The organism is Pseudomarimonas arenosa (assembly GCF_014841215.1).
GTDB classification, from domain to species: domain Bacteria; phylum Pseudomonadota; class Gammaproteobacteria; order Xanthomonadales; family Xanthomonadaceae; genus Pseudomarimonas; species Pseudomarimonas arenosa.
Map to the genome: position 1 here is coordinate 1 of NZ_JACYTR010000025.1, position 56,364 is coordinate 56,364.

The 56,364-nt window shown below is 62.0% G+C and carries 51 protein-coding genes, 3 tRNA genes and 2 pseudogenes (1 of these 56 only partly in view); 23 read left to right on the top strand and 33 right to left on the bottom strand.

All coding sequences use genetic code 11. The features are described 5' to 3' along the window. Positions 1-441: 441 nt before the first annotated feature. The 3 genes from IFO71_RS12315 to IFO71_RS12325 all read right to left on the bottom strand — a co-directional run bounded on the left by IFO71_RS12315 (position 442) and on the right by IFO71_RS12325 (position 2,970). Positions 442-1,839 carry a PhoH family protein gene (locus IFO71_RS12315; RefSeq protein WP_192029992.1) on the bottom strand — a complete coding sequence of 466 codons (1,398 nt, stop codon included), beginning with the start codon at positions 1,837-1,839 and terminating at the stop codon, positions 442-444. A gap of 86 nt (positions 1,840-1,925) precedes the next feature. Beyond that, a complete protein-coding gene (locus IFO71_RS12320) occupies positions 1,926-2,393 on the bottom strand; it encodes a peroxiredoxin (RefSeq protein ID WP_192029944.1) in 468 nt (155 codons plus the stop codon). Between the two features lie 7 nt (positions 2,394-2,400). Next, positions 2,401-2,970: a glycine cleavage system transcriptional repressor gene (locus IFO71_RS12325; RefSeq protein WP_425502893.1), complete on the bottom strand. Its 570-nt coding sequence runs from the start codon at positions 2,968-2,970 to the stop codon at positions 2,401-2,403. A gap of 140 nt (positions 2,971-3,110) precedes the next feature. Here IFO71_RS12325 and dapA point away from each other — a divergent pair, with 140 nt between their 5' ends. Together dapA and IFO71_RS12335 are read left to right on the top strand one after the other, a co-directional pair. Beyond that, complete coding sequence (gene dapA, locus IFO71_RS12330) at positions 3,111-4,010, top strand: 4-hydroxy-tetrahydrodipicolinate synthase (protein ID WP_192029945.1); 900 nt, start codon at positions 3,111-3,113, stop codon at positions 4,008-4,010. Positions 4,011-4,193: 183 nt separating this feature from the next. Further along, a complete protein-coding gene (locus tag IFO71_RS12335) occupies positions 4,194-4,673 on the top strand; it encodes a hypothetical protein (protein ID WP_192029946.1) in 480 nt (159 codons plus the stop codon). A gap of 263 nt (positions 4,674-4,936) precedes the next feature. Here the strand turns inward: IFO71_RS12335 and fdxA are convergent, their stop codons facing one another. Both fdxA and IFO71_RS12345 read right to left on the bottom strand, forming a co-directional pair. Beyond that, entirely contained in the window at positions 4,937-5,260 is a 324-nt protein-coding gene (fdxA, locus tag IFO71_RS12340) for a ferredoxin FdxA (protein ID WP_192029947.1), read from the bottom strand. A gap of 84 nt (positions 5,261-5,344) precedes the next feature. Beyond that, positions 5,345-5,420 (bottom strand) — tRNA-Glu (locus tag IFO71_RS12345). Positions 5,421-5,561: 141 nt separating this feature from the next. Here IFO71_RS12345 and pcnB point away from each other — a divergent pair. From pcnB to panC, 4 genes are all read left to right on the top strand, one after another. After that, positions 5,562-6,854, top strand: coding sequence for a polynucleotide adenylyltransferase PcnB (pcnB, locus tag IFO71_RS12350; RefSeq protein WP_192029948.1), 1,293 nt, complete (start codon positions 5,562-5,564; stop codon positions 6,852-6,854). Next, positions 6,851-7,354, top strand: a complete 504-nt coding sequence (gene folK, locus IFO71_RS12355) for a 2-amino-4-hydroxy-6-hydroxymethyldihydropteridine diphosphokinase (RefSeq protein WP_192029949.1) — start codon at positions 6,851-6,853, stop codon at positions 7,352-7,354. The genes pcnB and folK overlap by 4 nt, the downstream gene beginning before the upstream one ends. A gap of 163 nt (positions 7,355-7,517) precedes the next feature. Further along, positions 7,518-8,339, top strand: coding sequence for a 3-methyl-2-oxobutanoate hydroxymethyltransferase (gene panB, locus IFO71_RS12360; protein WP_192029950.1), 822 nt, complete (start codon positions 7,518-7,520; stop codon positions 8,337-8,339). Positions 8,340-8,380: 41 nt separating this feature from the next. Next, positions 8,381-9,277, top strand: coding sequence for a pantoate--beta-alanine ligase (gene panC, locus IFO71_RS12365; protein WP_192029951.1), 897 nt, complete (start codon positions 8,381-8,383; stop codon positions 9,275-9,277). Between the two features lie 384 nt (positions 9,278-9,661). Here the strand turns inward: panC and IFO71_RS12370 are convergent, their stop codons facing one another. The 3 genes from IFO71_RS12370 to IFO71_RS12380 all read right to left on the bottom strand — a co-directional run bounded on the left by IFO71_RS12370 (position 9,662) and on the right by IFO71_RS12380 (position 12,217). After that, on the bottom strand, positions 9,662-11,116 hold the full coding sequence (locus IFO71_RS12370) for an SEC-C metal-binding domain-containing protein (protein ID WP_225444601.1): 1,455 nt from the start codon (positions 11,114-11,116) through the stop codon (positions 9,662-9,664). Positions 11,117-11,446: 330 nt separating this feature from the next. Further along, entirely contained in the window at positions 11,447-11,764 is a 318-nt protein-coding gene (locus IFO71_RS12375) for a hypothetical protein (protein ID WP_192029953.1), read from the bottom strand. Between the two features lie 368 nt (positions 11,765-12,132). Then, a tRNA-Leu gene (locus tag IFO71_RS12380) sits at positions 12,133-12,217 on the bottom strand. A gap of 187 nt (positions 12,218-12,404) precedes the next feature. Here IFO71_RS12380 and rnr point away from each other — a divergent pair. From rnr to IFO71_RS12395, 3 genes are read left to right on the top strand one after another with little or no spacing between them, the layout of a single operon-like run. Next, positions 12,405-14,912: a ribonuclease R gene (gene rnr, locus IFO71_RS12385; RefSeq protein WP_192029954.1), complete on the top strand. Its 2,508-nt coding sequence runs from the start codon at positions 12,405-12,407 to the stop codon at positions 14,910-14,912. A 56-nt stretch (positions 14,913-14,968) separates the two neighbouring features. Continuing rightward, positions 14,969-15,706 carry a 23S rRNA (guanosine(2251)-2'-O)-methyltransferase RlmB gene (gene rlmB / locus IFO71_RS12390; RefSeq protein ID WP_192029955.1) on the top strand — a complete coding sequence of 246 codons (738 nt, stop codon included), beginning with the start codon at positions 14,969-14,971 and terminating at the stop codon, positions 15,704-15,706. A gap of 1 nt (position 15,707) precedes the next feature. Beyond that, positions 15,708-16,796: a DUF2855 family protein gene (locus IFO71_RS12395; RefSeq protein WP_192029956.1), complete on the top strand. Its 1,089-nt coding sequence runs from the start codon at positions 15,708-15,710 to the stop codon at positions 16,794-16,796. A gap of 179 nt (positions 16,797-16,975) precedes the next feature. Here the strand turns inward: IFO71_RS12395 and IFO71_RS12400 are convergent, their stop codons facing one another. The 13 genes from IFO71_RS12400 to IFO71_RS12460 form a co-directional block, all read right to left on the bottom strand. Then, complete coding sequence (locus IFO71_RS12400) at positions 16,976-17,257, bottom strand: FmdB family zinc ribbon protein (RefSeq protein WP_192029957.1); 282 nt, start codon at positions 17,255-17,257, stop codon at positions 16,976-16,978. Between the two features lie 3 nt (positions 17,258-17,260). Next, positions 17,261-17,908 (bottom strand): ribonuclease T, encoded by a 648-nt coding sequence (gene rnt / locus IFO71_RS12405; protein WP_225444602.1) that lies wholly within the window; start codon positions 17,906-17,908, stop codon positions 17,261-17,263. A 114-nt stretch (positions 17,909-18,022) separates the two neighbouring features. Then, positions 18,023-18,676: an HvfX family Cu-binding RiPP maturation protein gene (locus tag IFO71_RS12410; RefSeq protein WP_192029958.1), complete on the bottom strand. Its 654-nt coding sequence runs from the start codon at positions 18,674-18,676 to the stop codon at positions 18,023-18,025. 60 nt (positions 18,677-18,736) lie between these two features. Continuing rightward, positions 18,737-19,519 (bottom strand): HvfC family RiPP maturation protein, encoded by a 783-nt coding sequence (locus IFO71_RS12415; protein WP_192029959.1) that lies wholly within the window; start codon positions 19,517-19,519, stop codon positions 18,737-18,739. Further along, on the bottom strand, positions 19,506-20,363 hold the full coding sequence (locus tag IFO71_RS12420; RefSeq protein ID WP_192029995.1) for an HvfB family MNIO-type RiPP peptide maturase: 858 nt from the start codon (positions 20,361-20,363) through the stop codon (positions 19,506-19,508). The genes IFO71_RS12415 and IFO71_RS12420 overlap by 14 nt, the downstream gene beginning before the upstream one ends. 16 nt (positions 20,364-20,379) lie before the next feature. Next, positions 20,380-20,754 carry an HvfA family oxazolone/thioamide-modified RiPP metallophore gene (locus IFO71_RS12425; protein ID WP_192029960.1) on the bottom strand — a complete coding sequence of 125 codons (375 nt, stop codon included), beginning with the start codon at positions 20,752-20,754 and terminating at the stop codon, positions 20,380-20,382. Positions 20,755-20,861: 107 nt separating this feature from the next. After that, on the bottom strand, positions 20,862-21,377 hold the full coding sequence (locus IFO71_RS12430) for an RNA polymerase sigma factor (RefSeq protein WP_192029961.1): 516 nt from the start codon (positions 21,375-21,377) through the stop codon (positions 20,862-20,864). 175 nt (positions 21,378-21,552) lie between these two features. After that, the gene (nth, locus tag IFO71_RS12435) at positions 21,553-22,191 is read right to left on the bottom strand and encodes an endonuclease III (RefSeq protein WP_192029962.1); all 639 of its coding nucleotides are present in this window, start codon (positions 22,189-22,191) and stop codon (positions 21,553-21,555) included. After that, positions 22,191-22,862 (bottom strand): electron transport complex subunit RsxE, encoded by a 672-nt coding sequence (gene rsxE / locus IFO71_RS12440; RefSeq protein ID WP_192029963.1) that lies wholly within the window; start codon positions 22,860-22,862, stop codon positions 22,191-22,193. Before rsxE ends, nth begins: the two co-directional genes overlap by 1 nt. After that, positions 22,859-23,548, bottom strand: coding sequence for an RnfABCDGE type electron transport complex subunit G (locus tag IFO71_RS12445; RefSeq protein WP_192029964.1), 690 nt, complete (start codon positions 23,546-23,548; stop codon positions 22,859-22,861). Before IFO71_RS12445 ends, rsxE begins: the two co-directional genes overlap by 4 nt. Continuing rightward, positions 23,545-24,516, bottom strand: a complete 972-nt coding sequence (locus tag IFO71_RS12450) for an RnfABCDGE type electron transport complex subunit D (RefSeq protein ID WP_332309370.1) — start codon at positions 24,514-24,516, stop codon at positions 23,545-23,547. The genes IFO71_RS12445 and IFO71_RS12450 overlap by 4 nt, the downstream gene beginning before the upstream one ends. Then, a complete protein-coding gene (gene rsxC, locus IFO71_RS12455) occupies positions 24,513-25,997 on the bottom strand; it encodes an electron transport complex subunit RsxC (protein ID WP_192029965.1) in 1,485 nt (494 codons plus the stop codon). Before rsxC ends, IFO71_RS12450 begins: the two co-directional genes overlap by 4 nt. 5 nt (positions 25,998-26,002) lie before the next feature. Continuing rightward, positions 26,003-26,785 carry an enoyl-CoA hydratase-related protein gene (locus tag IFO71_RS12460; protein WP_192029966.1) on the bottom strand — a complete coding sequence of 261 codons (783 nt, stop codon included), beginning with the start codon at positions 26,783-26,785 and terminating at the stop codon, positions 26,003-26,005. Between the two features lie 249 nt (positions 26,786-27,034). Here IFO71_RS12460 and IFO71_RS12465 point away from each other — a divergent pair, with 249 nt between their 5' ends. From IFO71_RS12465 to IFO71_RS12475, 3 genes and pseudogenes are all read left to right on the top strand, one after another. After that, positions 27,035-27,715: an FKBP-type peptidyl-prolyl cis-trans isomerase N-terminal domain-containing protein gene (locus tag IFO71_RS12465; protein ID WP_192029967.1), complete on the top strand. Its 681-nt coding sequence runs from the start codon at positions 27,035-27,037 to the stop codon at positions 27,713-27,715. Between the two features lie 51 nt (positions 27,716-27,766). Beyond that, positions 27,767-28,578: pseudogene (locus tag IFO71_RS12470) on the top strand (CoA pyrophosphatase). 15 nt (positions 28,579-28,593) lie between these two features. Further along, positions 28,594-29,481, top strand: coding sequence for a sulfurtransferase (locus IFO71_RS12475; RefSeq protein ID WP_192029968.1), 888 nt, complete (start codon positions 28,594-28,596; stop codon positions 29,479-29,481). A gap of 32 nt (positions 29,482-29,513) precedes the next feature. On the opposite strand, the gene IFO71_RS12480 is transcribed toward IFO71_RS12475, so the two are convergent. After that, entirely contained in the window at positions 29,514-30,275 is a 762-nt protein-coding gene (locus tag IFO71_RS12480) for an enoyl-CoA hydratase/isomerase family protein (protein WP_192029969.1), read from the bottom strand. A 118-nt stretch (positions 30,276-30,393) separates the two neighbouring features. On the opposite strand from IFO71_RS12480, the gene IFO71_RS12485 reads away from it, so the two are divergent. Next, entirely contained in the window at positions 30,394-30,843 is a 450-nt protein-coding gene (locus IFO71_RS12485; RefSeq protein ID WP_192029970.1) for a copper chaperone PCu(A)C, read from the top strand. 214 nt (positions 30,844-31,057) lie between these two features. Here IFO71_RS12485 and IFO71_RS12490 read toward each other — a convergent pair whose 3' ends face one another. The 3 genes from IFO71_RS12490 to IFO71_RS12500 form a co-directional block, all read right to left on the bottom strand. Beyond that, positions 31,058-31,612: an acyl-CoA thioesterase gene (locus IFO71_RS12490; RefSeq protein ID WP_192029971.1), complete on the bottom strand. Its 555-nt coding sequence runs from the start codon at positions 31,610-31,612 to the stop codon at positions 31,058-31,060. Then, positions 31,609-34,530 carry an excinuclease ABC subunit UvrA gene (uvrA, locus tag IFO71_RS12495; protein WP_192029972.1) on the bottom strand — a complete coding sequence of 974 codons (2,922 nt, stop codon included), beginning with the start codon at positions 34,528-34,530 and terminating at the stop codon, positions 31,609-31,611. Before uvrA ends, IFO71_RS12490 begins: the two co-directional genes overlap by 4 nt. 84 nt (positions 34,531-34,614) lie before the next feature. After that, a complete protein-coding gene (locus tag IFO71_RS12500; RefSeq protein ID WP_192029973.1) occupies positions 34,615-35,127 on the bottom strand; it encodes a DUF3016 domain-containing protein in 513 nt (170 codons plus the stop codon). Between the two features lie 227 nt (positions 35,128-35,354). Between IFO71_RS12500 and rplU the strand changes: the two genes are divergently transcribed. The 3 genes from rplU to cgtA all read left to right on the top strand — a co-directional run bounded on the left by rplU (position 35,355) and on the right by cgtA (position 37,271). After that, positions 35,355-35,666, top strand: a complete 312-nt coding sequence (gene rplU, locus IFO71_RS12505; protein ID WP_192029974.1) for a 50S ribosomal protein L21 — start codon at positions 35,355-35,357, stop codon at positions 35,664-35,666. Positions 35,667-35,693: 27 nt separating this feature from the next. Continuing rightward, on the top strand, positions 35,694-35,957 hold the full coding sequence (gene rpmA / locus IFO71_RS12510; RefSeq protein ID WP_192029975.1) for a 50S ribosomal protein L27: 264 nt from the start codon (positions 35,694-35,696) through the stop codon (positions 35,955-35,957). Between the two features lie 237 nt (positions 35,958-36,194). Continuing rightward, the gene (gene cgtA / locus IFO71_RS12515; RefSeq protein ID WP_192029976.1) at positions 36,195-37,271 is read left to right on the top strand and encodes an Obg family GTPase CgtA; all 1,077 of its coding nucleotides are present in this window, start codon (positions 36,195-36,197) and stop codon (positions 37,269-37,271) included. A 77-nt stretch (positions 37,272-37,348) separates the two neighbouring features. Here the strand turns inward: cgtA and rpsT are convergent, their stop codons facing one another. After that, complete coding sequence (gene rpsT, locus IFO71_RS12520; RefSeq protein WP_192029977.1) at positions 37,349-37,612, bottom strand: 30S ribosomal protein S20; 264 nt, start codon at positions 37,610-37,612, stop codon at positions 37,349-37,351. 93 nt (positions 37,613-37,705) lie between these two features. Between rpsT and murJ the strand changes: the two genes are divergently transcribed. The 7 genes and pseudogenes from murJ to IFO71_RS12555 all read left to right on the top strand — a co-directional run bounded on the left by murJ (position 37,706) and on the right by IFO71_RS12555 (position 46,155). Next, the gene (gene murJ / locus IFO71_RS12525; protein WP_192029978.1) at positions 37,706-39,349 is read left to right on the top strand and encodes a murein biosynthesis integral membrane protein MurJ; all 1,644 of its coding nucleotides are present in this window, start codon (positions 37,706-37,708) and stop codon (positions 39,347-39,349) included. A 45-nt stretch (positions 39,350-39,394) separates the two neighbouring features. After that, positions 39,395-40,345, top strand: a complete 951-nt coding sequence (locus tag IFO71_RS12530; RefSeq protein ID WP_192029979.1) for a bifunctional riboflavin kinase/FAD synthetase — start codon at positions 39,395-39,397, stop codon at positions 40,343-40,345. 174 nt (positions 40,346-40,519) lie between these two features. Further along, positions 40,520-43,156, top strand: a pseudogene (gene ileS, locus IFO71_RS12535) (isoleucine--tRNA ligase); the annotation flags it as partial. Positions 43,157-43,383: 227 nt separating this feature from the next. Beyond that, positions 43,384-43,884, top strand: a complete 501-nt coding sequence (gene lspA, locus IFO71_RS12540; protein ID WP_192029981.1) for a signal peptidase II — start codon at positions 43,384-43,386, stop codon at positions 43,882-43,884. After that, positions 43,884-44,840 carry a 4-hydroxy-3-methylbut-2-enyl diphosphate reductase gene (gene ispH / locus IFO71_RS12545; RefSeq protein ID WP_192029997.1) on the top strand — a complete coding sequence of 319 codons (957 nt, stop codon included), beginning with the start codon at positions 43,884-43,886 and terminating at the stop codon, positions 44,838-44,840. Before lspA ends, ispH begins: the two co-directional genes overlap by 1 nt. A gap of 36 nt (positions 44,841-44,876) precedes the next feature. Continuing rightward, positions 44,877-44,953 (top strand) — tRNA-Met (locus tag IFO71_RS12550). Positions 44,954-45,285: 332 nt separating this feature from the next. Further along, complete coding sequence (locus IFO71_RS12555; protein WP_192029982.1) at positions 45,286-46,155, top strand: nitrilase-related carbon-nitrogen hydrolase; 870 nt, start codon at positions 45,286-45,288, stop codon at positions 46,153-46,155. 454 nt (positions 46,156-46,609) lie between these two features. Here IFO71_RS12555 and hydA read toward each other — a convergent pair whose 3' ends face one another. From hydA to aptA, 7 genes are all read right to left on the bottom strand, one after another. Next, a complete protein-coding gene (gene hydA / locus IFO71_RS12560; RefSeq protein ID WP_192029983.1) occupies positions 46,610-48,046 on the bottom strand; it encodes a dihydropyrimidinase in 1,437 nt (478 codons plus the stop codon). Positions 48,047-48,158: 112 nt separating this feature from the next. After that, a complete protein-coding gene (locus IFO71_RS12565) occupies positions 48,159-49,622 on the bottom strand; it encodes an NCS1 family nucleobase:cation symporter-1 (RefSeq protein ID WP_192029984.1) in 1,464 nt (487 codons plus the stop codon). 399 nt (positions 49,623-50,021) lie between these two features. Then, positions 50,022-51,296 (bottom strand): NAD-dependent dihydropyrimidine dehydrogenase subunit PreA, encoded by a 1,275-nt coding sequence (gene preA / locus IFO71_RS12570; RefSeq protein ID WP_192029985.1) that lies wholly within the window; start codon positions 51,294-51,296, stop codon positions 50,022-50,024. After that, positions 51,289-52,656 carry an NAD(P)-dependent oxidoreductase gene (locus IFO71_RS12575; RefSeq protein WP_192029986.1) on the bottom strand — a complete coding sequence of 456 codons (1,368 nt, stop codon included), beginning with the start codon at positions 52,654-52,656 and terminating at the stop codon, positions 51,289-51,291. The genes preA and IFO71_RS12575 overlap by 8 nt, the downstream gene beginning before the upstream one ends. A 71-nt stretch (positions 52,657-52,727) precedes the next feature. Beyond that, positions 52,728-54,002: a Zn-dependent hydrolase gene (locus tag IFO71_RS12580; RefSeq protein WP_192029987.1), complete on the bottom strand. Its 1,275-nt coding sequence runs from the start codon at positions 54,000-54,002 to the stop codon at positions 52,728-52,730. Positions 54,003-54,235: 233 nt separating this feature from the next. Then, positions 54,236-55,774, bottom strand: coding sequence for a CoA-acylating methylmalonate-semialdehyde dehydrogenase (locus IFO71_RS12585; RefSeq protein ID WP_192029988.1), 1,539 nt, complete (start codon positions 55,772-55,774; stop codon positions 54,236-54,238). A 51-nt stretch (positions 55,775-55,825) separates the two neighbouring features. Further along, positions 55,826-56,364, bottom strand: the 3' portion of a protein-coding gene (gene aptA, locus IFO71_RS12590; RefSeq protein WP_192029989.1) for an omega-aminotransferase AptA. Its footprint extends 814 nt past the window's final position; the window shows 539 of its 1,353 coding nt (coding positions 815-1,353); its start codon lies beyond the right edge, outside the window; its stop codon occupies positions 55,826-55,828.

Sequence of the window (56,364 nt, forward strand, 5' to 3'; positions counted from 1 at the left end):
CGGCCGAATGAGGGCCGTGCCAGCGCCGAAAGATCGCGAACACTCTGTTATCTCAACACCATCGGTCGAAACTCTCGCCCCGCTTGGAATCGCCGGATCTTTCGGCGCGACCTCATGAAATATTCGGGTTAGCCCTGCCGGATATAGATCGCGACGCGGTCGCGATCGCCCACTTGGACTTCCGCCGCACAATCGCAGCAGGATTGGGGTGAGCTGCAACTGTAGCTAACGCGCCAGACGGGTCGCTCATCGATGCACACGAAGCGTACAGCGAGCAGCCTGCGGCCGGTCAGAGGCACGGAAAGATCGGTCAGCTTGGCCCGAGCGATCTCCACAGCTGCTTCGGGTCGCAGCTGTGGAGATACTCGGCAGGTCTGCTCAAGCGTTTGGGAGTGCGAAGCCGAGGCCGGCAGCCACGCCAGGGCGATACTGAGCAGGGAACTACAAGGCTTCCGAGGCAAAGTCCGCCAATCGCGAGCGTTCGCCACGCCGCAGGGTGATATGCGCGGAGTGATTCCAGTGCTTGAAGCGGTCGACCGCATAGGTCAGCCCCGAGGTGGTCTCAGTGAGATAGGGGGTGTCGATCTGCTCGACATTGCCGAGGCAGATCATCTTTGTGCCTGGGCCGGCGCGGGTCAGCAGTGTCTTCAGCTGCTTGGGAGTCAGGTTCTGCGCTTCGTCGATGATCACCCAGCGATTGAGGAAGGTTCGACCACGCATGAAGTTCATCGCCCGGATCTTGATCCGCGAGGCGAGCAGGTCATTGGTGGCCTGACGGCCCCAGCTGCCGCCTTCCTGGGTGTGGGTGAGCACCTCCAGGTTGTCGGTCAGCGCGCCCATCCACGGCGTCATCTTTTCCTCTTCGGTGCCCGGCAGGAAGCCGATGTCTTCACCGACCGACACCGTCGCGCGAGTCATGATGATCTCGCGATAGCGTTGCTGATCCATGGTCTGCGCCAAACCAGCGGCCAGGGCCAGCAAGGTCTTGCCAGTGCCGGCAGTGCCAAGCAGGGTGACGAAATCGATCTCTGGGTCGAGCAGGGCATTGATGGCGAAGTTCTGCTCGCGATTGCGTGCCGTAACACCCCAAACCGCGTGTTGATTGTGGCGGAAGTCGTCGATGATCTGCAGAACCACCCGATCGCCCTCGATCTTCAAGACACGCAGTTCAATCTCATCGTCGCCTTCGAAGTAGAGAAACTGATTGGGGTACCAATCCTCATCCTTGCGACGTTTCAGTTCGTAGAAGGTGTGCCCGCGTTCGGTCCAGGAGCGCAGATCCGCTTCGTGCAGGTCCCAGAACTCGCTGCTTAGTTGTTTGCTGCCGGTGTATAGCAGGCTGAAGTCGTCCAGCGCCCGATCATTTTCATAATCCTCCGCGGGCACATTGCAGATCGATGCCTTGATACGCAGATTGATGTCTTTCGACACCAGCACCACTTCAACGCCATCGACAGCTTCGCGCAGCGCCAGGATTGCGCCCAGGATCTGGTTGTCCGGCATCACCGTGCCAAAGCGTTGTCCAGAGGCGACAGGCTGGGTCTGGAACAGCAGTCGACCCTTGGACTCGCGGGCGCTGAGCTGCAGGCTCTGCGGGCGAGTGAGGCTCAACCCATCTTCGATTTTTCCGTCGCCATTGTTCTCGATCAGCTCGTCGATAAAGCGGCTGACCTGGCGGGCATTGCGGCTAGTTTCAGAATGGCCTTTCTTGGCAGCGTCAAGTTCTTCCAACACCATCATGGGCAGAAAGACGTCGTGCTCCTCAAAGCGAAACAGAGCGGTGGGGTCATGCATCAACACGTTGGTGTCGAGCACATAGATACGCTTGCTCCGGCTCATCATGCGTGGTTGATCTCCATTTCGCGCAGGGCGGGATGCCGCCGGGCGACGGGCTCGGCGGGGCTTGGGGGAAGCGGTTTGGGGGCTCACTTCTGGGCGGCTTCGAGCGCGGCCAGCACGGCTTCGGCGTGCTGCTTAACTTTGACTTTGCGCCAGACGGTGTGAATCTTGCCGCCGGGTGCGATCAGGAACGTGCTGCGCTCGATGCCCAGGTACTTGCGCCCGTAGAGGGATTTTTCCTGAATCACCCCGAAGGCATCGCACAGTTCGGAGTCGGGGTCAGAGATCAGGTCGTGGGCCAGCTCTTGCTTGCTGCAGAAATTGCTGTGCGACTTCTGCGAGTCGCGCGATGCGCCAAGTACCGTTGCTCCCAAAGCCTTGAACTTGTCGAGCAGGGCGGAGAATTCCCGGTTTTCGGTGGTGCAGCCCGGCGTGCTGTCCTTCGGATAAAAGAACAGTACCCACCACTGGTCCTTGAATTGACTGAGCGGTACGCCGCGGCCGTCCTGCAGGGTGACTTTCAGTTTTGGAACTTTGTCGCCGGTTTGGAGCATGAGCGCCTCAGAACTTCATCGGGTCCATGATGGCATCTAAGTTCAGGTGATCGCAAAACTCAAGAAAATCATCGCGCAGGGCGGCGATATGGGTGTTGGAAGGAATGCCGACGGTTATCTGTGCTGAGAACATGTCGGCACCTGTCTGCATCGCTCGGTAGCGGGTGCTGTGCAAGTTCTCGATGGTGATGCCCTGGCGATCGAAGAAGTCGGCCAGCTGAAACAGGATGCCAGGCTTGTCCGCCGCCACGACTTCAACAATGTAGGGCAAGAGATTGCTTTGTAAGGGCTTCGGTCCGGTGCGGTAATAGAACAGCCGCATGCCTTCTTCGCGATCGAGCCGGCTTAGTGAAGACTCCAGTTTGGCAATGGCATCCCAGGAGCCGAGCGCCAGCGCGATTACCGAGACATCGCGACCTACTGTCGACAGCCGTGCATCCACCAGATTGCAGCCCGCTTCCGTAATCCGCCGCGACACCGATAGCAGGGGCGACTCCGGATGGGTGGTGAAGGCATTGATCAGCAGGTAGTTTTCGTTGGTGTTCGGGCGGGCGGAAGAAGCGGCCAAGTGATGAATCCCGGTTGCAGCGTGTGGTTTCAGGGCAGCGCTCGCACAACTCAGGATATGAGATCATGGCGCACCTGCCGGGCAGGATACTTGCCGCTGTTGGCGAGCCGCAAGTAACATCGCCGGCTGACTTCGCAAGGGCTCGCCGCGTGCAGCTTCAAGGCAGTATCACCGCGCTCGTAACTCCGTTTTCGGTTGACGGGAGCATCGACTTCCCGGCGTTTGCCCGGTTGATCGCCTATCAGTTGGCCGGCGGCACTCAGGGCGTGGTGGTCGCCGGTTCCACGGGCGAGGCTGCGGCGCTGACTCTCGCCGAGTATCAAGCCTTGATTCGCTTTGCAGTGGAGCAGGTGGGCGGTCGTATCCCGGTGTTGGCAGGAACTGGCCAGTCGGCCACGCGAGCCACCATTGAGCAGACCCGTCGCGCCAAGGAAGCCGGAGCCGAATTCGCCCTGGTGGTCACGCCGCCGTATGTGCGTCCCACCGGGCCCGGTCTGCTGGCGCATTACCGGGCGGTGGTCGAAGAGGGTGGGCTGCCCGTGGTGCTGTACAACGTGCCGGGGCGCACCGGCTGCGATATGACCCCCGAGGTGGTTGCCGAATTGGCCGGCTTATCGGGTATCGTCGGCATCAAGGAGGCGAAAGCCGATCCGCTTCGTATTGAACAGCTGCTGCGGGTCGCCAGCGATGACTTCGTGGTGCTCAGTGGAGATGATCCAACGGCATTTGAGGCCTTCGGTCAGGGTGCACACGGGGTGATTTCGGTGGCATCCAATGCTGCTCCTGCGAGCATGCGCAAGCTCTGGGAGGTGGGCCGCAACCGCGAATCGCTTGGCCCCGATGCCGGGCTTCAGGCGCTGTTCGACTTCCTTGCGGTGGAATCCAACCCCATCCCGATCAAGGCGCTGTTGGCGGCTGTCGGACTGATCAACGATGGCCTGCGCCTGCCCTTGCTGCCGCTTTCCAGCGGCCCGCGGGCACGACTGGAAGAAATGAGGGCCTGGGTTGCCAGCGTTGAGCCGGCCCTCAGTAGTTTAGGGAAGGTCTGAACAAGTCCATTCTGGATTTTTCAGATGCGCCGAGTTCGGCATAGGTCCGAACTCGGCTTGCGCTGATCAACAACTTACGTTGTTGATCGCGGCGGTGCATCCTCGCACCGCGGGAATCTCTGAACTTGTTCAGAGATTCCTTGGTGAAGTATTGGGTCAAGAACACGGAGCAGGAGTTCAAGAATGAAGAATGTGAGTCGAGTAGCGTTGCGTGCGGGTGCCTTGCTGTCTGCCCTGGCCTTGGTGACGGGGTGCAGCTGGCTGCGCGCCGATACCGGCTACGAGCGCAGCCCGGAGTCGCGTCCGCTGGAGGTGCCGCCTGAACTCGATGCGCCCTCGCAGTCGGCGGTGATGCAGGTCCCAGAGCCGGTGGCGGCAGCGCCGGCAGCAGGTAGCAATGCGGCCTTCGCCATCGATGACACGGTGGACAACGCGTATCGACGCATCGGCGTGTCGCTGGCCCGCATCGAGGGTGTGGAGGTTCTGCAAAAGGCCGATGCGCTGAGCGCCTACAACGTTCGCTACCAGGGCGAGGAATTCCTGGTGCGGGTCACGGCCACCGGTAATCGGGTGCAGGTGCAGGCGGTGCAGGGCGACGGCACGGTGGTCGGCTCGGCCGCGGCTGGTGACCTGCTGACCAAGCTGCGTTCGCGTCTGGGCTGATCATCGCTCGGCGCTTGGCAGGCTGCTGAGACTCATTTCAGCCGCCTGATATCGTGCGCCAAGGATGGCGCGCTCGGAAAGCAAACACGCAAGTGTTTGATTTCCTGCAAAGGTGGCGCGGCGACTCAGCAGCCTGCTGGGCCACAAGTCGGAGCTTGCTGTTCCGCTGTGGCCTCGGGGCCGGGTTCAAGGGCGCCGATCGGCGCGCGCAGGTCGTGCCTGCGCGTCGGCGCTTGCGAGGTTGGTTTCGCTGTTCTGCGCGATCAGCGCTGCAGCAAGGGCAGTTTGTTGGGTTTGCCGTCCCACTCGGCGGCGTCGGCAGGCGCTTCGCCACGGGTGGTGATCACTGGCCATTGCTTGGACAGCTCGGCATTCAGGGCGACAAAGTTTTCCTGCCCGGCGGGCACATCGTCTTCCGGGAAGATCGCGTTGGCTGGGCATTCCGGCTCGCACAGCGTGCAATCGATACACTCATCCGGGTCGATCACCAGGAAGTTCGGGCCTTCGTGAAAGCAATCGACCGGACAGACTTCCACGCAGTCGGTGTATTTGCACTTGATGCAGTTCTCGGTGACGACGAAGGGCATCGGCGCGTTCCCCGTAAAGACTCGACAGACTCGGGGCCGAGGGCCCGCTTTCGGCCCTTGGCCAGCGAAAACCTCAGCAACTAATGGCGCTCCCTAGGGGGTTCGAACCCCTGTTCCCGCCGTGAGAGGGCGGTGTCCTAGGCCGCTAGACGAAGGGAGCGACGTTGATCTGCGCAAAGCAGAACCGCTAGGATAGCGGGCTCGATACTGACGCGCAACGCTCACTTTCACTTTGCTGCGCTGCAAATCCGGCCAGGCTGCTTGCCGCTTGCGCGCCCACTTCTTCAGGTGCCACCAGCTCATGTTGCGGATCATTCCGCGCGAAGATCACCCGATCTCGCGCAAACAGATCAGTCCCAACGCCCTTCGCGTGCTCTATCGGCTACGCGACGCCGGCTTCCAGGGCTTCTTGGTCGGTGGTGCTGTGCGCGATCTGTTGGTCGGCATCCAGCCCAAAGACTTCGACGTCGCCACCGACGCCACGCCCGATCAGGTGCGGCAGTTGTTCCGCAATTGCCGCTTGATCGGCAGGCGCTTCCGACTGGCCCACGTGGTGTATGGGCCAGAAATCATCGAAGTGGCCACGTTCCGCGCAGCCGATGCCGAGGATCACGAAGATCGCAGTGTCGAAGGCGGAAGGATCCTGCGCGACAACGTCTGGGGCAGCATCGAAGACGATGCGGTGCGGCGCGACTTCGGTGCCAATGCCCTGTACTACAACATCGAAGACTTCTCGGTGCGTGACTACGTCGGCGGCTTCGAAGACATCGAGAAGCGTCAGCTGCGCCTGATCGGCGATGCCGAAACCCGCTACCGCGAAGATCCCGTGCGCATGCTGCGGGCGGTGCGGCTGAACTCAAAACTCGGTTTCCATCTGCACCCGGATACCGAGGCGCCGATCGCCAAACTTGGCCACCTGATCGAGACGGCCTCCAATGCGCGGCTGTTCGATGAGACCTTGAAGATGTTCATGGCCGGACATGGCGCCGCCTGCTTTGCCGAGCTGCATCGCTTGGGATTGGTGTCCTCACTGTTCCCCGACCTCGGCAAGGCGCTGGACGTCGATGTCAGTGGTCGCTGCCGGCGGATGATCGATGCTGCCCTGGTCAATACCGATCGTCGTGTCGCCGAAGAGTTGCCGGTGACCCCGGCCTATCTGTACGCCGTGCTGCTCTGGCCAGTCTATGCCGATGGTGTAAACGCCATGCTAAGTGCCGGTCATCCGATGGCGGTCGCGGAGCAACGTTCGGCAGACCGGGCCATCTTGCGGCAATGCAAGCGTGTGGCGATACCGCGTCGCTTCACCCAGGCCGTGGAAGAAATCTGGATGATGCAGAGCCGCTTGAACACACGGCTTCGCAAGAAGGTGCTGCGCATTCTCTCTCACCCGCGCTTTCGTGCCGCCTTCGACTTTCTTGAGCTGCGCGCCACCGTGGTGCCGGAGCTGACTGAAGAATTGACCTTCTGGCGGGAGATTCAGCAGGGCGAGCCGGAAGCAGTGCTGGCCCGACATCCGGCCGCTCCCAGCGAGCGCCCGAGCAAGCCGCGTCGGCGCCGTCGGCGGCGCAGTGGCGCCGCAGACGGCGGCGAATGAATCCTGCGCCGCTGTGTTACATCGGTCTGGGCAGTAATCTTGATCAGCCCATCGAGCGTGTCCGAGAAGCGGCCGTACGTCTGGCGGCGCTGCCCGAGGTAGAGCAGTTCCAATTGTCGCCGCTGTACCGCTCAGCGCCCTGGGGCAAGCTCGATCAGCCCGATTTCATCAATGCGGTCGCGGTGCTTCGAACGTCGTTGCCTCCGGTGCAGCTGCTGTTGCAGCTGCTGTCGGTCGAGCGGCAAATGGGCCGTGAACGCGGCGCCGAGCGATGGGGGCCAAGGCGCATCGATCTTGATCTCCTGCATGTCGAAGGCGTGTGTCTTCGTACTGATCCTGCCGATTCACCTGCGCTGGAGTTGCCGCACCCGCGGATCGGCGAGCGTGCCTTCGTATTGCGGCCCTGGTGCGACCTGACGGAGGATCTCGATCTGCCCGGCTTGGGGTCATTGCGGCAGCTGGCCAATCAGGTGGATTGCTCTAGCCTGAGTCAGCTATAAGCGAGCAGGATATAAGCTAGCAACTGCGGCGATCGCGGCAAGAGCCGCCTTGGCTCCGCGACCGTGCTGCAACCATCGTGCCCGGCCTCTTGTACAGATGTTCGGTTGCGTTCCGTCCACCCCATCATCAGTGCAATGAGATGATCACGCCGAATCGCTCGCCATGAATCATTCCACTCCGGCGCCGTCGCTGCGCAAGATCACCGTGCCCTCGCTACGGCAATTCAAACGACAGGGCGACAAGATCAGCATGCTGACCTGCTACGACGCCGCGTTCGCCGACAGCCTCGATCGTGCTGGTGTCGACATCATTCTGGTCGGCGACTCGCTGGGTATGGTCGTGCAAGGGCGGGCCGACACTCTGGCTGTCAGCGTGTCCGACATGGTTTACCATGCAGCCGCCGTCAGGCGCGGTACCACCCGCCCGCTGTTGCTGGTCGATATGCCATTCCAGAGTTACGCAAACGAACAGCGCGCACTGGATGCGGCGCACCGCCTGGTCGCCGAAGGCGGCGCCGAGATGGTCAAACTTGAAGGTGCCGGCCCGGTGTTGGATGCGATTACCTATCTTGCGCAGCGTGAAATTCCGGTGTGCGGGCACCTTGGGCTGACGCCGCAGTCGGTCAATCGACTGGGTGGCTTCAAAGTGCAGGGCAAGGAGCAGTCCGCGGCGGAACGTCTGGTTGAGGACGCCAAGCGGGTGCAGCAGGCCGGGGCGGAACTGCTGGTTCTGGAATGCGTGCCCGCCGGACTGGCCAAGCGCATCACCAGCGAACTCGATATCCCGACCATCGGTATCGGCGCGGGCAGTGAATGCGATGGCCAGGTGCTGGTGTTGCACGACCTGCTGGGCGTGACGCCTGGCAATCGACCGCGGTTCGTGAAGGATTTTCTCGCCGAAGGCGGCTCGGTGCAGGGCGCGGTGCGCGCCTTTGTCGAAGCGGTGCGTGATGGCGCATTCCCCGCGGCCGAACACAGCTATTGAGGCTGGACGAACGCGGTAGAACCAGGAAGGAAACGCGAGAAATGGAAATCGTCGAGCAACTTGAAGCGCTGCGCGCACAGGTGCAGGACTGGCGTGCCGCGGGCGCGCGGATTGGCTTCGTGCCGACCATGGGCAACCTGCACCAGGGCCACCTCAGTCTGATCGAACAGGCCCGCGCGCGCGCCGATCGCGTGGTATGCAGCATCTTTGTCAATCCAACCCAGTTTGGGCCCAGCGAGGATTTCCAGCGCTACCCGCGCACGCCCGAACAGGATGCCGAACTGCTCCGCAATGCCGGTTGCGACCTGTTGTTCTTGCCCCCGGTCGAGGTGATGTATCCGCTCGGCGTCGAGCGTGCGTTGCGGATCGAAGTGCCGGGGCTGTCAAACGTGCTGTGTGGTGCGCACCGGCCCGGCCACTTTGCCGGCGTCGCCACCGTGGTATGCCGCCTGTTCAATATGGTCCAGGCCGATCTGGCGGTGTTCGGGCGTAAGGATTATCAGCAACTGGCCCTGATCGAGCGCATGGTGGCCGATCTATCGATTCCGGTTGAAATTGTAGGTGCGCCTACCGGCCGTGAAGCCGACGGCCTGGCGATGAGCTCACGCAATCAGTATCTGGACGCGGAGCAACGCGGGCGAGCCCCGGTTCTGTACCGCACCCTGTGCGCCGCGCTGAAGTCCTTGCAGGCAGGGCAGGCGCCAGCCGAGATTGAAGCCCGCGCAACGCGCTATCTGCAGGGGCAGGGGTTTGAGGTCGATTACGTGGTCCTACGCGATGCGCATGATCTGGAGAGCATACCCGCTGGGCCTGCCGAGGGGCGACACTGGATCTGTCTGCTGGCCGCTCGCCTCGGTAAGACCCGTCTGATCGACAACGTCGCCATGGCTGACCTGCCCGCCGATGCACGGGCCTTGGAAGCTTTGGAACCCCGCTGAATCAATGCTTTATAGTCAATGTGGTTTTGTTGCAACAGCCCTGTTGCTTTTTTGCCAAGGCTTGAGCTAATCTAACCCTGCCTCACGGATGCCATCGCGCGCAGCGCGACCCCTGGGGCAGCAGGGCGCAATCTTTGGTAATCGTCACTCCGATTCATCCCCGATCACTGATCGGGGTTTTTTTTGCCCGATCGTCACCCGTTTCGTTGCCTGCGCGCCACAGTCGCCTCTGTAGCCAGTCCAGCTTGCAAAGCGCGATTCAAGCCGGCAAGTCTCGAGCCGCGCCACTTTCCGCGGGCCCGACCGAGTACCGCTGTCATCTCGGTGCGAGCCTGGGTTCAGCCGAATTCGCAGAACTGCAGGTAGGTTCGTCGTGCTCTGCGATCACAGCAGTCCCAAATCCCGCCGAATCCCGTCCAGCATCTCGCTGCTCGGGCCGGTGAACGCTGAATGAGCCCTATGGTGCTCAAACTGCTGCAACAGCGCCTCGACCTTGGCCCGTCCTGCTGCCGTGCGCACAGCCTCGCGTGGGCTCTGCCCGTTGAGGGCAGGTAGCGCATCGCCCGGCCAGCGTGCGTAGTGACGACACAACAGCTGGGTCAGGGCTTCCTGAGCTTCGGGGTCGAGATCGTTCAGCGAATCGATCGGCGAGTCATCCAGACCATCATCCAGGTCTTGATCCATGTCGTTGGCCAGCTCGGTGTCGAGGTAGACGGCCGTGCCGCCCAAAGCGCGCCCGATCTCGGCCTGGATTTCGCCGGCGCGGCGATCGGAGTTGACCTCGGCTCTCAGCTCCTGGCACGCCAGCCAGACCGTGGCGGTGATAATCGTTTTGTCGCTTTCCGGTCGCTGCAATGGCGGTCGACTGATCGATAGCATGCCGCTGATCAGGCTTCCCTCATCATCGTACTTTGCCTCTCTCGGCTCATCGCCGTCTGCACAATCCGGGTCGAGGTGCTTGAGCGCATCGAACGCAGCCTGGGCGGAGGGTACTTGATACACCAGAACTTGCACCGATAGTGGGTCGCCATCCGTGTTCTTTAGCTCCGGCAGTGATGGATCCAGGCGTTGTGCGCTCCAGTCCAGGTAGGCTTCGCGCAGTTCGTAGTCCCACTCGAGCAGATCCTGCCGATTCAGTGGCGACTGATCTCCATCGTGCTGCTTCGCAGCCAGCATGCATTCGCGCAAGTCAATCAGCGGAATGGTGTCCTTCGGCTGCATCACCAGGCCGCCGCTGCCTTCCAGCAAACAGACGCCCGCCACACTCACCACGGAGGCGAAGATGACATCGCCGGGGGTAAGCGCCCTTGAGGCAGTCTCTTCTCGTACTTCGAACGCTTCATGGGTGAGCACATCGATCAACTGCAAGCGCTGCCCAGGCGTGCAGTGCGTTACCGCGTAGAAGCTAAATGGCGAGTTAAGGGCGGCCTCGACGTACTCGGCCAGCATGGGGTCGAGGTCACGAGCGCGGCGCTGCAGAAAAGCCCGCGCAGGAGGCACCTCGTGCAGACTCTCATCCTGAACGGAGGTTTCCTCGGCCTCGGGCTCAAAGTGGTAGTAGAACCAGGACATGAAACAGGCCATGTCGTGATGATCGAGATCTGGTAGTAGCTCGTCCTCATCGTAGAGCGCAAACTGCTCCCAAGCATCTATCAGCGACCCATCGCCATAGGCCGACTGGGTGAATCGGCTCAACTTCGGTTTGAACTCACCCAGCAAGCGCCGCAGCCGGCGCCAGGTCTCCTCTGCCGGCGCCAGCGCGGTTTGCTGCTGCAGGCAGCACTGCTTGTACTTGCGTCCGCTGCCGCAAGGGCAGGGGTCGTTTCGGCCGATCTTCATGTTCAGGTCCTGCTTGAAACAGGCGGTCATCTTAATGTGCCTGGAGCAAGGTCTGTGCGTGACAGTTGGCTTCCACATCAAACGCTGGCTGATCTCAGGGGCGGCTCTCAGACTTGGCATTGCGCTCAAGACAGGTCTCGCCTACGCCGTGCGGCCAGTTGCGCGCCTGGCATGAATTCTAAGGCGGCGAATCGGCCGCGGTGTCGGTGCTGGAACACCGCACAGATTCGATAGCGCAGGTCATCGATAGTTTCGTAACGATAGGGCTGCGAAGTGACCGGATCGAACACGCGCAGGCGTGAGCCTGCCGGTTCGCTCAGTACATCCAGATCAGCCGGCAGCTTGCGATGGAGCTGGTAGAAGATCGCTGATCTCCTTAACGATGCGTTGGAGATCGGCCGCCCGCCGCTCATCCAAGCGCATCTCGCGCTGTGCGGCCGGCGTTCCCATCACGATGACGGCGGCCAGCACCGCGGCCATCACCAAGACTGCGGCGCCGACCAACAACCAACGCCCCAAGCCATTCGGCGACGCCGTGCTCAGGCGCGGCGCCGTCGATGGAATGGGCCGCGACCGAGTCCGTGCTCGCGTCAACGGGGCGAAGTTGACTGACTCGGCCGCGCTTGGTGTAGGGCTGTATGCAGTCATCGACATATCCCGAAAATATGTCGATAAGTGTCTTGCCAATCGACATATCCCTGCCTAATGTCGAGGCCATAAGCCCTTCCATGGGCCTCGGAACCAACTTGCAGCGCATATATGACAGTCCTTCGCGGATTGTCTGCTTGACGATGCCCTGCACGTACTGACGGGCTTTGCGCGCCAGGTCGGGGGATGTACCCCCGAATATCACCCATCCAGGTCGGGATGCAATGGGATGGGGTAGGGCGCCCAGAAACAAAAAACCCGCGGCAATGCGCGGGTTCTTGCAGACTGGTCGGACTTCAGAGCGCCGGGTTGGCGGTCTGGCCTGCGGCTTACTGCTGCCGCGGCGCTGGCCGATTCGTCTTCGACCTTGGTGCCCAGGAGAGGACTCGAACCTCCACGGTTTTACCCGCTAGTACCTGAAACTAGTGCGTCTACCAATTCCGCCACCTGGGCAGGTGTTCGGGTCGCCTGCGCTTGCGCGCCAGCGAGCCGCGAACAATACGGAGTGGCGGGGCGGTTGTCAATCCTGTCGATGATCATTGTGCTGGTTGTCGCTTGAATCGTTAAGCGCGGATTGCGATGGTGGGGCGGAGCGGTCACCATTCAGAACAAGGTCCATCAAAAACAAGGAAAACAAAGCATGGCCAAGAAAAGAAAATCGTCCTCGGCGCCGCCTTGGTTGCCGGATGTGTTGAAGCAGCGTTTCGAGGAAGAGGGGGCGGGGTCGCCGAAGCGCACGGGCGGCAAGACGGGGGTCAAGGGCGGCGCCAAGCGCTCGGCAGAGTCGGGCTTGGCTGGGCGGGGGCGGCAGGACGATGAGTCGAGTGCTCGCAAGCGCGGCAAGACCGGCACGGCGAGTTCGGGTCGGGTCAGTTCGGGTCGGCCGGGTGCGGGGCCGGATCGTTCGCGCGGAGGGCGTGGCTGGAAGGATCCGCAAGCCGATCGCGAGGCGGCACGCTACGACAATCCGATTGCCAGCCGTGAGGCGATCCTGCAGTTTCTCAGTGAGTACGGTGAGCCGTTGGTGGCCGAGCGCATTGCCACGGCCTTGAACCTGCGTGCCGCTGATCGATTTGAAGCGCTGGGTCGACGACTGGCGGCCATGGTGCGCGATGGCCAGCTACTGATGAATCGGCGCGGCGCCTATGCACCGGCTGAGCGACTGGCGCTGATTCCGGGTGTGGTGATTGCCAATGCCGATGGCTTTGGTTTTCTGCGCGCCGACGCTGGTGGCGACGATCTGTTCCTGCCGCCGGGGCAGATGCGCCAGGTCATGCATGGTGATCGGGTATTGGCCGCGCTGGCCGGCGTGGACAGTCGCGGTCGACGCGAAGCGAAGATCGTGGAAGTGCTGGAGCGCCGAACCAGTCGTTTGGTTGGTCGCTACAGTGAGCGTGATGGCATTGGCCTGGTAGTGCCGGACGACCGGCGCCAGCATCAGGACATCGTCATCCCACATGAGGCGCGCAACGAAGCTCGCAATGGCCAGATCGTGGTCTGTGAGATCACTGCGGCGCCGGAACGCGGGCGGCCGCCGTTTGGCAAGGTTGTGGCTGTGCTGGGCGATGCCTTAACACCTTCATTGGTAGTCGAGATGGCTATCAACGGTCATGGATTGCCGCATGACTGGCCGCAGGCGGTGTTGGACGAAGCCGCGCGGGTGCCCCTGGAAGTTCCGCCCAGTGAACTCGAGGATCGGGTTGATCTGCGCGACATTCCCCTGGTCACCATCGACGGCGAGACGGCCAAGGATTTTGACGACGCGGTGTACTGCGAGGCGAATCGCAATGGATTCCGCCTTCTGGTGGCAATCGCTGATGTTTCGCACTACGTTCAGCTCGAGACCGCGCTGGACGATGAGGCGCAGGCGCGGGCCACGTCGGTGTATTTTCCCGGCTTTGTAGTGCCCATGCTGCCGGAGATGCTGTCCAATGGCATCTGTTCCCTTAACCCGCGGGTTGATCGGCTGTGTTTCGTTTGCGATATGCAGATCGATCACGAAGGCGTAGTGGTGCGGTCGAAGTTCTATGAAGCCGTAATGCGTTCGCATGCCCGACTGACCTATACCGGCGTTTGGGCTGCGATCGGCGAGAAGCAGGCGGAGGCGCGCGATGCGCTGGGTGATCTATTGCCGCATATCGAGCGCCTCTACCAGCTGTTCCAGCTGCTGGCCAGGCAGCGCACTGCGCGTGGTGCCATCGAGTTTGAGAGTGAGGAGATCGACTTCCGGCTTGGTCCAAACGGCGAGGTCGTGCAGGCCGAAGCACTGAAGCGCAACGACGCGCACAAGCTGATCGAGGAATGCATGATCGCGGCAAACGTCGAAGCGGCGCGCTACTTGCTGAAGAAGAAGCTGCCCACGCCATTTCGCGTGCACGACCGGCCGCCAGAGTCGAAGTTCGAGGAGCTGCAGGCGTTCCTGAGCGAATTCGGCTTGCGATTGCCGGCCTGGGAGCGGGTCACGCCGAAGGACTTCACCAGCCTGCTGAAGCGTGTGCGCAAGCGGCCCGACGCCATGCTGCTCGAACAGGTGCTGCTGCGATCACAGGCGCTGGCGGTGTATCAACCGGAGAACATTGGACATTTCGGTCTGGCGCTGGATGCCTACGCGCATTTCACTTCGCCGATCCGTCGCTACCCCGATTTGCTGGTGCACCGAGCGATCAAACATGCGCTGCAGGGTGGCAAGGCAGACAGTTTCAGCTATGCCGCACACGAGATGGCGGCACTGGCCCTGCATTGCTCGGAGTGCGGTCGACGCGCGGACGAGGCCGAGCGTGAGGTCGATGAGCGCTACCGCTGTGCCTGGATGGAACAGCATGTTGGGGCTGAGTTCGATGGCGTGATCAGCGGTGTGCAGAGTTTCGGCATTTTTGTCGAGCTGAAAGAGTCGAAGATCAATGGTCTGGTACATGTCACGCAGCTGCCCAACGACTACTACCACTTTGATCCGCAGCGCAAGCTGATGCGTGGTGAGCACCATGGGTTGAGCCTGCGGCTGGGTGATCAAGTGCGGGTGCTGGTGCTGCGCGCCAGTCTGGAGGATCGCAAGATCGACTTTCGCCTAGTGGCTCACGAGAATGCGCCCCTGCAGTCCGCTGGACGCGGTTCTCGGCCGACGGCAGGTCGCCCTGGGCGTCGCCGCTGATCGGCCAACGATGTCACAATTCGGTGGCGGTGTCGGAGCCGCGGGTAGAGTTGACTATGAGCGAACAATGGATTGCCGGCATCAATGCGGTGAGTTCGGCGCTGGAGCACGATCCCAAGCAGATCGCCGAGGTGCTGATTGAGCAGCGCGCCAAGAACCCACGCCTGAACGACATTGTCGAGATGGCCAAGGCGGCCGGCGTTGCGGTGCGGCAAGCGCCGCCCGATGCGCTGGCTCGGGTTGCCGGAGGCACGCGTCATCAAGGCGTGGTCGCACAGCTTGGCATGCAGCAGAACCTCGGTGAAGGCGATCTCGACGAATTGCTTGGCCGTCTGCAGACGCCGCTGCTGCTGGTGCTCGATGGCGTGCAGGATCCGCACAACCTGGGGGCCTGCCTGCGCTCGGCCGAGGCGGCGGGGGTAGATGCGGTGATCGTTCCGCGCGACCGGGCGGTGGGTATCACCCCGGTGGTGCGCAAGGCGGCGGCCGGCGCGGCTGACCGCGTGCCCTTGATTCGGGTGACGAATCTGGCACGGACCATGAAGTCGCTGCAGGAGGCGGGTGTGTGGATCGTTGGCCTCGCTGGTGAGTCCGACAAGTCGTTCTACGAAATGGATCTGAAAGGCCCGATTGCGATTGCCATGGGCGGTGAAGGCGACGGTCTACGGCGTCTGTCGCGTGAGCACTGTGATTTCCTGGCCAGGATTCCCATGCGCGGCTCGGTGGAGAGCCTGAATGTTTCGGTGGCCACCGGGGTGGCCCTGTTTGAAGCGCTGCGTCAGCGAGGGCTTTGAAATGAACGAAGAGCAAAGTCAGCGTTGGCAAGCCACGGTTGCACGCGGCAATTGGCATGCGTTGCGGCGCGTGGAGACGCTCGATACCCCGATGCGACCGGGCTTGATCGAGTTGCAATTGGAGCAATTTGCCCTCACTGCCAACAATGTCACCTACGCCCTGCTCGGCGAAAGTTATCGTTATTGGGATTTCTTTCCGGCTGCGCCAGGTGAGGCTATCGTGCCTGTGTGGGGCGCAGCCAAGGTGGTAGCTTCCACCGCAGATCTTGTGGCGGTCGACAGTCGCTTCTACGGATTCTTTCCGATGGCTACCCATTGCCGATTGCAGCCGGGGGAGATCACCGGGGGAGGGTTCGTCGACGCTCAGCTGCACCGCCGTGAGCTTGCTGCGGTTTACAACCGCTATGAGCGCCTGCCTGCCGATGCTGGCAAGGACGAATCACTGAACTGTGTGTTCAAGCCGCTGCTGGTGACGGCGGCGATGCTGGCCGAACGACTGCGCAATGCCTTGCCTGCCAAGGGTGGGAGGGTGGTCATGACCAGCGCATCGAGCAAGACGGCCATGCTTAGTGCCTTCTGCGTGCGCCAGTTGTTCGCTGATGCCGTCCCTTTGATCGGCATTACCTCGCCGTCGCGAGTCGCCCGATTGTCGCAATCGGGTCTGTTTGATCAGGTGTTCTGCTATCAGGACATCGATCATGTCGGTGCCGGCCAAGCGGCCAGTGATGCGCTGCTCGACTTCGCTGGCGCCGGTCAGTGGCTTGAGCAATTGCATGATCAGCTTGCCGTCTCATTGCTGTTGTCGCTGCGGATTGGCAAGGCCGATTGGCAAAGCGAGTCAGGGAAGCCAGCGCGAGGTCCTGCGCCAGAGACATTCTTTGCGCCGCGCGAAGTCGAATTGTTCTTTGCAAAGCACGGTGCCGCGGCTTATCGCCAGCGCATGATGATGCTGTGGTCGCGCTTCCTTTCGCAGGCCGATCGTCTGTGTCAGGTGCGAGAAGCGCACGGATTCGACCCGCTCAGCCAGCTGTGGCAGCGGCTGATCGCTGGCCAGGTTGATGATCAGGAGGCCTGGGTGGTGAGGCCGTAGGGTGGAAGTTGAACTCGAAGTTTGAGTCCCAAGCGCGAGATCATTCAAGCCAAGCGGCGAAGTGTAGCAGGCTGCTCAGAACCTTCATCCAGCGTCCGTGGCGCGCAAAACCAGGCTGCTGAAATGAGTCTAAGCAGCCAGCTAATTCTCCTCTCGGTCCGCATGCGGTTTCTTGGCGGTCAATCAGAGCTGATGATGTCCGGCCCCTTGCCGGCGGTTTTCTCGTACACGCCCTTGCCAATCTTCTTGTACTGGGTAAAGCCCTTTTCGCCGATTTTCTTCTCGCTTAACAAGTGACTTCCGCCGATGGCCAGGGCCGGCGCGCAGATCACTCGGCGAATCGCTGCGCCGCATTGCGGGCAGGCACTTAGTTCGGGGTCACTGAGCCTTTGCATTTCATCGAAGCCGGGCTGGCAGTGCGGGCATCCGGCGTGGTTGGCTTGGTAGCGATAGATCGGCATGGTTCAGGCGGCTTGCTCGTCGGATTTGCACGCGAGGCTCATGCTGCGCCATTGATTGACGATGGTGCAGAACAAGGCGGCAGTGCGTTCGGTGTCGTATACAGCAGAATGGGCTTCGCTGGGGGTCCATTCAAGGCCTGCGGCCTGTACGGCACGCGCCAGCACGGTCTGGCCAAAGGCCAGGCCGGCCAGACTGACGGTATCGAAGGTGCTGAACGGGTGGAAGGGATTGCGCTTGTGCTGGCTGCGGGCGACTGCGGCGTTCAGGAAGCCGAGGTCGAAGAATGCGTTGTGTCCGACTAGCACGGCGCGTTGGCAGTTATGTCTGCGCACAGCCTGTCGCACCGGCGCGAACACGTGACTCAGCGCTTCCTTTTCGGGTAGGGCTCCCCGAAAAGGATGGTCGACATCAATGCCGGTAATTTCCAGCGCCTTGGGGTCGATCTGAGCACCTTCAAAGGGCGCCACGTGGCTGGAGGTGATCTCGCCCGGTCGCACCACGCCCTGGTCATCGATTTCAATTGGGCAGACGGCAATCTCCAACAGGGCGTGCCGTGCGCAATCGAAACCACCTGTTTCGACATCGACAACCACGGGTAGAAAGCCGCGAAAGCGATCGGCCATCCGGCCCTGGGAAAAATCGATACTCATGCGCCAAGGATACCAGTGCCGGCAGGGTTGACTGTCGGATCCCTGGCGATGTCCCGGGCACGTCGCCATCCATGGCGCTTTTTCGCCGCCTGACTGTTGTTGGTTTTCAGAGGCTTATGGTCGAAGCTGGCGCGTCACCACCACCAGCAATAGGCCGGCTCCTGCCATGCCCAGCCCCGCAACCGGCAGCAGCATGGCCAGCGGCAAGCCCAGGGCGATGGCCAGAAAGCCCCAGGCGTAGCCATCGGCATTCGGCTTGGGAATGATTTCGCACTTCATCAGATGGGCGATCAGGGCGTCCAGACTGAGGCGACCGGCGCCGCGCAAGACCAGGGGCAGCAGCATCACCAGGAAGATCAGCGGGAGCTTGTAGTTGCCGTGGCCGCGATCGGTGATGGCATAGCCCATCAGAAGATCAGCCACGCCCATGATATCGCTGGGCCAATGCACCGAGGCGATGGCCACGATGGTCAGCACGCTCAAACTGAAGGCGAAGAATCGCGTGGCCAGACCCAGCAGAAGGGCGACTGCTCCGATCAATTCGAACCAGGTGGCCATAGCCCAGGACAGGTCACTCGGTGCCAGGTTGAAGGGGAACGGAAACTTGTCCTGAATGTTCATGAACCAGTTGGTGCCGGAAAACTTTTCCCGTCCGGCCTCCCAGAACTCCCAGAACAGGATGACTCGTAGGGCGAAGGGTGCCAGCCATTGGCCCAGGCCTTCCAGGCGTTCGACAGTGGAATGCCAGAACTCGATTGCGCGTTGCATAGGATGCTTCCTCAGGAAGAATGTCGAGGCATTCTCGCCTCGGTCTGAAAGAGGCGCTGACTAGGCGTTTGGGTTCGCTGTTAGGGCGCCGAGGATCACATCGCGTTGCTGCAACTGTTGCAGCAGCTGGTGGCCTGCTTGAACAAAGGCCTCTGGATCGGCGGCCGCGGCGTTGGTCGCCATCGTGTTCAACAGCTGACCGCCACTCAGCCCAGTCTCATTGCTGGCAACAGTCTGCAGCAGCTGAAACGCCAGCACGTCGATCTGCTTGAAGCGCACTTCGTCTTGGCGGTCGCGCACCACCAGCAGAAAGGTGGCTTCGCCGGGCGCTTCGCCCGGCTGATGATCAGGTCGAATCTGGTGCACCGGAAAACGATAGGCCAAGGGCCAGGCCAGCGAGGACAGCACCGGCGTGCCTTCCAAGAGGCTCAGCCCCGGGACGATCGGCGGGTCGTCAGGGTCCTCCAGCGATAGCGCCAATTCCACCCATTCGTAGTGTGCAAGCTCAAGCAGGAAGGGCGGGTCGCCGTCGCGTTGTCCGCGGGTTTCGAGATAGCGCAGAAACTCGCGCCCAAGCTCAGGAAACAATGGCGTATGGCAGTAGTGCTCGCGGTAGAAATCGCGCACCAGAGCGTGCCAGGGCGCGTCACCGCGCAGGCCGCGCAGCACCGGAAAATTGGACGCCAGGATGCCTTCCAGGCTGTTGTAGAAAAGATCGCGGTAGATCGCCATGCGTCGATCTTCGATGCCGTCAGGGGCTGGATTGTCGTCTGGCGAGCGAAGATGGGCGGCAAAGGCGACCTGCTGATCGCGCAGCCGAGCCGGCGCTTCAAGCGGCCGCATGGCGTTCTGCCGGGTTGACATCGTGTTTGGCTTGAATCGCGCGGATCTGCTCGAGCTCAAGCATCAGATCCGCCAGTGGCGGCAGGTTGAAGTCGCGTTCAAGCAGGGTGGGGCGCAGGCCCACATAACGATAGGCTTCATCGAGAAGCGTCCAGACGGGATCGATCACCTTCGCGCCGTGGGTGTCGACGATCAGGTCGTCGGCTTCCTGGTAGTGTCCCGCGACATGAATGTAGCGCACGCGTTCGCGCGGCAGGGCGTGCAGAAAATCCATGGCGTCGTAGCGATGATTGATGCTGTTGACGTAGATATTGTTGACGTCGAGCAGCAGTTCGCAATCCGAGCGCTGTAGCACCGCATTGATAAAGTCGATTTCTGCCATCTCCTGATGCGGAGCGGCGTAGTAGGAGACGTTCTCCAGCGTCAGGCGCCGGCCGAGGATGTCCTGGGTGCGCTTGATCCGCTCGACCACATGGTCGACGGCCTCTTCGGTAAACGGAATCGGCATCAGATCATACAAATGACCGCCATCGGTGCAGTAGCTGAGATGCTCGCTATAGATCGGCACCTTGAACCGATCGAGAAAGCGCCGCAGCTTGTGCAGAAAGGTTTCGTCGAGCGCATCGGGGCCCCCGATCGACAGTGACAGTCCGTGGCAGACCAAGGGATAGCGTTCACAGGCGGCCGCGAAACGCTTTCCCAGGTCGCCGCCGACGCCGATCCAGTTCTCCGGCGCGACCTCGATAAAATCAATGTCCTGCTCGCCGCGGTTCAGCAGCGGGCCCAGTAGGGCCCGCCGCAGACCGAGACCAGCACTCGCGTTATCGAGTGACTTGATGCTCATCGGCGCAACGCTCGGATCAGTCGCCGCACTTGCCTTCGCCGCACTTGCCTTCGGCTTTCTTGTCGTCTTTCTTGCCTTCGCCGCACTTGCCTTCACCGCATTTGCCTTCGGCCTTCTTGCCTTCGCCGCATTTGCCTTCACCGCACTTGCCTTCGGCTTTCTTGCCTTCGCCGCATTTGCCTTCACCGCACTTGCCTTCGGCTTTCTTGCCTTCGCCGCACTTGCCTTCACCGCACTTGCCTTCACCGCCCTTTTCGTCGCCGACCAGCTGATAGCCCTGGTCGAGATCGGTGACGTTGAAGCTGGAGGCGTTGGCGGTGGCCATGGCCAAGGAACCGATGAAAGCCGCGCCGACGGCCAGCGACAGGGTTTGAATGCGCTTATTGCTCATTTGTAAAACTCCCTAGTGATTGATCGCGGGTGTGGCCCGCAGTGTGCCCGCCGATCGCAGCGGGAATACGTGTCGAGCGGGCCTGATCCTATACGAACAGTTCCGACTCATGGATTCAAATACTCGCGCATCAGCACGCGTGCCCGATGCAGCCGAGCTTTCGCTGCTTCGCGGCTGAGGTCAAGTGTTTCGCAGATTTCGGCGATGGTGAGCTCTTCGACATCGCGCAGGACGATCACTTGGCGATAGTGTGCAGGCAAGGACTCAAGTGCCTGTTCAAGGTCGCATCGCAGGGCATCGACCGGAATCACTACCGGTTGTTCCAGCGCCCGCTCCGGGGCGTAGTCGTGCACATGGCTGCGCCAGAATCGCTTCATGCGGTCGCACTCCCGCTTGACGATGCGGAACAGCCAGCCGTTGAACGCCTCCAGGATGCGCAGCTGGCGAATGCGCCGACTGACGATCAATAGCGTCTCCTGCACGGCGTCTTCGACGTCATGCACAGAGCAATGCCGCTCCGCGTAACGCAGCACACGACTGCGTTCTACGCTCAGCACTCGTGCCAGTGCGCGCGAATCACCCGCGCGGGCGGCTTCCAATTCGTACCCAGTGAGGCTGGTCAAACCTAGCTCTCCGCTGTCCGTGGTTGAAGGATAGCGCGACCTCCGACTTTTGCCACACCTGTCACAGCTTGGCCACGCCAGAGCGAGATCGCTCGTAGACAAAGAGCGGGTTTGGGCCGCAAACGGTGCGCGAGCAGTTTGGCCTGTTCAGGTTGCGTTTAGGTTGCAGCCGGCATCAGGGCGCCGATGTCTTGGTCTTGTAGCGACAAAGGTCGCGAATCACGCAGTGCGGACAGTTCGGCGTGCGCGCCTTGCAGACGTAGCGCCCGTGCAGGATCAGCCAGTGATGGGCATCCTTGAGGAACTCGGCGGGCACCCGCTTGAGCAGGGATTTCTCGACGGCCAGTGGCGTCCTGCCTGGCGCCAGGCCGGTGCGATTGGCAACCCGAAAGATGTGTGTGTCGACCGCCATGGTCGGTTCGCCAAACGCCGTGTTCAGCACGACATTGGCGGTTTTGCGGCCGACGCCTGGCAAGGCCTCCAGGGCCTCGCGGTCACGCGGTACCTCGCCCTGATGATCGCGCAGCAGTATCTCGCAGGTGGCCATCACGTTCTTGGCCTTGGTGTTGAACAGGCCGATGCTGCTGATCAGTTCGCGCACTCGCGTCTCGCCCAGGTCCAGCATGGCTTGCGGCGTTGGCGCCAGCGGAAACAGATGTTTAGTGGCCTTGTTGACCCCGACATCGGTGGCCTGGGCCGACAGCATGACGGCGATCAGCAACTCGAACGGGCTGCTGTACTCCAACTCGGTGGTCGGGTTCGGGTTGATCTCGCGCAGTCGGTCGAATAGCTCGCGGCGTTTTTGCAGGTTCATCAGCCAGGCTCACAAGTGGAAGCAGATTCGACAACGCTGGTGCGCTCGGCGCGACTGCGCTCGATCCGCTGTTTGGCCGCGATCAGCGCCGCCAGCATCAGAAAAGCGCCCGGCGGCAGCATGGCAATCAGCAGTCCGCCCTGGGCCGGATGCCATTCCAGCCAGGGCAGACCCAGCAGGCGCCCGGCACCGGCGAACAGACTGCCTTGGCCGATCAGTTCGCGGCCGGCACCTAACACCAGCAACAGAAGCAGAAAGCCCACTCCCATGCCGAGTGCGTCGAGCAGGGCTGCGCCAGGGGGCTGGCGCGCGGCAAAGGCTTCAGCGCGCCCCATCAGGGCGCAATTGGTGACGATCAGCGGTACGAACAAGCCGAGTACGGCGTGCAGACCCGGCAGCCAGGCGTGCATGGCCAGTTCGATCGAGGTGACCACGGTGGCAATGATGGTGACAAACAGCGGAATGCGGATCTCGCGCCGACTCAGTCGTCGCACTGCCGACACACAGAATTCCACTGCCAGCAGGGCGATCAAGGTAGCGAGGCCCAGTCCGAGCGCATTGACGGCGTTATTGCTGACCGCCAGCAACGGACAGAGGCCGAGCAGCTGTACCAGGCCGGCATTGCCGCTCCACAATCCATAGCCGATGATCTCGCGCGGGCGCATGTTCATTCAGAATCTCGTCTGGCCGTCAGTGAGGCGTGGCGGTCCAGCCTCACCTCACTGCCGGGGGCGGCCGTCGCCAAGGTGCTGTGGTGTTTAACATGCAGATCCGCCACCTGTTGCACAGTTTCGACCAGGGTGCGCGAGGTGATGGTAGCGCCGGCAAGGGTATCGAAGTCACCGCCGTCCTTGTCGACCCGCCAGGCGCTGACTTCGCCGGGCGATCGCTGGCGACGCTCGAACTGGTCGATCCAGTCGCTCTTCTCAGCTTCGATCGCATCGCCCAGGCCCGGCGTTTCGCGGTGTTCGATCACCCGCGCAGCGCGCACCTGACCGGGGGCATCGAGCCCCACCAACAGCCGTATATCGCCAGCATAGCCACGCGGGGCCACCGCTTCGATCACCATCGGCATGTGTTCGGTGGCGCCGCGTCGATACACCTTCATTGGCAGCGGGCTGCCCAGCCAGTCCGGGGCCAGCAGGGTGAAATGATCGGTGCGTCCATTGCCTGTGTCAGCGGGGAGCAAGTCGATCAGTGTTTGGTCGAGCAGGCGCTGCTTGGCCTCGGCGATCGGCTCGCGGGTCACCTCGAACAGCCCCTGCAGAAGGGTGACCGCGAGCAGGGCGCCCAGGGCCAGTCGCGCGGCCGGTCCCATCGTGCGGCCTGGGCGGTGTTCGGTTTCCGGCAGCGTCATGTTTCGCCCACGATGCGCGGCCGCGTATGCAGATCGATCCAGGGAGCGCAGGCGTTCATCAGCAGCACCGCAAAGGCGGCGCCATCAGGGTAGTGTCCCCACAGGCGGATCACGATGATCAGTGCGCCCACGCCGAACGCAAAGATCCACCGGCCACGCGGCGTGGTGCAGCCTGACACCGGGTCGCTGGCGATGAAGAAGGCGGTGACCAGGCTGGCGCCGCTTAGCAAGTGGAACAGCGGTGAGGCGTATTGACCGGAGTCCAGCAGCCACGGCACGGCACTCACCGCCACGATGCCGAGCAGTACACCGGCCGGTGTCTGCCAGCGCAGCAGACCGCGCCACAGTAGGATCAAGCCGCCGAACAAATACGCAGCAGCCATCCAGGGCGTCACCGCAGCGGCGCCGAATGGAAAGCCCGGCGTGTTCAATGCCTCCTCGACGGTGAATCCTTGAGTTAGCGCAGTACGCAAGCTATCCAGCGGCGTGGCACCTGCCAGTGTGTCGACACCCTGGCCTTGCCAGAGCAGGCTCGGCCACTGGCCCAACTCGCGCGGAAAACACAGCAACAGAACGGCATAGCCGACCATGGCCGGATTGAACAGGTTGTGGCCCAGGCCGCCGTAGGCATGCTTGGCCAATACCAGGGCCGCAAACAGTCCGAGCAGCAGGTGGCTCCAGTGACTGCCCGGAGGCAGGCACAGCATCAGCAGGATCGCTGTCACCGGCGCGCTGAGATCGCTGAGGTAGGGGCGCAGCGGTTGCTGACGCAGCCTCAACATCAATGCTTCCAGGCTCAATCCGATGCCGATCACCAGGGCCAGATCTCGCAGCACGACCCAGCCAAACGCGAGGCCATGAACGAGCAGGGCGGGCAGCAATGCCAGCAAGACCCAGCCCATCACCGAGCGCACCTTGGCGACGCTGCGGATATGTGGGGCCTCGCCGGTCTCAAACTGCCGAGTCACGTTTCATCGCCCTGCTTGTGCGCCTGTGCCTTGGCCCGAGCCAGTAGCTTCTGCATCTCGTTGCCCTGGGCGACCTGACGGCGCTTGGCTTCCAGCTTCTGTGTTCGCTCCTCGGCCTGGCGTTGCAGGCGCTGTTGCCGCGATTCGAATCGTTGCCTGGCCAGTTCCGCCGCCCGTTGTTCGCTTCTGCGCACGGCCAAGCTTTGCTTGGCATAGCGAAACTCAGCGCTAAGGGGCAGCTGACTCGGGCAGACGTAATCGCAGCAGGCGCATTCAATACAGGCTTCGAGGCCGTGCTGTTCCAGTCGTGCCTCCTGGCCGGCGCGGCTGAAATGAAAAAGCTGTTGTGGCAGCAAGCCCGCCGGGCAGACCTCGGCGCAGTCACCGCAGCGAATGCAGGGCAGGGCAGTGCTCACCCCGAGCAGCTCCGCCTCGCCCAGCAGCAAGATCGAATTGCAGGACTTGCTGATCGGGTATTGGTCGTGCTCCAGGGCCAGTCCCATCATGGGCCCGCCCATCACTAGACGTTTCACCGGCTCGCGGTAACCGCCGGCAGCCTCGATCAACACAGCCATCGGCGTGCCAAGGGCGACATCGAACACGCCCGGTTGCTGCACGCCGCTGCCGGCGACGCTGACCAGGCGGCGAGTCAGTGGAACGCCGGACAGGGCGTCTCCCACAGCCAGTACTGTGGCCACATTCATCACCATCACCCCGATATCGCGCGGCAGCCGGCCGCGCGGCACTTCGCGGCCGGTGATGGCTTGAATCAATTGGCGCTCGCCGCCTTGCGGGTAGCGGCCGTCGACCACGCGCAGTTCGATGTCGCTCGCATCAGCCAAGGCCTGCCGTACGGCGCTGATGGCTTCCTGCATCGGCTGCTCGATGGCGATGCAGCAGCGCTGTGCCTGCAGCAGGCGACGCACCAATCGGGCGTCGTCGATCAGTTGCACCGCCCGCTCACGCAACAGGCGGTCATCGCAGGCGATATAGGGTTCGCACTCGGCCCCATTGAGGATCAGCCAGTCGCGACTGTGCGCCAGCTTGTCATGGGTTGGAAACCCCGCGCCACCCAGGCCGGCCACGCCGGCATCGCGGATCAAGGGCAGGGCCTGTTCAATGCCGCCTTCGAATGGCGGCCCGCGTCTGGGTGAAACTATATGTTCAGGGTGGTCGGGCTTGATCACCACATGCCAGCCAGACAGCCGGCTCGGATGCGGCAGCGGCCGTTGTTCGATGGCGCTTACCCGCCCGGCACAGGGCGCGTGGATCGGCACGAAACGTGGGTCATCGCCGCAGCTCAGGACTTCACCGGCAAGCACGGCCTGGCCCGGTTCGACGCGCGGGCGTCCCTCGCTGCCGGCGTGCTGCAGCAGGGGTATCGCCAGTTCCCGTGGCAGCGGACACAGCGCTATCGGCCGCGCCGCAGCCTCCTTGTGCGCGGGCAGCCGCAGTCCGCCGGGAAAGCCCTCGCCAGGCACGGCGATCAGCGCCCCTTGAACTCCGCTGGGCGACGGGCGAGAAAGGCCTGCGTGCCCTCGCGCATGTCCTCGGTCGAAAAGGCCACGGCGAAGGCCTGAGTTTCGAATTCCAGGCCAACGTCCAGCGCGCTCTCGGCGCCAACGGTGATCGCCTCGATCACCCCGCGCAGCGCCTGCGGTGCCAGTGCCGCCATGTGTTCGGCGCGCTTCTGAACTTCTTCGGCCAGCTGTTCGGGTTCAAACACGGCATTGATGATTCCGAGTTGGTAGGCACGCTCGGCGTCGATCTGCTCGCCCAACAGGCAAAGCTCCAGCGCGGCGGCGCGACTGGTCAGACGCAGCAGGCGCTGGGTACCGCCAAAGCCCGGAATAACGCCGAGGTTCACTTCGGGTTGGCCGAACTTGGCCTTGCGACTGGCCAGGCGCAGGTGGCAGGCCATGGCCAGCTCCATGCCGCCGCCGAGACAGAAACCCGCCACCTCGGCGATCACCGGCTTGCCCAGGGTTTCGATCTTGCGCATCAGTCGTTGGCCGAAGCGGCTCAATTCACGTGCCTCGATGGGGCTGAGCTCAGCCAGTTCGCTGATGTCGGCACCCGCCACGAAGGCCTTGCCGCCAGCGCCGCTGAGCACGATGACGCGAACCGTATCGTCTGCTGCCGCCTGATCGAAGGCCTGATGCAGGTCGGCCAGCGTTTGCCGGTTCAGCGCGTTCAGCTTGTCGGGACGGTTGATGATGATGCGGCGGACGGCGCCGGCGTCTTCGCAATGCAGGGTTTGAAACGCCATATAAATCCTCGGCTTAGATGAATGGATCTGGGCAACGCAAAAGCAGGAAGCCATTGTAGCCGGCCAGGGAACTTGTTCCGCCTTTGCTGGTCAATCAGCGTCCGAAGGGCCCGCTGGGCCAATCCTGTCTGGTTCCTGTGCGGGCGAGTGGTGTCGGCTGTCGTGGCCGGGTATCCTCTTGCGCCCGCGGCAGATGAGTCATTCATTGCCGACAGGTCGGTTCGAGGTTTGATCTTTAGGAGAGTTTGGATGAAGTTGCGCTTTGTGGCCGCATTGCTGGCGGTAGCGGGAATGAGCACGGCGGTGGCCCAGGACACCACCAGTGAGAAGGGGCGGATGAGCTACGCCATTGGCTATGAGTTGGGCCGCGACTTCACCGAGAAGAAGCTTGAGGTCGATCTGAACACGGTGATCCGCGCCATTCAGGACGGCTATGCACAGCGTCAGCCGGCGGTGGCCGAGGCCGATATGCGCGCCGCCATGGAAGCCATGCAGGCTCGCCTGCTGGAACAGGCCAAGAGCGAGTTCGAGAAGGTGGCCAACGAGAACAAGAGCAAGAGCGATCAGTTCCTGGCCCAGAATCGCGCCAAGACCGGTATCGTCGCGCTGCCCAGCGGCGTGCAGTACCGCGTGATCGAAGACGGCAGCGGCTCGCGTCCGGCCACCTCGAGCGAAGTGAAGCTGCACTTCCGCGGCTCGCTGTACACCGGTCAGGAATTCGCCAGCACCTATACCGGCAACCAGCCGGTGTCGATGAAGGTCGCTGATGCGCCGATCAAGGGTCTGCAGGAAGTGCTGCCGCTGATGAAGGCCGGCTCCCGCTGGGAAGTCTTCCTGCCGGCCGAGCTGGCCTACGGCAACGGGCCGCGTTCGCCGATCGGCCCGAATCAGGCTGTAGTGTTCGACCTCAAGCTGGTTGAAGTGCAGTAATGCCTTGCTGGGCGCAGTGACTTCTCGCTGCGCCCACTGAGCAGATGGTCAATGTTCGAGTTTCGCTGGACCCAAGCCCCTGTAGCCGCCATCGCCACGCCGTGTATCGGCGTGTGTGAGCTGGGTGACGATGGTCTGTGCACGGGTTGTTTTCGCAGCGGCGATGAAATCGCCGCCTGGTCGAGCATGAGCGCCGCGCAGCGCGAAACACTGATGAACGATGTTCTGCCGCAGCGGGAGTGCGCGCGGACGTGAAGTCGGGCGTCGATTCCTTGCTTGACGCCGCTACTTTCCATGCCTTGGATCAGCCGCCCGCCGGGCCGGCCTGGAATCAGGACGAACTGGCCGACTTGCTGCCCGCCCAGTTGCATCCGGCAGCGGTACTGGTGGGGCTGGTGCCGCGCCGTGACGGCCCGAGATTGTTCCTCACTCGACGCACGGACACCCTGCGCCACCACGCCGGGCAAATCGCCTTTCCCGGTGGACGCCTCGAAGCCGACGACCGCGATGCCGTGGCCGCGGCGCTGCGAGAGACGGAAGAAGAAGTCGGCATTGCGCCCGAACTGATCGAGCCACTGGGCTTCCTCGATGCCTACGCCACCATTACCGGGTTCCGCGTCTTGCCCGTGGTGGCCAGACTCGATCCGGCCTTTACCCTCAATCTGCAAGACGCGGAAGTGGCTGAAGCGTTTGAGGTGCCGCTCGATTTTGTGATGCAGGCGGACAATGCCGAGCAGGTTCAGGCTGAATTTCGCGGTCGGATGCGGCACTATTGGCAGTTCAACTACGGCCCGTATCGAATCTGGGGCGCCACCGCTGCCATGATTCTCAACCTGCGCCGTTTCCTCGAACGAAAGCCCTGAGCCGGATCGCCCCGCATGCATTGCAAAACCTTGATTTCCTGCGACGAGCTGCGCGCTGCACTGGGCAACCAGCCCCTGGTGGTGGTCGATTGTCGTCACGACCTTCGCGATTCGCGGGCCGGTGAGGCAGCCTATCTCGAGGGACATATCCCGGGCGCGGTGTTTGCTCACCTTGATCGTGACCTCTCCGACCTCGGCAAGACGCGCCGCGGACGGCATCCCCTGCCTGATTCGGCCGCGTTCTGCAGCAAGCTTGGCCGCTGGGGCATTACCCAGAGCACCCAGGTGGTCGCCTATGACGCCGCCGACGGTGCATTCGCCGCGCGTCTATGGTGGATGTTGCGCCTGCTCGGCCACGAGCGCATTGCTGTCCTTGATGGCGGCTTTGCTGCCTGGGTGGGGCAGGGGCAGAAAGTTGAAAAGCAGATTCCCCGGCCGAAGCCGGTGACCTACACCGCCCGCTTCGACGTCAAGCAGATCAGCAGCATGGCGGTGGTGGCGGCGCGCATGGCCGTACCGGGCAGCGGTCCGCTGATTGATGCCCGTGCGCCAGAGCGCTACCGCGGCGATATCGAACCGATAGACCCGGTGGCCGGCCATATTCCGGGCTCGATCAATCGTCACTATGCACTCAATCTGGACGTGACCGGCCGCTTCAAGGCGCCGGGTCTATTGGCCACCGAATTCAAGCTGATGATGGGCCACCACCCCGCGACCGAAGTGATCCACATGTGCGGGTCTGGTGTGACTGCCTGCCACAACCTGCTGGCCATGGAGCATGCCGGGCTACGCGGGTCGCGAGTTTATGCCGGCTCGTGGAGCGAATGGTGTTCGGATTCGACCCGCCCGGTGGCCAAGGGTGACCAGCCATTTGGTCAACTGCGCGAAGCGGCCAACAGCTGACCCACTGAACACGGCGCTTCGGCGCCGTCATGTCACTCGCGTTTGGCTTTGAGGCGGGCCACCACAGCGTGCAGCACGGACTGGGTTTCCTCGTTGAACCAGGCGTCGAGGAACTGACTCAGGTCGAGCTGTTCGGGTCGGCCGGTTGCCTCAATCAAATCGCGCCGAGCAATCGCTCGATTGCCCAGCATGGCTGACCGCGGCAACTGGTTGTGAAGTTCGGCCCAGGATTGCGCGCGCGCTATCACCTGATCGAGCGGGGCCAATTCGTCGACCATGCCGATACGCAACGCCTGGGCCGAATCGATCATGGCTCCCGAGGTGGTCAGGCGTTCGGCGCGGTGAGCGCCGACCAGGCGACGCAGGGCGTAGTGGATGGTTTCGGGAATAATCAAGCCGACCTGAGTTTCGTTCAGGCCAATGCGGAAGTCGCCTTCGGCCATCACTCGATAGTCGGCGTACAGGCTCAGCACGGCGCCGCCGGCCGGGCTGTGCCCGGTAATCGCGCAGGCTACCGGAATCTTCGAGGTGGCCAAAGCGGCGCAAGCTCGGAAGAAACTGCGCCAGGCCTCCTCCAGCGCGGCGCGCTCGAGGGTCAACAAGTACGGTACGTCCAGACCGGCGGAGAACACGCCGGAGCCACCTGAGACGATCAGGCTGCGCGCGCCTTCCTGCGGGGCGATCATCACCGCATCAGTAAGGGCAGTGAGCAGTTCTGGATTCAGCGCATTGACCGGCGGTCGGGCCAGGCGAATCTCAAAAACATCATGGGCATGGATGTGGCGTTCGATCACGGACGTGCTCTCGGGCGGCGGCAAGTCACAACTCTAGCAGGGCGCAGCTCCGGGTTCATCGGTGCCGGCGTGTTGGCTGCTAGAATTCGGCCCTTCCTTGATTATATGGTCGACCGCAATGTCTGCCCGAACCTGTTTGAACCTGATGCTAAGTGCTGCCTTGTTGCTGTTCAGCGGCTCGGCCCTGGCCGAACTGAAGCTCAAAGGCTCGAATGCCTGGATTCGCCTGGCTCCGTCCGGCGCGATGATGCTGGCCGGATATGTCGAACTGCGCAACGAGGGCGAGCAGCCGCTGCGTCTCAAGGGTGGGCAAAGCGGCGCCTTCGGCTTGATCGAGATTCATCGCACCGAAGAAGTCGATGGTGTCAGTCGCATGCGCGAAGTGCCGCTGCTGGAAATCGCGCCCGGCGCGACAGTCAAGCTGGAGCCGGGTGGCCTGCACCTCATGCTGATGCGACCGACAGGTGAACTGGCGGAAGGCACCACGGTAGCGATCGATCTGCTGGATGAGAACGACGAGCCCCTGCCGGTGGCGTTCACCGTAAGGCGTGAAGCGCCGGAGTCCTGATTGGCAATCGCGTCGCAGCGCCCGTAGAACGACTTGAGCTACATCAAGCACCAAACCAGGCCGCTCCGTCGCCGCGGGCTTCGACAAGCTCAGCCCGCGTAGGTGTTGCGAACCCTGAGCCTATCGAAGAGTGCATGAAGTCTTGGCAACGTTGGGCTCTGGCGTGCGACCTGCGCAGCATCGACAAGCAGACGCAGACGCCGGACTGGTAGTCTCACTGCCCGGGCAACAAAGCCTCCGCCGCTCGTCTTACCGCCGGCGGCAGGTCTGCGCCTTTGCCGCTGGTGGCATCGACCCAGACCATCACCACTGAGCCGTCGCAGTACAGTACATCGGGTTGATTGGCCGAGACAATGCGATGCTCCAATGTGATGCTGGAACGGCCCACGCGTGAGCTGCGCAGCTCCACTCGCACCGTTTCCGGCCAGGCCACAGGGCGACGGAACTGCAGGTTAGCGGCGGCCAGTACCGGTGCGCTGGTCTCGGTCAGCCATTCGCCATCCAGGCTTTCCAGCCACAGCAACCGGGCTTCTTCCAGGTAGGTGAGAAAAGTCGCGTTGTTGACGTGATTGAAGGCGTCAAGATCGCGCCAACGCACTTCGATGACATGGCAATTGCTGCACGTAGCGTCAGTGGCCTCGGCCTCGTTCGGCGCTGGTAGGCTTATCTTCGCTGCTGACTTCTTGGCTGCCGACTTCTTCGCCGCTGGCTTCTTGCGGCGGTTGGTCGACTTGCGTTTTGGCTTGCTGTCCTTTTCCTGCTCGGTCATGCGCGTTTCCTGGCCGGGGTCGATCGTTTGCTCGCCGGTGCTGTGGCCGGCTTGGCGCGCCGACGCGCGGATTTGCCGACGGCATGGGGCTGCTCAAGGCCCAAGATACGCGCAAGAAAGCGCCCGGTGTGCGAATCCGGGTGAGCGGCGATCTGCTCGGGCGTGCCAGTGGCGATGATTTCTCCGCCGCGGTGTCCGCCCTCCGGCCCGAGGTCGACGATCCAGTCGGCGGTCTTGATCACATCGAGGTTGTGCTCGATCACCACCACCGTGCTGCCTTCGTCACGCAAGCGATGCAATACGCCCAGCAGCTGCTCGATGTCATGGAAGTGCAGGCCGGTGGTCGGCTCATCGAGGATGTACAGGGTGCGGCCGGTGTCGCGTTTGGACAGCTCCTTCGACAGCTTTACCCGCTGCGCTTCGCCGCCCGACAGTGTGGTCGCCGACTGACCCAGCTTGATGTAGGACAGGCCCACCGCCATCAGGGTTTCCAGCTTGCGGGCGATGCTCGGAATTGGCTGGAACAGGCTGAGTGCATCCTCCACCGTCATCTCCAGCACATCGTGGATGGTGTGACCCTTGTAGGTGATGGTCAGGGTTTCGCGGTTGTAGCGCTTGCCGTGGCAGACGTCGCAGGGCACATAGACATCGGGCAGAAAGTGCATCTCGACCTTGATCAGGCCGTCGCCCTGGCAGGCCTCGCAGCGTCCGCCCTTGACGTTGAAGCTGAAGCGGCCCGGCGAGTAACCGCGCGCGCGGGCCTCGGGCACCTGAGCAAACAATTCCCGCAGCGGAGTGAACAGGCCGGTGTAGGTGGCTGGATTGCTGCGCGGTGTGCGGCCGATCGGGCTCTGGTCGATGTCGACCACCTTGTCGAACAGGTCCATGCCCGAGGCTGACTTGAAGGGCGCAGGTTTCTGGCTGGCACCATTCAGTTCCGCCGCAGCAAGTCGGTACAGGGTGTCGTTGATCAGGGTCGATTTTCCCGAGCCCGAGACGCCGGTCACGCAGACCAGCAGGCCGGCCGGAATCTCGAGGTCGACGCTCTTCAGATTGTTGCCGCTGGCGCCGATCAGGCGCAGAACGCGATCGGGATCTACGCGCTTGCGTTGGGCAGGAATCTGGATCGCACGCTGGCCAGACAGGTATTGCGCGGTGATCGAACGCGGTGCTTTGAGAATCTGCGCATAGCTGCCCTGGGCCACGATCTCTCCGCCGTGCACGCCAGCGCCGGGGCCAATATCGACAATATGGTCTGCAGCGCGAATCGCATCCTCATCATGTTCCACCACAATCACGGTATTTCCGAGATCGCGTAGACGCAGCAGGGTGCCGAGGAGCCGCTCATTGTCGCGTTGGTGCAGGCCGATTGAGGGCTCGTCCAACACGTACATCACGCCGACCAGGCCGGCGCCGATCTGCGAGGCAAGACGAATGCGTTGGGCCTCGCCGCCGGATAGCGAATCGGCCTGACGTTCCAGGGTGAGATAATCCAAGCCGACGTCGACCAGGAAGTGCAGCCGTTCGCGAATCTCCTTGACGATCTTGGCGGCGATCTCGCCGCGCCAGCCCTCCAGCTTCAGCGACTCGTACAGCTTCAGGCATTGATCGATCGGCAGGGCGGTGATCGACGGTAGGTTCTGGCCGTCGACGGTGACATGACAGGCGCTGCGATTGAGGCGCTGACCGCTGCATTTCGGGCAGGGTTGTTCGGAGATGAATTTCGATAGCTCCTCGCGCACCAAGGATGACTCGGTTTCCCGATAGCGGCGCTGGATGTTGTTGATGATGCCTTCGAACGGATGTTCGCGCGTTGACTTGCGCCCGCTCTCGGTCATGTAGGTGAATTGAATCGCCTCGCCGTCACTGCCGTACAGGATTGCTTCGCGCGTTTGCTTTGGCAGGGTCTTCCAGGGCGTGTCGACATCGAATCGGTAATGCTTGGCCAGCGACATCACTAGCTGAAAATAGTAGATGTTGCGTCGATCCCAGCCACGCACCGCACCTGCGGCCAGGCTCTTGTCGGGCTGGGTGACGATACGATCGGGGTCGAAGAACTGACTGACGCCCAGGCCGTCACAGCTCTGGCAGGCCCCGACCGGGCTGTTGAAGGAAAACAGTCGCGGCTCAAGTTCGGGCAGGGCGAAGTCGCACTCCGGGCAGGAGAATCGCGAGGAGAACAGGATTTCGGCGCTGCTCTGGTCATCCATGGGCGCAATGATGGCCAGTCCGTCGCCCAGCTTCAGTGCCGTTTCGAATGACTCCGCCAGGCGCTGCTGAAGATCGGCGCGCGGGCGGAAGCGATCAATCACCGCTTCGATGGTGTGCTTCTGCCGCAGGGCCAGTTTCGGCACGGCATCGAGTTCCACCACCTTGCCATTGACTCGGGCGCGCACCAAGCCCTGGGCGCGCAGTTGCTCGAACACCTGCTGGTGTTCACCCTTGCGCTCACGCACCACCGGCGCCAGCAGCATGAAGCGCTCTTCGCCATTGAGCTGCAGGGTGCTGTCGACCATCTGGCTGATGGTCTGTGCTTCCAGCGCGTGACCATGATCCGGACAATGCGGACTGCCGACTCGGGCATAGAGCAGGCGCAAATAGTCGTAGATCTCGGTGATCGTGCCCACGGTGGAGCGAGGATTGTGCGAGGTCGACTTCTGCTCGATCGAAATCGCTGGCGACAGGCCTTCGATATGATCGAGGTCGGGCTTTTCCATCACCGACAGGAACTGCCGCGCATAGGCCGACAGCGACTCGACGTAGCGGCGTTGACCCTCGGCGTAGATGGTGTCAAAGGCCAGCGAGGACTTGCCAGAGCCGGACAGGCCGGTGATCACGATCAGCTGATCGCGGGGCAGCTCAAGATCGATGTTCTTCAGATTGTGCGTGCGCGCACCGCGAATGCGGATGCTGTCCATGCTTCTTCACTGGCGGCATTGGGGGGCGACAGTCTAACCAGTCGCCGCGCTCAAATTTTGCGAACGCCGACTGACCGACGCCCACTACCGGTTGACGAATTCGTCTCTCAGCCATTCGCTGAGCATGCGCTTCTCGTAGCGCAACGGGTCGGACATCCGCGACCGATGATGTAACTCGAAGCCCAGATCACGGATCGACGCCTGTCCTTCGCGCAGTACATTGCCAAGCTCGTCGGTGAGACGGTAGTGAAAATCGAGTTTGGGCGGGTACACCGAGCGAATGATGCGGACGTCGCGCATTTCCAGCCGGGCGGTGGGTTCGCGGTCGCCGGCCAGATCGATATCGGTGAACTGGACCAGCAGGCGTTGTCCGGGCTTCAGGTAGCTCGGTGCCTGCTGCTGCAGAAATTTCCGTAGCTGGCGAAAATTCGCTTCGCCTTCGCGCTGGTGTATGCCTTTGCCGTAGTCGGCGTCGGTGTATTCATCCGGGTTGAGGAACTCGACCTCAACCGACGTCGCTGACATGTCCTGACCGAGGGCTGAGGATGCGGCCAACAGCAAACCGAGCAGGAGCGGAATACCGGTGCGCAGATTCATGTCTCGTCCCCGAGGTGGGCCTTGCGACAGGATAAGCCCAAGTCTGCGCCCGTCCCAGTGTGGTCGCGGCGGCCAGTCAGCTGAGGTTGGATGCCTGATTGTTCGGTCGGTAATTGACCAACGGCCTCCGTACGGACTACAATCCGCGGTCTTTCTGCCAGCAAAGCCGATTTCGGTCGCCGCCGGTAGAGTGTTTCAGTCCGACAGAAGAACTACAGAGGCACAACATGTACGCAGTCATGGTCACCGGTGGCAAGCAGTACCGGGTAATGAAAGGCGAAGTCCTGCGCGTCGAAAAGCTCGACGTTGAGGCGGGCAGCAAGGTCGATTTCGACCAGGTGCTGCTGGTGGGCGATGGCGACAAGGTCACCGTCGGTGCGCCGCTGGTTTCCGGCGCCAAGGTGTCGGCAGAGGTAAAGAACCACGGCCGTCACGACAAGGTGCGGATCGTCAAGTTCCGTCGCCGTAAGCACCACCGTAAGCAGGCGGGCCACCGTCAGCACTTCACCGAAATCGAAATCACCGGTATCAGCGCTTAAGCGCGACCGTAGCCTGGAGCATCAGTCATGGCACATAAGAAGGCAGGCGGCAGTACCCGTAACGGCCGCGATTCCAACCCCAAATACCTCGGCGTAAAGATCTTCGGCGGTCAAGCCGTGGAAGCCGGCAACATCATCGTCCGTCAGCGCGGCACCCAGTTCCATCCGGGTAGCGGCGTCGGCCTCGGTCGTGATCACACCCTGTTCGCCCTGGTCGATGGTCAGGTCGAATTTTCGGTGAAAGGCGCCAAGAATCGCCGCACCGTTAGCGTGAAGACCGTCGACGCCTAAGTCGCACCGTCATCGCGCGCAAAGCCCCGCCTCGGCGGGGTTTTGTGTTTGTACGGCCGGGATTCGAGATTCGGGATTCGGGATTCGTAGAGCGGCTGCCCGCTGCTCGACACTTTCCCGTCAGAACCTGACCTGTCCAATCTGGCTAAACTTCAAGCAGTTCGGTATCTGTACTGGCGGCTCAAGATTGCCGCACTTGCGAATCCCGAGTCCCGAATCTCCCATCCCGGCTCTCCAATGAAACTCGTCGACGAAGCTGATATCCGCGTATTTGCCGGCAACGGCGGCAACGGCTGCTGCAGCTTTCGCCGTGAGAAGTTCATTCCCTTGGGTGGGCCGGATGGTGGCGACGGCGGGGACGGCGGCAGCGTTTGGCTGCAGGCAGATGAGAACCTCAATACGTTGATCGACTTTCGCCACCAGCGCATGTTTCGTGCGCAGCGTGGCGAAAACGGCATGAGTCGACAGATGTACGGCAAGAAGGGTGAGGACATCATCATTCGCGTGCCGGTCGGTACTCAGGTCACCCAGGTCGAGAATGAAGAAATCATGGGCGACCTCACCGAGCACGGACAGTTGCTCAAGGTGGCTCAGGGTGGCAAGGGCGGGTTGGGCAATATTCACTTCAAGAGTTCGACCAATCGAGCGCCGCGCCGTACCACCTCTGGTACGCCGGGAGAGGAACGCGAGATCCGGCTCGAGTTGAAGTTGCTGGCGGATGTGGGCCTGCTTGGCTTTCCCAACGCTGGCAAGAGCACGTTCATTCGTGCCGTATCTGCTGCGCGGCCGCGGGTGGCGGACTATCCGTTCACCACTCTATATCCCAACCTCGGCGTGGTGCGTATCGAGCAGCACCGCAGTTTCGTGATCGCCGATATTCCAGGCTTGATCGAAGGCGCCGCCGAAGGCGCTGGTCTGGGCATCACCTTCCTCAAGCATGTGCAGCGCAATCGGCTGCTGCTGCATGTGGTGGACATCGCGCCCTTGGTAGATGAAGTCGATCCGGTGGAGCAGGTGCGGGCTTTGGAGAAGGAACTGGAGAAGTTCGACCACGAATTGCTGGAGCGACCGCGCTGGCTGTTGCTGAACAAGGTCGATCTGCTACCCGAGGATGAGCGTGAGGCGAAAATTCAGGCGGTGTTGAACGCGCTGGATTGGCAAGCGCCGTGGTTTGCCATCTCGGCGATTGCCGCGCAGGGCACCGAGCTGGTCTGCCAGAAAGTGATGCAGGCTCTGGATGCCATGCGCGCAGCCGAGCGTGAAGCGGCGGATGAAGCGTCTGCGGCGGCCTCTGCAAGCAAGTCGGCCGAATGAGCCTCGGTGGTCGGAGTCAAGTGACAACAAAAAAGCCGGCTTGCGCCGGCTTTCTCGTAGGTTCCGTCCGTTATCGATCAGGCGATTGCGCGAATCCGCGCGTTCAGCCGGCTCTTGTGACGAGCGGCTTTGTTCTTGTGGATCAAGCCGCGAGCGGCGAAACGATCCAGAATCGGCTGGGCAGCCGAGAAAGCATCGGTGGCGGCTTTTTGATCGCCGGCGTCGATTGCCTTCAGAACTTTCTTGACAGCAGTGCGCAGCATCGAACGCTGAGCGACGTTACGCGCATTGCGAACGACGGTCTGCTTGGCGCGCTTTTTGGCGGACTTGATATTGGCCAAGGGAAATTACTCCTGAGATGAAACGGACGGAACCGAATGAGACCGCCAATTATGGATGCTGGCTATGCAATCGTCAATGATCGCGAGTAGGTCATGAAAACTCAAGACAGTCGGGAAGAGGCCGCCAGCAGCGCATCCGCCTTGGCGCCCAGCGGTGACGCCGACCCCGGGCAGACCACCCAGGCCCCGCGACTGGCCAGATCCGCAGGCGCATTCGGCTTCATGACCCTGTTGTCGCGCATCGCCGGCTTTGCCCGAGATGTGCTGCAGGCGCATCTCTTTGGTGCCGGCGTGGCCACCGATGCGTTCACCATTGCCTACCGCATTCCCAACTATCTGCGGCGCATTTTCGCCGAAGGTTCGTTCGCCATGGCCTTTGTGCCGGTGTTCAACGAGCTCAAGCAAAACGGTGACGAGCGAGCGTTGAAGGATTTTCTTGACCACGTCGCCGGCGCGCTTTGTGCCGCTGTCCTGGTAATCACCGCGCTTGGCATGCTGGCAGCGCCTCTGATCGTCTCGGTGGTTGCACCGGGCAGCCTGCAGCAGCCGGAGAAATTTGCCCTGACCTCCGAGATGTTGCGGATTGTTTTTCCCTACCTGTTCTTTATTTCGCTGACCGCCCTGGCGGGTGCCGTATTGAACAGCATGCAGCGCTTTGCTCTGCCGGCCTTTACGCCGGTTCTGCACAACCTGTCGGTGATCGCCGCGATGTTGTTGCTCGCCGGTCTGCTTGATGTGCCAGCCAAGGCCCTGGCCTGGGGCGTGTTCGTCGCTGGAATTGCCCAGTTTCTGCTGCTCTGGCCTAGCCTGGCACGGCACGGGATGCTGCCACGGCTGCGTTTGAACCTTGGTCATGACGGAGTGCGACGGGTGGGCAAATTGATGTTGCCGACGCTGTTCTCATCGTCGGTGGCGCAGATCAATCTGATCATCGGCACCGCGTTTGCGTCTTTGCTGGTGGCCGGCAGTCAGACCTGGCTTTGGTACTCTGATCGCTTGGTGGAATTCCCGCTCGGCCTATTTGGCGTGGCCATCGGCACGGTGATTCTGCCGCACCTGTCGCGACGCTCCGCGGCCGCCGATACGGCCGGGTTCTCGCGCGGCGTCGACTGGGGGCTGCGAATGATCTTGCTGGTTGGCTTGCCTGCTGCCGCCGGGCTGGCCCTGTTGGCCGAGCCCTTGGCAGTGGTGATTTTTCAGCGTGGCGCGTTTACTGCCGAAGACTCCTTGATGACCGCCCTGGCACTCACCGCCATGAGCATCGGGGTGCCCGGCTTCATGTTGAGCAAGGTGCTGGCGCCGGCCTTCTTTTCGCGTCAGGACACCAAGACCCCGATGCGAGCCGCGCTATGGACGGTGGCGATCAATGTCAGCCTGACCGTCGCTATCGTCACGCCGCTATGGTTGAACGGTGTGCCCGGCGCGCACGCCGGTATCGCCTTGGCCACCGCGCTGGCGGGTTTGGCCAATGCCGCCTTGCTGTGGCGCGCCTTGCGTCGTAGCGGCGGATTCGAATTGCAGGCCGGCTGGCGGCGATTCCTGTGGCAGCTGCTGTTGGGGCTTTGTTGCATGGCGGTTGCCGTGCTCGTCTTGCGACAGCAGGTGGGAGATTTTGCGCGCTATGCCGAGTGGCAGCGCTGGGGCTTGTTGCTGGCGGCGGTGGCCACGGGGGCGCTGACCTATGGCCTGGGCTTGCTGCTTGCCGGACTGCGGCCGCGCCAGTTGCGCCACCATTGAGGGCTGCAGACTGCGCATGCTGCACTGCAAGGTATACTCGCGGCGATGAGCAGGCTGTTTAGGGACGTCGGTGGCGGGCCGTTGAGTTCGCATCGCAGCGTGGTCTGTATCGGCGCCTTTGATGGCCTCCACCGGGGGCACCAGGCGTTGGTGCAGAGCGCGCTCGATCGCGCGCGCCTGTTGCAGGCCCAGTCCGTCGTGCTCAGCTTCGAGCCGTTGCCGCGCGAGTTCTTCCTCGGCGACAAGGCACCGCCGCGAATTGCAGGTTTCCGCTCGCGCGTGCAGATGCTCAGTCAGCTCGGGATCGACTGGATCGGGCTGCTGCGTTTCAATCAGCGGCTCGCCAGCATGAGTGCCGAGCAATTCGTCGAACGGGTGCTGGTATCGCGGTTGCGGGCCGCCGAAGTCTGGGTCGGCGAGGACTTCCGTTTTGGCAAAGGCCGGGCGGGGAATCCACAGTTGTTGGCCGAGTTGGGACAGCAGCACGGATTCGATTGCCGCATTTTCGATCGCTTCGAACTGGCAGGAGAACGCGTCTCAAGCTCGCGGGTACGACAGGCCTTGGCCGATGGCGACCTGGAACACGCCAATCATTTGCTCGGACATCCCTACCGCCTCAGCGGTCGGGTAGTGCGCGGCCAACGGCTTGGGCGCAAACTTGGGTTTCCCACCGCCAATATCCGACTGGCTGGCCGACGCTCGGCCCTGGACGGCATCGTCGCTGCCTGGGTGCAGGGTGTCGGTGAGGCGCCCTGGCCGGCGGTCTGCAGCATCGGCACTCGCCCCACAGTGGGCGGAGTCGAGCCCTTGCTCGAAGTGCATCTGTTCGACTTTGACGGTGATCTCTACGGTCAACGACTGACCGTCGATTTCGTCGCCAAGCTGCGCGATGAAGAGAAGTTTCCCGACTTGCCCAGCCTGGTCGCCCAAATGGAACGCGATGCCGTCCAGGCGCGCGAGATACTTAACTCCTTGAGCCTGTCCATCGATGTTTGAATGGACGGGCTCAAGGATGCAGCCCATGGACGGGCTGCTTGCGCGCAGCGACGTAGTCGCTGTGAAGCGCCCGCGAGTCCGGGCCTGTAACGGATTCGCGGGACTTGAAGTTGAGCACGATGTTCAAGCTTCAAGTTCCCGAACCAATCACAAAGACGTTGAACGGAGACTGGCGTGAGTCAGGATTACAAGAAGAGCATCCATCTGCCCGCCACCGACTTCCCCATGCGCGGTGATCTGCCCAAGCGCGAGCCGGACATGCTGGCTCGCTGGCAATCGCAGGGGCTGTACCAACGCATTCGTCAGCAGCGCGAGGGCAAGCCAAAGTACGTGCTGCATGATGGCCCGCCGTATGCCAATGGGCCGATTCATCTTGGTCATGCGGTCAACAAGATCCTGAAAGACGTCGCAGTGAAGTCGCGCCTGATGGATGGATTCGATGCGCCCTACATTCCGGGCTGGGACTGCCATGGTCTGCCGATCGAACATGCGGTTGAGAAGAAGCACGGCAAAGTGGGCAGCAAGCTCGATGCGCCGGCTTTTCGCGCCAAGTGCCGCGAGTACGCCGCCGAACAGATCGACATCCAGAGGGCCGATTTCATTCGCCTGGGTGTGCTTGGCGACTGGGAGAATCCCTACCGTACGATGGATTTCCGCTTCGAAGCCGACATCGTACGCTCGCTGGCCAAGATCGTCGCCAATGGCCATCTGAGCCGTGGATTCAAACCGGTGCATTGGTGTTTCGACTGCGGCTCGGCCCTGGCCGAAGCCGAGATCGAATATGCCGAAAAGACTTCGCCGGCCATCGACGTCGCCTATCCGGCGCGAGACGCCGATGCCGTGGCTCGCGCCTTTGGCCTTGCCGATGCCGGCGCAGCGGCGATCGCAGTGCCGATCTGGACCACCACGCCCTGGACCTTGCCGGCCAGCCTCGCGGTCACCCTGGGGCCAGAGCTCGACTACGTGCTGGTCGAGGGGCCTGCGCTAAGCGGGCAGCGCTGTCACCTGGTGTTGGCCGAGGCCTTGGCGGCCGCGGCGCTCGCACGCTACGGCGTCGAGCAGGTCAAGGTGCTAGGTAAGACGAAAGGCGCAGCGCTGGAAAACCTGCTGCTCAGTCATCCGTTCTACGACCGTGAGGTGCCACTGATCATCGGCGATCACGTTTCGGCCGAAGATGGCACTGGCGCGGTGCACACCGCACCCGGCCACGGCCAGGAAGACTTTGCAGTGGGCCTGAAGTACGGCCTGACCGAACGCTACAGCGCGCCCGAGTTGAATCCCGTTGGCGGCAACGGTGTGTATCTGCCAGGCACTCCGCTGTTTGAAGGCCAGTTCATCTGGAAGGCCAATGACAGCATCATCGGCCTGCTGCGGGAACGAACCGTGTTGTTGTGCGAGAAGAAGCTGCAGCACAGCTATCCGCACTGCTGGCGGCACAAGACGCCGGTTGCGTTCCGTGCCACGCCGCAGTGGTTCATCTCGATGGATCAGGCCTGTCTGCGCGAACAGGCCATGGCAGCAATCAGCGAGATCGGCAAGCAAAAGGGCTGGTTCCCCGAATGGGGCGAGGCGCGTATCCGTTCGATGATCGAAGGCCGGCCGGACTGGTGCATCAGCCGTCAGCGCACCTGGGGTGTGCCGATTGCCCTGTTCGTGCACAAAGTCAGCGGCGAACCGCATCCGCGCTCAGTTGAATTGATGGAACAGGTGGCTCTACGCATGGAGCAGGGCGGCATCGATGCCTGGTACGCACTCGATCCGGCCGAGCTGCTGGGCGCCGAAGCAGCGGACTACGAAAAAGTCAGCGATATTCTCGATGTCTGGTTCGATTCCGGAGTAACTCACGAGGCGGTGCTGGCTGCGCGGGGGCTGGGCAAGCCGGCCGACCTGTACCTGGAAGGCTCCGATCAACACCGCGGCTGGTTCCAGAGCTCGCTGCTGACCGCCATCGCCATGGATCGTGCGGCGCCGTACAAGCAGGTCCTCACCCATGGTTTCACCGTCGACGAGCACGGCCGCAAGATGTCGAAGTCGCTCGGCAATGTGGTGGCGCCGCAGGAAGTGATGAAGACCCTGGGTGCCGATATTCTGCGTCTGTGGATCGCTTCGACCGACTATCGCAACGAGATGTCCTTGTCGCAGGAGATTTTGAAGCGCACTGCCGATCTTTATCGCCGCGTTCGCAATACCTGTCGCTTCCTGCTCGGCAATCTGCACGGTTTTGACCCGGGCCAGCATGCGGTTCCCGCGGAAAAGATGGTGTTGCTCGATCGTTGGGCCGTGCATCGTGCTCAGGGATTGCAGCAGGAGATCACCGCCGCCTACCAGCGCTACGACTTTGCCAGCGTGGTGCAGAAGCTGGGCAACTTCTGCAGCGTCGATCTCGGCTCTCTCTACCTCGACGTTACCAAAGATCGTCTTTACACCATGGCGGAGAACTCGCTCGGCCGGCGCTCGGCGCAGACTGCGATGTTCCATATCGCCGAAGCCCTGGTCCGTTGGATGGCGCCGATTCTGAGCTTCACTGCTGACGAGGTTTGGCATCATTTGCCGGGCCAGCGCGAACAGCACGTGCTGTTCGCCACCTGGTATGAGGGGATGGCAGCGCTGCCAGCGGATGCCGCCCTGAGTGCTGAACAGTTCGATCAACTGCTGGATCTGCGCGAGGCGGTGTCGGCGGTGCTGGAACCAATGCGAGCGGGTGGTGCAATTGGCGCCTCCCTGGAAGCCGAGGTTGATCTGTATCTGCCAGACCAGTGGCTGCAGAGCCTGCAGCCGGTGCAGGACGAACTGCGCTTCCTGTTCATTACCTCCTACCTGCGCCTGCACCCGCTGAGTGACAAGCCAGCGGATGCCAGCAAGGCTGAGGGTCTGGAGGCTTGGATCGTGGCCAAGGCCAGCGATCACGGCAAATGCATCCGCTGCTGGCACTACCGGGATGACGTGGGCCAGCACCGCAGTGAGCAGCCGGAGCATGATCATCCGGAGGCCTGCGGTCGCTGCGTCAGCAATGTGGCGGGCGAGGGTGAGGTGCGGCTGTGGTTCTAAAGCGCACGGCGCCGAACGCGCTGCCTTGGCTGGGCCTGTCGCTGCTGATCATTCTGCTCGACTACCTCAGCAAGCAATGGGCTCTCGATACGCTGACCATGCATAGCCCGGTGCCGGTGATCGAGGGCTTCTGGCAATGGACCCTGACCTTCAACTACGGTGCCGCCTTCAGCTTCCTGAGCGAGCATGGCGGCTGGCAGCGCTGGTTGTTCAGTGGTCTGGCCATCGTGCTCAGTGCCTTGATGACCTATATGCTAAGTCGGACCGGTCGCGGTGACTGGAAGCAGGCCCTGCCGCTGGCGTTGATCATTGGCGGCGCGATCGGCAATCTGATCGATCGTATTCGCTACGGTTATGTGGTCGATTTCGTCGACTGGTACTGGCGGGATTATCATTGGCCTGCATTCAACGTCGCCGACTCCGCTATCGTGGCCGGGGCCATTGGACTGGCCGTGTTTGGCTTCGTCGGCGGTGAGCAGGAGAAGAAATGATGCAAATCGTCTTGGCCAATCCGCGCGGGTTCTGCGCCGGAGTCGATCGGGCGATCGAGATTGTCAATCGCGCGCTGGAGAACTTCGGCGCACCGATCTACGTGCGGCACGAAGTGGTACACAACAAGTTCGTGGTCGAAGATCTGCGCTCTCGCGGGGCGATCTTCGTCGAAGAACTGGTCGATGTGCCGGATGACTCGATCGTTATCTTCAGCGCGCACGGCGTTTCCCAGGCCGTGCGCAAGGAAGCCGAGCAACGCGGCTTGAAAGTGTTCGATGCCACCTGTCCGCTGGTGACCAAGGTGCATATGGAAGTGGCGCGGCATTGCCGGGCCGGACGCGACGTGGTGCTGATCGGCCACGCCGGTCACCCCGAGGTTGAAGGCACCATGGGGCAGTGGCAGCGCGAGGCCGGTCGTGGCCAGATCTATCTGGTCGAGTCGGCAGCGGACGTCGCCACACTGGAAGTGTCGCAACCGGAAAACTTCGCCTACACCACTCAGACCACGCTGTCAGTCGATGATACGGCCGCGGTGATCGCCGCCCTGCGCGAACGTTTCCCGAAGATCGACGGCCCACGCAAGGATGATATCTGCTATGCCACGCAGAACCGCCAGGATGCAGTGCGGGCCATGGCCGATCGCTGTGAAGTGGTGCTGGTGGTGGGCTCGGTAACCTCGTCCAACTCGAATCGTCTGCGCGAACTGGCCGAAAAGCAGGGCGCCCGGGCATTCCTGATCGACGGTGCTGACGACATCCAACCCGAATGGCTGAGCGACTGTTCACGCATCGGCGTCACCGCCGGCGCCTCGGCGCCGGAAGTGCTGGTGAAGGGCGTCATCGCCCGTCTGCAGTCATTGGGTGCCGGCGCGGTAGAAGAATTGTCCGGGGTTACCGAGAGCATGGTCTTTGCCCTCCCCAAGGAATTGCGCGTGGCGGTACAAGTGTCTTGCTAAAGATCTGATTCCTGCGTATACTTCGTGGCTCACTGCTGCGGGGTGGAGCAGTCTGGCAGCTCGTCGGGCTCATAACCCGAAGGTCGCAGGTTCAAATCCTGCCCCCGCTACCACATCAGCAGTGAAACGATACGGCTAACTCGGCAACGGGTTGGCCGTTTTCGTTTCTGACGATGATGCAATCGCCGGTCAGTTCGCGCAGTGCTTTGTGGCCAGTCGGGTTTCGCGCGAGCACATCTGGCACGCATCGATTCGCCTCTCAGGGCGATACGATGGGCGTTGTAGGGCAGGGCGAGGACGGGCATACCCGAGACAGCACGCTTGGGCCATTCGAACCCACCTGGCTGGCGCGGTGCAACGGACTGCCGATGTGAACCATCGTGACCTTGGCGGCAAACCGGACTAGCATCGGTGACCAGGGGTCAGACACAGTGAGGTGGCGACGATGTCTCGCGTGGTCAAATGCGGCTTGATTCAAACCTCGATGGCGTGCCCGGTGGACCAGCCCTTGGCCACCATTCGGCAGGCCAATATCGACAAAACAGTGGGTTTCATCGAGCAGGCTGGCAAGGCCGGCGTGCAGATCCTGTGCATGCAGGAGATATTTACCGCGCCGTATTTTTGCGCCGAGCAGAATCCGCGCTGGTACGACAGTGTCGAAGCGATTCCTGACGGCCCAACCGTTCGCTTGATGCAGGACATCGCCAAACGGCTGCAGATGGTGCTGGTGGTGCCGATCTACGAAGAGGATCAGCCCGGTGTGTTCTACAACAGCGCAGCGGTGATCGATGCCGACGGTCGCTATCTGGGCAAGTATCGCAAGCATCACATCCCGCATTGCCTGCCGGGGTTCTGGGAAAAGTTCTACTTTCGACCTGGCAATCTGGGCTATCCGGTGTTCGACACCGCCTATGCCAGGATCGGGGTGTACATCTGCTATGACCGCCACTTTCCGGAGGGCGCACGCGCCCTGGGGCTGGGCGGCGCCGAGATCGTGTTCAATCCTTCGGCGACAGTGGCAGGATTGTCGGAATACCTGTGGAAACTGGAGCAGCCGGCGCACGCGGTGGCTAACGCCTATTTCGTCGGCGCGATAAATCGAGTGGGCACCGAAGCGCCGTGGAATATCGGCGAGTTCTACGGCCAAAGCTATTTTTGTGATCCGCGCGGACAGTTCTTGGCGCAGGGTTCGCGTGACCATGACGAGCTAGTCGTCGCCGAGCTGGATCTGGATCAGATTCGGGAAGTGCGCAAGGTCTGGCAGTTCTATCGAGACCGACGCCCCGATAGTTATGGCAGTTTGGTGGAACCGTAGGTAAAGGCGGCCTGCTGAGCGGCGCTGGCGGCCAGGAGCGGACGGTGGCGCCTTGTTGTCCTTCTCCCTTTGGGGGAAGGTGCCCGAAGGGCCGGTGAGGGTACGAATACGCCGTGGGTGTGGTTGCAAACGACCGTTGAGGACACCCGGCCCTCACCCCCGGCCACTCCCTCGGGGAGAAGGGGCGCTTCGGGTCGCCGCCACGCTGGCTGAGCTTGTCGAAGCCAGCCGACCCAGCATTGCAACCTCAATGCTCGCGTGGGTGCCTTCAGGGCTCGCTTCGGTGAGGCACCCTTCGACAAGCTCAGGGTGCGTCAAGGCGATTTCATCGCTACCGCGCCCGGACTCTCGTCCGGCCTTCGGGCTGTCTCTCAGTGCGAACAGGGCAACTCGAAATGTGTTGCCTTTGATGGACTGGAAGTTGAGGCAGTACAGCCAGATTGTTTTGCATTGCTCAGGCCTGATGCCGCCACGAAGTCTGCGCCAGGCGACGCGCGTTGGCTTCGGCGTAGGCCGGCCCGCATGCGCGCGGTAGATAGCGCCCTGCGCCGCGCTCGGCGCGCAAGTCGCCATCGGTCCAGACCAGCTTGCCGTTGGCGATGGTGTGCACGGCGATGCCGGTGACCGTGCGGCCCTCGAACACATTGAAATCGATGTTCTGATGGTGGGTCTTGGCGGATATCGTTCGCGACGCCTGCGCGTCCCATACCACCAGATCCGCATCGGCCCCCACACGCACCGCACCCTTGCGTGGATACAGATTGAAGATCTGTGCGGCATTGGTGGAGGTGACCCGCACGAACTCACTGGGGGTCAGTCGGCCACTGCCCACGCCGTAGTGCCACAACACTGACATGCGATCTTCGATGCCGGCGCAGCCATTGGGAATCTTGGTGAAATCGTTCTTGCCGGCGGCTTTCTGCGGCGCGCAGAAACAGCAGTGATCGGTGGCGGTGGTTTGCAGATGTCCGGCCTGCAGGCCCTGCCAGAGCGCATCCTGATGATGCTTCGGTCGGAACGGGGGGCTCATGACATGGCCCGCCGCGAAGGTGAAATCCTCGCTTTGATAGACACTTTCGTCGATCAACAGGTGACCGGCCAACACTTCGCCGAACACTCGTTGACCTTCGCCACGCGCGCGGGCAATGGCATTCAGCGACTCCTCGCAGGAAACATGCACAACGTAGATCGGTGTGCCCAGCACCTCGGCGATGCGGATGGCACGGTTGGCTGCTTCGCCTTCTACCGCAGGGGGTCGCGAGAGCGGGTGTGACGACGGCCCAGTCATGCCCTTGTCGAGCAGCTGCTTCTGCAGCTGGAATACCAACTCACCATTTTCGGCATGCACGGTCGGTAGCGCACCCAGCTCAATGCAGCGGCTGAAGCTGTTCACCAAGGCCTCGTCGTCGCACATGATGGCGTTCTTGTACGCCATGAAGTGCTTGAAGCTCTGAACGCCATGTTCGGTTGCCAGAACGCCCATGTCGCGATGCACGGTCTCGTCCCACCAGGTCACGGCGACATGAAACGCGTAGTCGCCCGCCGCCTTTTCAGCCCAGCCGCGCCAGGTGTTGAATGCCTCCATCAACGACTGCTGTGGGTTGGGTATCACGAAGTCGATGATCGAGGTGGTGCCGCCAGCGATGCCGGCCGCCGTGCCTGAGAAGAAATCGTCGCTGGCAATCGTGCCCATGAAGGGTAGTTGCATGTGGGTGTGCGGGTCGATACCACCCGGCATCACCAGACAGCCACCGGCTTCGACGATCTGACATCCGGTGGGCGCCGCGAGATCCTCGCCGATGGCCACAATACGGCCGTTCTGGCACAAGACGTCAGCGCGATAGCTGGTTTCAGAATCGACGACCGTTCCGCCGCGAATCAACAAGTTCATGACCAGCCTCCACAAGACGAATTCAGAGCGACAGCTTTAGCGCAAAGCCGATTAGGGTGCAAGAAGCGAGTCCAGGCTTGGCTTGGGCGAACATTTCAGCCTGGGAATGCCCTTATCGCGACCGCGGACTTAGCAGGTAGTAAAGACTTCCCGCAACCAGGAGTCCAACGAACCAGGCATAGGCATAGATGGTCTCGAACACCGTGGGCACCGAGGCTACGAAGCCCGCTGCCTTCAAGAAGCCCGGAAGATTCGGCAGCACGCCAGCAACCAGGGCCAGCAAGGCAATTAGGTTCCAACCACCGCGATAGCCATAGGGCCCACGGTGGTTGAACAGGCCGTCACGATCGAGTTCGGTGCGGCGGATCAGGTAGTAATCGACCAACATGATGCCGGCAATGGGTCCCAACAAGGCCGAATAGCCGATCAACCAGGTAAAGATATAGGCACCGGTGGTTTCCAGCAGCTTCCACGGAAAGATCGCAATGCCGATGCCCGCTGTGATGTAGCCACCCATGCGAAAGGAAATCTTGCCCGGCGCCAGATTGGAAAATCCATTGGCTGGGGCTACCACGTTTGCCGCCAAGTTGGTCGTTAAGGTCGCCAGTACCAGGGCCAGCAGTGCAATCACCACGCCGACCCCGCCCAGGCGGCCGGCGAGTGCAACCGGATCCCAAATCGCTTCGCCGTAGATCAATACAGTGGCCGAGGTCACCGCCACGCCAATAAAGGCCAACAAAGCCATCGGAATCGGCAATCCGATCATCTGCCCTAACATCTGGTCGCGTTGTGACTTGGCGTAGCGGGTGAAGTCAGGAATATTCAACGCCAAGGTGGCCCAGAATCCGACCATGGCGGTCAAGGACGGCCAGAACACCGAAGCAAACTGTCCCTCACGTGGGCCGCCCGCAGCGAATTGCGACGGTGCAGACAGCATGGGGCCGAAGCCGTCGGCCGCGATGTAGGCCCAGAGCAGCAATCCCAGGCACATCAGTATCAGCAAGGGCGCGGCCAGCAACTCAAGCCAGCGAATCGACTCAGTGCCTTGTCGAATGAACAGCACATGCAGCGCCCAGAACGCCAGGAAACAAAGGGTTTGACCGATGTCGATGCCAAGCAGCGGCAGCTTTGAACCGGCAATGGCGTTGTCGCTGAGCACATTGACTATGGTGTAGATGGCGGCTCCACCGACCCAGGTCTGAATGCCGAACCAGCCGCAGGCCACCAGACCACGCAGTACGGCGGGCAATTTGGCGCCGCGCGTGCCGAACGAGGCGCGCAGCAGCACGGGAAACGGGATGCCATGCTTCGTTCCTGCGTGGCCAATCAACAGCATCGGCACCAGCACAATGACATTGGCCAGGAATACGGTGAACACGGCCTCGTTCCAGGACATGCCTTCACTGATCAGGCCGGCGGCCAGCATATAGGCCGGCACACACACCACCATGCCCACCCACAATGCCGCGATCGCTTTCCAATCCCAGTGTCGATCAGACTGAGCGGTGGGCAACAGATCCTGATTGACCAGATCGCCATCGCCTTGCGGCTGCGTGCTTTGAGATGTTGCCGACATCGGTGCCTCCGGTGGAGCGGTTGAAGGATGCTTGGGTGCGGGATGATTGTGAATTCCACTTTTCAAATGTTGCGAAGGGCGATCTACAGGTTTCTATGTTTTCCGCATCTCCATGAGCCGGCATCGTAACTTGTTGATTCGCGGAGCTCGCGCTTTGCTCCCCTCTCCCCTGGAGGGCGGGGTGAGGGGGCGAGGTGCCGGAAATTCCCCCTCACCCCAACCCCTCTCCCTCCAGGGGAGAGGGGCTTCGTAGCGCGCTTTCCCCGCAGGGAAAGGCGCTTGTAGCGACAGTTACTTGATCGGAACGATCAAGATCTATCGCCCGCAGAGATTAACAAGTGACTTGCTCACGAGGCATGCAATCTCCGCCTTGATGCCCGGGATGCGAAGCTGCGTTCATCAAATCGCCTTGTCGGTCTTGCGCATCGGGTTGTTGGGGTGGGTAGTCCAGTCGGCGAAGCCGCCGTCATCAACCCGTTGCATGGTGATGCATTTATCCACCGGGCAAACATGCATGCACAAATTGCAGCCGACGCATTCGGCGTCCACCACTTCAAACAAGCGAACGCCGTTTTTCTCTTTGGTAATCGCCTGGTGCGCGGTGTCTTCGCAGGCGATGTGGCAGAGCCCGCACTTGATGCACTTGTCCTGATCGATGCGGGCCTTGATGTCGTAGTTGAGGTTGAGGAATTGCCAATCGGTAACGTTCGGGATCGCCTTGCCGACAAAATCATCCAGAGTGCGGTAGCCCTTGCTGTCCATCCAATTGGACAAACCCGAGATCATGTCCTCGACGATGCGAAAACCGTAATGCATTGCTGCTGTGCACACCTGCACCGACCCCGAGCCCAGGGCCATGAACTCGGCTGCATCCTGCCAGGTACCGATTCCGCCGATGCCGCTGATCGGTTTGCGGTGAGTTTCGGGGTCGCGGGCGATCTCGGCCACCATATTGAGCGCGATGGGGCGAACGGCCGGGCCGCAATAGCCGCCGTGCGTTCCTTTGCCATCCACCGTCGGCGTCGGCGCCATCAAATCCAGGTCTACTGACACAATGGAGTTGATGGTGTTGATCAGCGACACCGCGTCGGCGCCGCCCTTGAACGCAGCGCGAGCCGGGGCGCGTATGTCAGTGATATTGGGCGTTAGCTTTACGATGCAGGGCAGCTTCGAATGCTGCTTGACCCAGCGCGCCACCATTTCGATGTATTCAGGCACCTGGCCCACGGCCGAACCCATGCCGCGCTCGCTCATGCCGTGCGGGCAGCCGAAATTCAACTCCACCGCATCGGCGCCGGTGTCTTCGACTTGCGCCAGTATCGATTTCCACGATTCCTCGTCGCAGGGCACCATCAGCGAGACGATCATGGCGCGGTCCGGCCAGTCGCGCTTGATCTGACGTATTTCGGCCAGGTTAACCGCCAGCGGTCGATCGGTAATCAACTCGATATTGTTTAAGCCGGCGATGCGCTGGCCATTCCATTGCACCGCGCCGTAGCGTGAGCTGACGTTGACCACCGGTGGATCCAGCCCCAGGGTTTTCCATACCACGCCGCCCCAGCCGGCCTCGAATGCGCGGTTGACGTTGTACGCCTTGTCAGTCGGCGGTGCCGAAGCCAACCAGAACGGATTCGGCGAACGGATGCCAGCAAAATTGCAAGTCAAATCAGCCATGCGTCTTCTCCGTTGCCAAGAAGCGGTCAATCGCCTGCGCTGCCCGCTTGCCGTCTTCCACCGCCTGAACGGTAAGATCCACCTTGCCGCCGACGCAGTCGCCGCCGGCCCACACCTTGCTCAATGAGGTGGCGTAGTTCGAGTCCACCACGATGCGGCCTCCCTTGGTGGCCAACACTTCGTGTTGGCCCGCCTGCAGTGGGGCGGAAACCAACACCTGTCCGATGGCTTTCAGCGCAACATCGGCGTCGAGCGTGAAGTGTTCCCCGCTGCCCCGTGCCTTGCCGTTGGCATCGGCTTCGGTGTACTCAAATTCGACCGCCGACAACTTGCCATCGACGCCGATAAACCTGCTCGGCTGCGCCCACTCGATCACGTGTACGCCTTGCTCTTTGACGAAGGCCTGTTCGTGGGCGGTGGCGCTCATCGAGGCGGCGCCCCGGCGGTAGACCATATACACCCATTCGGCGCCAAGCTTCTTGCTCTGCACCGCAGCATCAACCGCGGTATTGCCACCCCCGATGATCACCACACGGCGTCCCACTGGCATCTGTTGCAGATCCTCGCACTGACGCAATTGCGCAATCATGTCGACCGCATTGGCCACGCCGCTAAGCTGCTCACCCTCGATGCCGAGGGCATTCACCCCGGCCAATCCCATGCCCAGAAAGACTGCGTCGTACTCAGCACGTAGTTCCGCCAATGACAGGTTCTTGCCGAGTTCACGGTCGCTGACGATTTCGATGCCGCCAATCGACAGCAGCCATTGAATTTCCCGCTGCGCGAAGTCGGGCACCTTGTAGGCGGCGATGCCGTATTCATTGAGCCCACCGGCTTTTGGCTGGCGGTCGAATACCTGTACCTGGTGCCCGCGCAGCGACAGGGCATGCGCGCAGGCGAGGCCAGCCGGGCCGGCGCCGACCACCGCTATCTTCTTGCCGCTGTCGCTGGCGCGCTGAAACAGCGCAGCATTTTCTTCAAACACCCAGTCGGTGCCGTAGCGCTGCAGGGCGCTGATTTCGACCGGTTTGTCTTCGTCGGTGTTGCGAACGCAGACACCCTCACAAAGAATCTCGGTCGGACACACCCGAGCACAGATGCCGCCAAAAATGTTGGCTGACAAAATGGTCTCGGCCGCGCCGCGCAAGTTGTCCGTGCTGATGCTGCGAATAAAGCCCGGAATGTCGATGCCGGTAGGGCAGGCGGTGATGCAGGGCGCGTCGTAGCAGTAATAACAACGCTGCGATTCGATCAACGCCCGCTGCCGATTGAGCGGCGGTGCGACATCCTCAAATGCGGCGGCCAGCTCTTCGCTGGAACGGCGTGCCGCGGCGATATCGCCAACTTGCTTTCTTGCCATGTGTTTCCCCATTGCATCCCGCTCTCAAAAGACCTGCACAGCTTCCCCGAAGCCAGTACGTGTCGACTTTACTATCGTCCTGCACGCTCCAACATTGCGTGCAGCAATACATTGCAGCCCGCCTCAATCCACTCGGGCTTGGCGTCTTCCACTTCGTTGTGACTGATGCCGTCCACGCAGGGCACAAACACCATCGAAGTGGGGGCCACTTGCGCCAGATAGCAGGCATCGTGACCGGCACCCGACACCATGTCGCGGTGCGAATAGCCAAAGAGTTCGGCAGCCGCGCGCACCGAGGCGACGCAATCAGCATCGAAGGCCACCGGCTTGTAATAGAAAATCTGTTCCAGCGTGCTGGTCTCGACTCGGGTGTGCTCGGCAATGCGTGCAATGCCAGCTCGCAATTCGGCATCCATCCGACTTAACACTTCGTCTTCCGGGTGACGCAGATCGACAGTGAAAAACACCCGACCCGGAATCACGTTGCGCGAATTCGGATGCACCTGCAGCATGCCCACGGTGGCGCAGGCAAACGGGGCATGCGCATGGCCGATCTGGTTGACCAGATCAATCACCCGCGCTGCCGCCAGCAAGGCGTCTTTGCGGCGCGGCATGGGTGTCGGGCCGGCATGCGACTCCTGACCGGTAAACACCACCTCATACCAGCGTTGCCCTTGGGCATGACTGACCACGCCGATGGTCTTGTTTTCTGCCTCCAGAATCGGGCCTTGCTCGATGTGTAACTCGAAAGCCGCGTGAATATCGCGGCCCCCTACCGGCAGATCACCGGCATAGCCAATCCGCTGCAGCTCCTCGCCCATGGTCTTGCCATCGATATCAGTGCGCGACAGACCGTATTCCAGCGTGAACACCCCAGCGAACACGCCGGACGACACCATGGCAGGCGCAAAGCGTGATCCCTCCTCATTGGTCCAGATCACCACTTCGATCGGTCGATCGGTTTCGATGCCGTGGTCGTTCAGCGAGCGAATCACCTCCAGACCGCCCAGCACGCCATAGATGCCGTCAAAGCGGCCGCCGGTGGGCTGCGAATCGGCGTGCGAGCCGGTGATCACGGGGGCCAGACTGTTGTCGCGGCCCGCGCGACGCGCAAACACATTGCCCATCTGGTCGACACTGATGCTGCAACCGGCTTGCTTGGCCCAGGTCACAAACAGGTCGCGGCCTTGCTTGTCGAGGTCGGTCAAGGCAAGACGACACACGCCGCCTTTCTCGGTTGCCCCGATCTTGGCCATTTCCATCAAACTGTCCCACAGGCGTTGACCATTCACGCGAAGGGGTGGAACAGCCTGTTCACGCGCGAAGTGTTCTGGTGCAGCATTCATTGCAGATCCTCTCCCGATCGGCTAACGCAACGTTTCCACTATTGAGATTTACGCATTGCGAGACAGGTTGGAAGCTCCCCTCTCCCCTTGCGGGAGAGGGGCCGGGGGAGAGGGGTAGGCGAAGCCATAGGCTCTCATTTCCCCCTCACCCCAACCCCTCTCCCGCGAGGGGAGAGGGGCTTTACAGCGCAGTCTCTCAATTCGGAAACCTCAAAAATGCTCGATTACAATCCTCAGCCGTTGGTGGGCATCACAAATTGCGCACCGGCGCGAATACTGGTTGGCCAGCGCGAAGTCACCGCTTTTAGCTTGGTGTAGAAGCGCACGCCCTCGGGGCCGTAGACATGATGGTCGCCAAACAGCGAGGCCTTCCAGCCACCGAAGCTGTGAAAGGCCGCCGGCACCGGAATCGGCACATTGATACCGACCATGCCGACCTGCACCCGTTGCACAAAGTCGCGTGCGGCATCGCCATCGCGAGTAAACAGGGCGGTGCCATTGCCGTATTCGTGCGCATTGACGCGCGTCAGGGCTTCCTCGTAGCTGGCGACCCGCATAATCTGCAGCACCGGCCCGAAAATTTCTTCCTTGTACACCCGCATGTCCGGTTGCACCTTGTCGAACAGGCAGCCGCCGAGGAAGAAGCCGCTCTCGTGGCCTTTTACTTGCACGCCACGGCCATCAACCACTAGTTCCGCACCTTCGGCGACGCCGCTATCGACATAGCCGCGTACGCGATCGCGATGGATGTCGGTGATAAGGGGACCCATATCGACATCTTCACCGCCGGGGCCGATCTTCAGCGCCCTGACCCGCGGTGCCAGCCTGGCGATCAACTGATCCGCCACCTCGTCGCCCACCGCCACCGCCACCGAGATCGCCATGCAGCGTTCGCCGGCTGAACCGTAGCCCGCTCCCATCAAGGCGTCGGCGGCCTGGTCCAGATCGGCGTCGGGCATGATCACCATGTGATTCTTGGCACCGCCCAAGGCCTGCACTCGCTTGCCGTGACGGCAACCGGTTTCATAGATGTATTTGGCAATCGGTGTGGAGCCGACGAAGCTCACCGCATTGATCTCGGGGTGTTCCAGAATCGCATCCACGGCGCGCTTGTCACCGTGCACCACGTTGAACACGCCGTCGGGCAATCCGGCCTGCTTCAACCAATCCGCCAGCATCAAGGAGGCCGACGGATCGCGTTCCGATGGCTTCAGAATGAAGCAGTTGCCGCAGGCGATGGCGATGGGAAACATCCACAGCGGAACCATGGCGGGAAAATTGAATGGCGTAATGCCGGCCACCACGCCCAGCGGTTGCCGCACCGAGCAGGCGTCGATGGCGCTGCCGACGTTCTCGGTGAACTCGCCTTTGAGCAAGTGGGGAATGCCGCAGGCAAACTCGACCACTTCCAGGCCGCGTGCCACTTCGCCCAGCGCGTCGCTATGGGTCTTGCCATGTTCGGCGGTGAGCTGCGCGGCCAGGGCGTCAGCATTGGCCTCGATCAGCTCGCGCAACTTGAACATCACCTTGGCGCGTCGCACCGGCGGCGTGGCCGCCCAGGCCGGGAACGCCGCCCGGGCGGCGCTAACTGCCAGGTCCACCGTCGCGGCCGTCGCCATGGGCAGCTCGCCGGTCTGTTGGCCGGTGGCGGGGTTGAACACCTTGCCCATTTCGCTGCCATCGCCTGCCACTCGCTGGCCATTGATGTAGTGCGGAATGCGTTGCGGTTGGGTGTTGACCACCCCCTGAAGCTTTTGCACGGGAACGCTCATGCGTGTCTCCCAAGTGAGGCGCGGGTAAGGCGCGTTAAGTAGGGCCCAGGCTCAGGCGACCGCGCGTATCGACGCGCGCAAGGCCTCGATCAGGGCGTGGATTTCGGTCGGCGTGCTGATCACCGGCGGGCCGAGCGCGATGGTGTCGGCAGTAAAGCGCACCAGGAAGCCGCGTTTCAACGCGTCCTCGAACAAGCGTACCGCGCGCAGTCCGGGTTGGCCCGGCAACGGTGTCAGGTCGATGGCTGCCGCTCCCACGCAGTTGCGGATGTCGATCACATTGGGTTCGCCGCGCAGCGAATGCACCCCGTCTTCGAGAAGTTTGCCGAGCTCGGCAAAGCGCTGCGGCACTTCGTCTTGGGCCAAGATATCCAAGGTGGCGTGTGCTGCGGCCACCGCCAAGGGATGCCCTGAATAGGTGTAGCCATGGAACAGCTCCACCGCATGCGCGGGGCCCTGCATGAAGGTGTCGTAGATCGACTGATCGGCAATCACGCCGCCCATCGGCACCGTGCCGTTGTTGACGCCCTTGGCAAACACCAGCAAGTCAGGGGTGACATCGAACGCCTGAGCGCCAAACCAGCTGCCCA

What these genes read in the sequence shown, in the direction of transcription:
- rnr (WP_192029954.1), top strand. Translation starts at nt 12,405, where the DNA reads ATGGCCAAGAAAAGAAAATCGTCCTCGGCGCCGCCTTGGTTGCCGGAT.
- IFO71_RS12415 (WP_192029959.1), bottom strand. Translation starts at nt 19,519, where the DNA reads ATGCGGCCGCTTGAAGCGCCGGCTCGGCTGCGCGATCAGCAGGTCGCC.
- IFO71_RS12465 (WP_192029967.1), top strand. Translation starts at nt 27,035, where the DNA reads ATGAAGTTGCGCTTTGTGGCCGCATTGCTGGCGGTAGCGGGAATGAGC.
- IFO71_RS12575 (WP_192029986.1), bottom strand. Translation starts at nt 52,656, where the DNA reads ATGGCAAGAAAGCAAGTTGGCGATATCGCCGCGGCACGCCGTTCCAGC.
- IFO71_RS12420 (WP_192029995.1), bottom strand. Translation starts at nt 20,363, where the DNA reads ATGAGCATCAAGTCACTCGATAACGCGAGTGCTGGTCTCGGTCTGCGG.
- IFO71_RS12320 (WP_192029944.1), bottom strand. Translation starts at nt 2,393, where the DNA reads ATGCTCCAAACCGGCGACAAAGTTCCAAAACTGAAAGTCACCCTGCAG.
- IFO71_RS12400 (WP_192029957.1), bottom strand. Translation starts at nt 17,257, where the DNA reads ATGCCGATCTATCGCTACCAAGCCAACCACGCCGGATGCCCGCACTGC.
- IFO71_RS12315 (WP_192029992.1), bottom strand. Translation starts at nt 1,839, where the DNA reads ATGAGCCGGAGCAAGCGTATCTATGTGCTCGACACCAACGTGTTGATG.
- IFO71_RS12565 (WP_192029984.1), bottom strand. Translation starts at nt 49,622, where the DNA reads ATGTCGGCAACATCTCAAAGCACGCAGCCGCAAGGCGATGGCGATCTG.
- IFO71_RS12335 (WP_192029946.1), top strand. Translation starts at nt 4,194, where the DNA reads ATGAAGAATGTGAGTCGAGTAGCGTTGCGTGCGGGTGCCTTGCTGTCT.
- IFO71_RS12375 (WP_192029953.1), bottom strand. Translation starts at nt 11,764, where the DNA reads ATGACTGCATACAGCCCTACACCAAGCGCGGCCGAGTCAGTCAACTTC.
- IFO71_RS12490 (WP_192029971.1), bottom strand. Translation starts at nt 31,612, where the DNA reads ATGACCGAGCAGGAAAAGGACAGCAAGCCAAAACGCAAGTCGACCAAC.
- IFO71_RS12395 (WP_192029956.1), top strand. Translation starts at nt 15,708, where the DNA reads ATGAACGAAGAGCAAAGTCAGCGTTGGCAAGCCACGGTTGCACGCGGC.
- IFO71_RS12370 (WP_225444601.1), bottom strand. Translation starts at nt 11,116, where the DNA reads ATGAAGATCGGCCGAAACGACCCCTGCCCTTGCGGCAGCGGACGCAAG.
- nth (WP_192029962.1), bottom strand. Translation starts at nt 22,191, where the DNA reads ATGAACCTGCAAAAACGCCGCGAGCTATTCGACCGACTGCGCGAGATC.
- IFO71_RS12475 (WP_192029968.1), top strand. Translation starts at nt 28,594, where the DNA reads ATGCATTGCAAAACCTTGATTTCCTGCGACGAGCTGCGCGCTGCACTG.
- IFO71_RS12410 (WP_192029958.1), bottom strand. Translation starts at nt 18,676, where the DNA reads ATGCAACGCGCAATCGAGTTCTGGCATTCCACTGTCGAACGCCTGGAA.
- fdxA (WP_192029947.1), bottom strand. Translation starts at nt 5,260, where the DNA reads ATGCCCTTCGTCGTCACCGAGAACTGCATCAAGTGCAAATACACCGAC.
- rlmB (WP_192029955.1), top strand. Translation starts at nt 14,969, where the DNA reads ATGAGCGAACAATGGATTGCCGGCATCAATGCGGTGAGTTCGGCGCTG.
- uvrA (WP_192029972.1), bottom strand. Translation starts at nt 34,530, where the DNA reads ATGGACAGCATCCGCATTCGCGGTGCGCGCACGCACAATCTGAAGAAC.
- rpmA (WP_192029975.1), top strand. Translation starts at nt 35,694, where the DNA reads ATGGCACATAAGAAGGCAGGCGGCAGTACCCGTAACGGCCGCGATTCC.
- IFO71_RS12460 (WP_192029966.1), bottom strand. Translation starts at nt 26,785, where the DNA reads ATGGCGTTTCAAACCCTGCATTGCGAAGACGCCGGCGCCGTCCGCCGC.
- murJ (WP_192029978.1), top strand. Translation starts at nt 37,706, where the DNA reads ATGAAAACTCAAGACAGTCGGGAAGAGGCCGCCAGCAGCGCATCCGCC.
- preA (WP_192029985.1), bottom strand. Translation starts at nt 51,296, where the DNA reads ATGGCTGATTTGACTTGCAATTTTGCTGGCATCCGTTCGCCGAATCCG.
- pcnB (WP_192029948.1), top strand. Translation starts at nt 5,562, where the DNA reads ATGTTGCGGATCATTCCGCGCGAAGATCACCCGATCTCGCGCAAACAG.
- IFO71_RS12425 (WP_192029960.1), bottom strand. Translation starts at nt 20,754, where the DNA reads ATGAGCAATAAGCGCATTCAAACCCTGTCGCTGGCCGTCGGCGCGGCT.
- IFO71_RS12555 (WP_192029982.1), top strand. Translation starts at nt 45,286, where the DNA reads ATGTCTCGCGTGGTCAAATGCGGCTTGATTCAAACCTCGATGGCGTGC.
- panB (WP_192029950.1), top strand. Translation starts at nt 7,518, where the DNA reads ATGAATCATTCCACTCCGGCGCCGTCGCTGCGCAAGATCACCGTGCCC.
- rnt (WP_225444602.1), bottom strand. Translation starts at nt 17,908, where the DNA reads ATGAGTATCGATTTTTCCCAGGGCCGGATGGCCGATCGCTTTCGCGGC.
- folK (WP_192029949.1), top strand. Translation starts at nt 6,851, where the DNA reads ATGAATCCTGCGCCGCTGTGTTACATCGGTCTGGGCAGTAATCTTGAT.
- IFO71_RS12445 (WP_192029964.1), bottom strand. Translation starts at nt 23,548, where the DNA reads ATGACGCTGCCGGAAACCGAACACCGCCCAGGCCGCACGATGGGACCG.
- IFO71_RS12580 (WP_192029987.1), bottom strand. Translation starts at nt 54,002, where the DNA reads ATGAATGCTGCACCAGAACACTTCGCGCGTGAACAGGCTGTTCCACCC.
- IFO71_RS12585 (WP_192029988.1), bottom strand. Translation starts at nt 55,774, where the DNA reads ATGAGCGTTCCCGTGCAAAAGCTTCAGGGGGTGGTCAACACCCAACCG.
- cgtA (WP_192029976.1), top strand. Translation starts at nt 36,195, where the DNA reads ATGAAACTCGTCGACGAAGCTGATATCCGCGTATTTGCCGGCAACGGC.
- panC (WP_192029951.1), top strand. Translation starts at nt 8,381, where the DNA reads ATGGAAATCGTCGAGCAACTTGAAGCGCTGCGCGCACAGGTGCAGGAC.
- rplU (WP_192029974.1), top strand. Translation starts at nt 35,355, where the DNA reads ATGTACGCAGTCATGGTCACCGGTGGCAAGCAGTACCGGGTAATGAAA.
- hydA (WP_192029983.1), bottom strand. Translation starts at nt 48,046, where the DNA reads ATGAACTTGTTGATTCGCGGCGGAACGGTCGTCGATTCTGAAACCAGC.
- ispH (WP_192029997.1), top strand. Translation starts at nt 43,884, where the DNA reads ATGCAAATCGTCTTGGCCAATCCGCGCGGGTTCTGCGCCGGAGTCGAT.
- rsxE (WP_192029963.1), bottom strand. Translation starts at nt 22,862, where the DNA reads ATGAACATGCGCCCGCGCGAGATCATCGGCTATGGATTGTGGAGCGGC.
- IFO71_RS12530 (WP_192029979.1), top strand. Translation starts at nt 39,395, where the DNA reads ATGAGCAGGCTGTTTAGGGACGTCGGTGGCGGGCCGTTGAGTTCGCAT.
- IFO71_RS12500 (WP_192029973.1), bottom strand. Translation starts at nt 35,127, where the DNA reads ATGAATCTGCGCACCGGTATTCCGCTCCTGCTCGGTTTGCTGTTGGCC.
- IFO71_RS12485 (WP_192029970.1), top strand. Translation starts at nt 30,394, where the DNA reads ATGTCTGCCCGAACCTGTTTGAACCTGATGCTAAGTGCTGCCTTGTTG.